Below are 57,671 nucleotides of genomic sequence, written 5' to 3'. Positions count from 1 at the left end.
ACGCAGCGCCCTTACAGATACACGGCGCTGTTCAAGTTTTAATTCGCTGATTTTTTGGTTCACAGCATAAGCTCGCTCGGGTAAAGCAATAACATGCAAATATTCTAGGCGGTCTGAACTTGCTTCCTCTCCATCGAGCTTGTCGCCGGTAAAAAAGCCATTTAAAAATTGGTAACGGTTACGACGTTCTTTACTTACTCTGCGGATAATGCGAGTCATAGGCACTCCCGACATATAAAGAACATGAGAAACTAGCATCAAGCTTGCCTCAAGGGTTTCGGGCACCACTTCTGTCACACCCAGTTCTTTTAGTGTTTCGAGCTCACTATCATCACGCATACGCACAAGAATCTTGACCTTGGGCGCGATTTGCTTGATGGCATCAACCACTATTTGTGTTTGCTCAAAGTCGGTAAAGGTAATGATCACTAGCCTTGCTCGCTCTACCCCAGCTGACTTTAAAATATCTTTTTGATTTACATGACCAAATATAACAGGCTCGCCAGCGGCTTTTGCTTCTTGCAATAAGATAGGATTACTCTCTACTGCTACGTACTCAATTGCCTCGGGCTTTAAAAACCGCGCGATGGTTTGTCCAACCCGTGAAAACCCACAGATCACAACATGGTTATGGTACAACGGACTACTCGCAGCGGGTTGCTGCCAATGTTGCCCTGTTTGACTTAAAAGGCCGAGTTTTTTAATAATTAACGGTGTTTTTTCGATAAGATAAGGCGTGAGTGCCATCGATAGCACCCCTACTGCAATTAAAAACGATGCTTGCTCTGCACTGATTAAAAGGTGCTGCGAAGCAAGGGCAATAAGTACAAAACCAAACTCCCCCATTTGCCAAAGCATGATCCCCGCAGAAACAGCATCTTGCTTACGCTCACCCATTACTTGAGCAGCAATCGATAACACCGCTATTTTAAAGAACAACAAGCCAACCAGTACAGTGATGATCCAATACCAACTACTAAGCACATAAAGTACATCAAGCTGCATACCAACTGTGACAAAGAACAGCCCCATTAAAATATCGCGAAATGGCCGAATATCCGCCTCTAGCTGGTGACGGTAATGACTTTCTCCTAACATCATCCCGGCTAAAAAAGCGCCTAATGCCATTGATAAGCCAAACAAGTATGTAAGCCCAGCTGCGAATAATGCAACCAATAGCGTGGTTAACATAAATAGCTCATCGGTTCTCACTAATGCGATTTCGCTAAATACCTTGGGGAGTATCCACTTACCTATAGCAAAGAGTAAAACACAAACCAATGCGCCTTTAGTGAGTGCAAACGCCAATGCGCCTACAATTTCCTCTGAGCCGCTTTGTGCTAGCAGTGGATAAACAATAAGTAGTGGCACAACCGCGATGTCTTGAAATAGCAATACGCCAATGGCAAGCTGGCCTCGTCGTTGGTTAAGCTCTCCAGATTCTTTAAGTAGCTTCACAACCACTGCGGTTGAAGATAGCGCCATTAAGCTGGCAATAGTAAAACTATTTAGTAAGCTGTAATCAAGCAGCAACAAAATCAGCATAAACACAATGCTGGTGACAACCACTTGTAATGAGCCAAGGCCGAATACGATATTACGCATAGCCCTTAAACGGGGTAACGAAAACTCTAGACCTAAACTAAATAATAAAAACACAATACCTAGCTCAGCCACAAAGTGCATTTCATGGCTTTGCGCCATCCAGCCAATACCGTGACTCCCCGCCAACACCCCAGTTGCCAGGTACGCAAGAATAGGTGGTAAGCCAATTCGTTTGAAGAACCAAACAAATAATACGGCAGCAACTAGCAAGCCAAACACTTGAATCAGCACATTTTGCAAGCAATAAACTCCCTTCTACTTGATGATAAAGCTGTAGCCTTCTTTAACTATAGCAACCATTTGTTTTTCAGCCAGTTTAAAAAAGTGGCACAAATCTCGCTAAGTAGGAGTAACTAAACACTCCGGGGGGAGAATTTTAATGGAAAATGTCCATATTTTGACGCAGCGAGTGTCTGCGCGAGGCGAATTTCTGCCGTTTTCGGCAGAGCATTACCGAATAAATGAAACAAATAATCCACATGACTTAATTGCTAAACTGCAAACCACACTTTCAATTGAGAATATACTGACGATTTTTGCTAATCATGCAAAACAACTGATTAATTTATCGGGATTACAGTTCCAGTCTTCACTCGGCGTGTCTCAGAGTGCGGGGAGTGATACATCTCAAACGCCTTACTCTTTTGATTTAGATATCGAAAGTGAGCGTTTAGGGCAATTAATTTACTTTAGCCAATTCCCGATGGGTAAAGGCATAGAAGCTAAATTAGAACAGTTACACAGTGCACTAGTTTATCCACTTCGTAATGCCATTATGTATAACCGTGTATTACGTTTGGCAACGAAAGATGCCCTAACAGGCTTAAATAACCGAAGTCAATTTAATGACAGTTTGGCGCAAAAGCTTGAACGTTGTCGTCGCCAAAACCGACCATTTAGCCTAATGTTGCTTGATTTAGATAATTTCAAACAAGTGAACGATAGTTTCGGTCATAAAATTGGTGATGATGTTTTACAAGAGTTCTCAGAAGTACTATGCAGTAGTGTTAGAGGAACAGACTCAATTTTTCGCTTTGGTGGCGACGAGTTTGCACTATTAATTGACGACCCAGAATTCACAACTAACAAAGTAGTTGCAGAGCGAATTATGCGGCTGGTGAAAAAGTCTAACTTGATGACACAATACCGCGTAACTTCTAGTATTGGTTATACTTTAGCAACTAACCAAGATTGCGAAAATGATGTATTTGCCCGTGCAGATAAAGGTCTGTACAAAGCTAAAGCAGCAGGAAGAAACTGCGCCAGAGCTTTTTAATTAACACAAAGCCTAGCATCCCCCGCTAGGCTTTCTTAACTTTAAACTTATAGCAAAGTAACACCAGCCAAAAGCCAGCAAAAAAGCCGCTTAACAAGTAGAGCAATGCAGCCATGGTGGTAAGGGGTGATACCATCACTAAGGCCAATGGCGTAAGTACGCCTAAAATAAAGAATATACCACCTTTACCTGACCAATATCCTAGTAGCAATACTGAACACAACAGGCCGCCAGCTAAGGCATAAAGTAGTGTCAGTAAGCTCAAGTCTGTATAAACAAAACCAGCAATAACAGCAACTAACAGTGACAACACCAAACCTAGTGGTGCCTTATTAACTAGTGATAAACCAACATGTGGTTGTTCACTCATAGAATATCTCCCAAAAAATTCCTTCATCAACACTGTGCTCAGCGCTAGTGAAATAGCCCACTACTTGCACGAGTTGATCGTTATAAAAAATAAGTGGTGTTTGCGCACGTAACCAAGGGGCCACTTTGGCATCTTTAAACCAATGTTTTAAGGTGTTTGAGCCGGGTTTTTTTAAGGGTTTTATACGTGCTTGCGGCTTATTAAATTCAACACTTACTTGCTCATTTTTTAAAGGCTTTCTGATGCCCTTTCCCTGCTTAACGATAAGTTTACGGCCATCAGTGAGCTCTATAGGCTGTAAGTTAATATCCATTGCCTGTGGTATTGCCTGCTCAGTCACAAAGTACCAATGTTGCTGATGACGACGAACATCGCCGCTTTGCAAACAAATTTTTAGCTGCGCATCAGCTTGTGCCGTTAAACCTTGCTCAATAATTTGCTGTAGCTGATTTTCTGAAGGTAGTTGATGGGTAAACTGATTTAGCCACGCACGCACAAGATTTGCTTGTCTGGGCTTACTAAACTCCGCAATTGCAACACAGCTTAAACCACCCTGTGAATTTTGGCAGTGTGCAAGGTCACTTTGCGTATATTCATCGAGCAGCGATTGCTGTTGTTGTAACAGCCGAATACTGCGCGCTGCACTTTTTTCAAACCCTTGAAAACGCTCCATTAAAATAGGCAAAACTTGATGACGTAAAAAATTGCGGTCAAAGCGCTCATCAACATTTGAATCATCAGTGATATGGGTAATGGCAAATTTAATGGCAAACTGTTCAATTTGCTCACGTGTGATATTAATCAGCGGTCTAAAACATACTCGCCCAGACGCTAATAACCGCGTTTGTGGCATTGATGCTAAGCCTTGCAAGCCTGAGCCGCGTTTAAGCCGCAACAAGAAGGTTTCGAGTTGGTCATTTAAGTGCTGACCAAGCAGTATTACACTGCCTGCCACGCAGTTTTCGTCAAGAGCTTGGTATCTTGCCTCTCGCGCTTGTGCCTCGAGTGAAGTGCGCGAGCGCTCTTGGATTTCAACGCGCACAGCTTTAAATGCTACACCGAGCTCTTCACATAGTGACTTACAAAATCCTTGCCACTCATCGGCATACTTACTCAAACCATGATTAACATACACAGCTTCAAGCTTAAGCTCTGGGAGCTGCTTTTGAACTTGGTTCATTAAATGTAACAACACAACAGAGTCAACACCGCCTGATAAGGCAACACTAAAGCAGCTGTGTTCAGCGTTCAGCAACGGCCGTAATTGAGCTAAAAAATGGTGATATAAGTCTGATGTTTGCATTAAAAACCAATGAGTATACAAGCGTCTGTGTTATCAGCATTATAAAACAAAAAAAGCCGCAAAAGCGGCTTTTTTCAATTTTAAGCTGTGTTTAGCAGTAACCAAACGACATTAAACGTTTGTAACGCTGATCAAGCATTTCATCAAGTGAAAGGCCTTGTAATTCAGCTAGGTCGCGTTTAAGTTGGTTTTTAAGGTTACGTGCCATTGCATCGTAATTGCGGTGCGCGCCACCTAAAGGCTCTTCAATCACATTGTTGATTAAATCAAGCTCTTTAACGCGCGCTGCGGTTACACCCATTGCTTCTGCAGCTAATGGTGCTTTATCTGCGCTTTTCCATAAAATTGATGCACAACCTTCTGGCGAGATCACAGAGTAAGTGCTGTATTGCAACATGTTAACGCGGTCACCCACACCAATTGCAAGTGCACCACCTGAACCACCTTCACCAATTACAGTACAGATTGTTGGTACTTTTAACGCAGCCATAACTTTAAGGTTACGTGCGATAGCCTCACTTTGACCACGCTCTTCAGCACCAACACCTGGGTATGCCCCTGGTGTGTCGATAAATGTCATAATTGGCATTTTAAAGCGCTCAGCCATTTCCATTAAGCGTAATGCTTTACGGTAACCTTCTGGCTTTGGCATACCAAAGTTGCGTTTGATTTTTTCAGCCGTGTCACGACCTTTTTGTTGGCCGATAACCATTACAGGTTGACCTTCAAAACGTGCAATACCACCTAATATAGCTGGGTCGTTAGCGAAGGTACGGTCGCCTGCTAGTTCGTCAAATTCCGTGAAAATGCGCTCGATGTAATCACGAGTATAAGGACGCAACGGATGACGGGCTAACTGAGAAACCTGCCAAGCACCTAATTCAGAGAAAATTTTCTCTTTCATTTCAGCACTTTTTTCTTTTAATCGACTGACTTCCTCTTCTAATCCAAGGTCTAATTCGCCAGCGCGGCTTACATTTTGTAATTCTTCAATTTTTGCTTCTAATTCTGCGATTGGAAGCTCAAAATCAAGATAATTGAGGCTCATGCTCTAAACTACCTAATTAATTAAATTCTAGTTCTACATCTTGCGCCGCCATCAATGACAACTTATGAATTAAGTCATCACTAGGCGTAACACACCATTCAGTCCCTAAGGTAATCTCAGCCAACGCATCCGGACGTTGATAGAATACTTTAATAGGACATGTACCAAACTTATAAGGTTCAAGTACTTTTTGTAAATTATCGAAGAAGTTTGCCTCGATCTGCACCATATTCAGCGTCATTTTAATCGCTTTTATACGTTTTTCTCGCGCTTCGGCAATGGTGCATATGTCTCTAGCGGTCATTGTAATGCCACCAGAGAAGTTATCAAAGCTGACCTGTCCGGATATTACCAAGATATTGTTAACTTGCAGCATATCTTGGTACATTTCAAACTGTTCTGGGAATAAGCGTACATCAATACGGGCACTCTTGTCATCTAAAGTTATAAGACCCCAACGATTTCCCTTTTTATTTATCAAGGTTCGGGCATTGATAACAAGACCAGCCGCTGTTGACTGCACATCACGATTTGTGGGCTGCAAGTCTACTAGCCTTCCCGAGGTGTAATGCTTTAGTTCTTTACGGTACTGGTTAATTGGATGGCCAGTTAAGTAGAGCCCTAAGGTCTCTTTTTCACCATCTAGCCATTGCTTATCAGTTAAGTCTGTCGCTTTGATAAACGCCTGTTCAACTTCGTCTGGTTCAGTAGCCAATAAACCAAACAAATCTGCTTGCCCTAATGACTCTGCTTTATGATGTTGATCAGCCGCTCGCATGGCATCTTTTAAGCTCGCTAATAAGGTCGCACGACCTGGCTGGGTTTTATCTGGGCCAAGTTGATCGAGTGCGCCTGCATAGATAAGTTTTTCGACCACGCGTTTGTTTAAGCGTTTTAAGTCAACTCTGGCACAAAAATCAAATAAGTCTTTAAACGGGCCGCCTTCACTTCGAGCTTCTAAAATAGCTTCAACCGGTGCTTCACCCACGCCTTTAATGGCACCAATGCCATAAACAATCTCACCTTTTAGATTAACAGTAAACTTGTACTCACCGGCATTTACATCAGGCGGTAACAAGGTCAGTTTCATGTTTTCACATTCATCAACCAAGGTAACAATTTTATCGGTGTTATCCATATCCGCCGACATTACTGCAGCCATAAACTCAGCTGGATAATGGGTCTTCATCCACAGGGTTTGATACGATACCAGTGCATAAGCAGCAGAGTGCGATTTGTTAAAACCATAACCCGCGAATTTCTCTACCAAGTCGAAGATTTTCATTGCAAGTTCGCCGTCAACGCCATTATTTATAGCGCCTTCTTCAAAAGTCGAACGTTGCTTTGCCATCTCTTCAGGCTTTTTCTTACCCATTGCACGACGCAGCATGTCAGCGCCACCAAGGGTATAACCGGCAAGTACCTGCGCAATTTGCATTACTTGTTCTTGATAAAGAATGATACCGTAGGTCGGCTCAAGAATAGGCTTTAGGCTTTCATGTTGCCACTGAACGTCTGGGTAAGATATTTCTTCTCGGCCGTGCTTACGGTCGATAAAGTTATCTACCATGCCTGATTGCAATGGACCTGGGCGGAACAGTGCCACCAGTGCGATCATATCTTCGAAGCAGTCGGGCTTTAGACGACGAATAAGATCTTTCATACCACGAGATTCGAGCTGGAAAACCGCGGTGGTTTCGGCGCGTAGCAATAACTCAATACTTGGCTTGTCATTAAGAGGAATGGCGTTAATATCAACCGGCTCTTTACCCTCGCGGGCTAAGCGCTCATTGGTCATATCAAGCGCCCACTGCAAGATGGTTAGCGTTCTTAAACCTAAGAAGTCAAACTTAACTAAGCCCGCCGTCTCAACGTCGTTTTTATCAAATTGAGTAACCGGGAATTTACCTTCATCATCACAATAAAGGGCCGCAAAGTCAGTGATAGTGGTTGGTGAAATTACAACACCACCAGCGTGTTTACCGGCGTTACGTGTACACCCTTCGAGGATGCGACACATATCGATAAGCTCTTTTACCTCTTCATCACCGTCGTAGGCTTCTTGTAAACGCGGCTCAACATCAAACGCTTTAGCCAAGGTCATGCCCGGATCGCCCGGTACTAATTTTGAAATACGATCAACAAAGCCATAAGGGTGACCAAGTACACGGCCTACGTCACGGATAACCGCTTTTGCAGCCATGGTACCAAAGGTGATGATCTGAGATACCGCATCACGGCCATAAAGCGCCGCTACGTGGTCAATTACCTCATCGCGCCTATCCATACAGAAGTCGACGTCGAAATCGGGCATTGAAATACGCTCAGGGTTCAAGAAACGTTCGAATAGTAGGTCAAACTCTAGCGGATCTAGATCGGTAATCTTCAGAGCATAAGCAACCAGTGAACCGGCACCCGAACCACGTCCTGGACCTACTGGAATATTGTTATCTTTACTCCACTGAATGAACTCCATTACGATCAAGAAGTAACCCGGGAAACCCATTTGGTTGATTACGTCGAGCTCTATTTTCAGACGCTCATCATACTCACCCCGTTTTTCTTTGCGCTCTTGCTCATCAGGGAATAAAAACTGTAAACGCTCTTCAAGACCATCTTCAGAGACTTTAACCAAGAAGTCTTCAATTTTCAGTGAACCGGTTGGGTAATCAGGTAAGAAGTAAGTTCCTAGCTGCACGGTTACATTACAGCGCTTGGCAATTTCTACGGTGTTTTCTAACGCTTCTGGAATATCGCTAAATAGCTCAGCCATTTGCTCCGCTGTTTTTAGATATTGCTGCTCAGAAAAACGTTTTGGTCTGCGTTTATCTTCTAGAGTATAACCGTCATGGATTGCCACTCGGATTTCGTGGGCTTCAAAATTTTCTGGTTTTAAAAACACCACTTCATTCGTTGCTACCACTGGTAACTGCTCTTTTGCGGCAAGCTCAACAGCCAGATGCAGATAATCTTCTTCTAGGGGGCGTTCAGTACGAATAAGCTCAATATAATAATGATCGCTAAAGTGCTGCTTATAAAAGCTAACCACAGACTCAATAAGACCAGGGTTGCCTTTTAGTAGGGCTTTGCCTAAGTCGCCATCTTTAGCGCCTGATAATAAAATCAGGCCATTTTTATTTTCTACCAACCATTCGCGATCAACCACAGGGCGATGAAATAAATGCCCGCGCTGGTACGCTTTAGAGATCAATAAGGTAAGGTTTTTATAGCCTTCGTTATCTTTCGCTAAGATGGTAATGCGACTTGGTTCATCCTCAAATTCAGGGCTTCTTAACCAAAAGTCAGCACCAACAATTGGCTTAATCCCAGCGCCATGCGCCGCACCATAAAATCGCACCAAACCACATAAGTTCATCTGGTCAGTGATTGCCAGCGCTGGCATTTGCAACTCTTCAGCTTTAGCTACAATCGGCTTGGTTTTAGCAAGGCCGTCCACCATTGAGAAATCTGAGTGAACACGTAAGTGAACAAATTGCGGCGCAGGCATTACAATTGCTCTCCTTTCAACGCCAAAATGCGCTGAACAGGTTTAAAGCTCTTACGATGCTCTGCAATTGCCCCGTATTGTTCGAGTGCTGCAAAGTGCGCTTTAGTTGGATAGCCTTTATGACCTGCAAAGCCATAGTCAGGATAACGCTTATCAAGCTCAATCATTTCTTCGTCACGGGCAACTTTCGCTAAAATAGATGCCGCAGAAATCTCTTCAACGAGGCTATCACCTTTTACTACTGCCTGTGCTGGCACAGTTAACTGGCTAGGCACACGATTACCATCAATAAAAACAAACTCAGGCTTTACACTTAAGCCTTCAACCGCACGGCTCATTGCAAGCATAGTGGCATGTAGAATATTTAACTCGTCAATTTCAGTTGGGCTGCAACGGCCAATAGCATAACAAAGGGCTTTTTCTTTTATTTCTACCGCTAATAATTGACGTTTTTTATCTGTTAACTTTTTAGAATCAGCTAAACCTGCTATTGGCTTATTCGGATCAAGTATTACCGCAGCGGTAACAACATCACCCACTAATGGGCCACGGCCAACTTCATCTACACCCGCTATATAATTAACATTCGGTCGTTCAATTTGCATTTAGTAACTCCGCGACTGCAGCTGCAGCTTGTTCGTTGGCATTTAATCTTATGTCTTTATGAATAGCTAAAAAGCGCGCTTTTAATTCGCTGTTATCCGTATTCAACATAGGTGTTAGCGCAGCTGATAAGTTTTCAACATTACACTCAGTTTGTAAGTATTCTGGAACAAGTTCTTCATCGGCTAATAAATTAGGCAACGAAAAATATTTAATGTTAAAAGTGAATAGTGTTTTAAAAATCCAATAACTCAGTGGCTTAATTTTGTAGCCCACGACCATCGGCTTTTTATACAGCATGCCTTCAAGCGTTGCGGTACCTGAGGCAAGCAAAATGGCATCAGCAGCTTGCATTGCAAGGTTTGATTGACCATCCAATAATTGCAGTTTTAAATCAGGGGCTGTTTTTTCTAAAATCTCACAAAACTGTGCTTTTCGTTTTTCATTGACTAACGGCACTACAATTTTAAGGTCAGGATTTTGCGCCTGTAATTTCGCTGCTGTTTGAATATAGGTTTCGCTTAAAAGCCCTACTTCAGAACCCCGGCTACCTGGTAACAAAGCAAGCACTTTATCTGTTTGTGATAAACCAAGCTGGTTACGCGCTTCGGTTTGGTCGTGCTCAAGCGCAATATCATCAGCCAATGTGTGACCCACAAATGTACAAGGTACATTGTGCTTATCGTAAAAGGCTTTTTCAAATGGTAGTAGTGCCAGCACTAAATTAGTAGCCGCACTGATTTTATGTATACGTTTTTCGCGCCACGCCCACACTGACGGGCTGACATATTGAACCGTTTTGATACCTGCATCTTTTAACGGTTTTTCAACACGTAAATTAAAATCAGGCGCATCAATGCCAATAAATACATCCGGTGGGTTGTCGATAAAATGCTGCACCAATTGTTTGCGTATTTTGAGTAGGCGCGGTAATCGGCCAAGCACTTCGACTAGGCCCATCACTGATAATTCGTCCATATCGAATAATGTATTGCAACCAGCCGCTTGCATACGCGGGCCCGCAATCCCCTCAAAAATAGCATCAGGAAAACGGCGTTTAAGTGCTTTTATTAACCCTTCACCTAAAATATCACCTGATAACTCACCTGCCACCAAGGCAATACGTAACGGCTTTGTTTGTTCTTTCATTCGTTGATAATTCGCAACTTTTGGCACTAATGAAAATGAGTTTACCGTGTTTTAGCAGTCGGATAAATGTCACAGAGTTAATAAATACTAGAAATCGAAATTACGCTAAAAAGTCGTCGATTCTTTATACACAGTTTACCGCTCAAAGTAGCGGTAGATAATTAGTCAGATTCTTAAAAATAATAAAAATTAACTAAGTAAGCCATAGTAAATGAGCTTTTTATAACGATTAAATATTTGAAAGTGTAGAGCATTATCTCTAACCTGTAGAAAAGATATACAGAGGCTGTCTGTCTTTTTTTCGTACTTTTCTATTGACTAAAATGGATACAAGGTTAGAATTCACAAAGTTTCAATAATTACTGAAACCTTATAACCTATTTTTGTCGTGTCTACCGCACCCGCTAACAAGGAGCTAAACGATGATAGATGAAACATTTGTGGATCTATCGCGATTGCAATTTGCAATCACTGCCCTATTTCACTTCCTATTTGTTCCACTTACCTTAGGTATGACGTGGATTTTGGTGATCATGGAATCCGTTTACGTGATGACTGGTCGCGAAATTTATCGTGATATGACTAAGTTCTGGGGGAAATTGTTTGGTATCAACTTTGCGATTGGTGTGGCCACGGGTCTAACTATGGAGTTTGAGTTTGGTACCAATTGGTCTTATTACTCTCACTATGTGGGCGATATTTTTGGCGCACCACTGGCAATTGAAGGCTTAATGGCTTTCTTTTTAGAATCAACTTTTGTGGGTATGTTCTTTTTAGGCTGGGAGCGTTTGAGTAAACGTCAGCATCTAGGTGCAACCTTCTTAATGGCATTAGGGACTAATTTATCTGCACTATGGATTTTAGTCGCAAATGGTTGGATGCAAAATCCGGTAGGTGCTGAATTCAATTACCAAACCATGCGTATGGAAATGACCAGCTTTGCTGAACTAGTATTTAACCCTGTTGCACAAGTTAAGTTTATTCATACTGTATCAGCAGGTTATGTTGCAGCATCTATGTTTGTACTGGGTATTAGTAGTTGGTACATCTTAAAAGGTCGTGACCTTGCTTTTGCCAAACGCTCATTTTCGGTCGCATCAGGGTTTGGTTTAGCGTCTATTTTGTGTGTGATTTTACTGGGTGATGAATCTGGCTACGAAGTTGGCGAGGTACAAAAAGTAAAACTCGCAACGATTGAAGCTGAGTGGCACACCGAAGAGGCCCCTGCCGCATTTACGCTGGTAGGTATTCCTGACTCAGAAGAGCAAGTCACTCACGCCGCTGTAAAAATCCCCTACGCACTGGGTATTATTGCTACTCGCTCAATTGACGAGCAAGTAACGGGCATTAAAGACCTTGAAGAGCAGCATGAAAAGCGTATTCGTAATGGCATGATTGCATACGAATACTTAGAAAAGCTTCGCAGCGGTGAAGACACTCCTGAAAACATTGCAAAATTCGATACCTTAAAAGCTGATTTAGGCTATGGTTTGCTACTTAAGCGCTATACGCCTAACGTGGTTGATGCAACAGAAGAGCACATTCAAAAAGCAGTGAAAGATTCAATCCCTCAAGTGGGCCCAATGTTCTGGTCATTTAGGATCATGGTTGGTTGTGGTGTGATCATGCTTGGCGTATTTGTCTTATCGTTTTATTACAACGCACACCGAATTATTGAGCAAAAGCGTTGGTTATTGTGGGCTGCGGTATGGAGTATTCCACTGCCTTGGATTGCTATTGAGTTTGGTTGGATTGTTGCTGAATACGGCCGTCAACCGTGGGCTATTTCGGAAATTTTACCGACCTTCTTGGCAACCTCATCACTGACGGTCAATGACCTATTAATTAGTATTACTGGTTTCTTAGTATTCTACACAGGTCTTGCTGCGGTTGAAGGTTGGCTGATGCTGCGCTTTATAAAACAAGGGCCAAGCTCGCTTCATACTGGTAAATATCACCATGAACTTGTCAAAGCAGATAGTCTTGCAAGCCAAGGAGCTCAATCATGATTTTTGATTACGAAACTCTTAAACTAATTTGGTGGCTGTTAATTGGTGTATTACTGATTGGCTTTGCAGTGACCGATGGTATGGACATGGGTGTGGCAATTTTGCTTCGCCTAGTGGGTAAAACCGATGTTGAACGCCGAACTGTTATTAACACCATTGGTGCTCACTGGGATGGTAACCAAGTTTGGTTCATCACTGCTGGGGGGGCGCTTTTTGCAGCCTGGCCTATGGTCTACGCGGCTGCGTTCTCTGGCTTTTACTTTGCCATGATGCTGGTATTATTTGCGCTATTTTTCAGACCACTTGGCTTTGATTACCGCTCAAAAATAGATTCACCGCGCTGGCGTAATAACTGGGATTGGGGCCTATTTGCCGGTAGTTTTATTCCGGCTCTAGTATTTGGTGTGGCATTTGGTAACTTGCTACAAGGTGTGCCTTATCACATTGATGACCTACTGCGTGTTAGCTACCAAGGTTCATTCTTTGCGCTATTAAATCCATTTGCCATTGTTGCAGGCCTTGTGAGTGTACTTATGCTCGTTGGCCACGCTGGTATGTGGCTACAACTTCGAACTGATGCGGAGGTTGCAAAACGCTCAGCACAATATGGCCGATATGCACTGATGGCGTTTATTGTATTGTTTGCTTTAGCAGGTGTGTGGGTATCTCAACTTGATGGTTATACAATCGTCAGCATGGGCGATACTCAAGGCTATGCCAACCCACTGGCTAAAACAGTAACGCAAGCACCGGGGGCATGGCTTGATAACTATACAAAAATGCCATTAACTATGCTGTTCCCTGCCCTTGCATTCGTTATGGCGGCACTGGCAATAGTGTTATCTAAATTACAAAAACCAGCGATGGCACTGATCGCGTCAAGCCTAATGCTTGCTGGCGTGATACTCACTGCGGGTATGTCAATGTTCCCGTTTGTTATGCCTTCGAGCAACAACCCTAATATTAGTTTAACCATGTGGGATGCGGTTTCGAGCCATATGACACTTAACGTGATGTTTATTGCTGCGGTTATTTTTGTACCACTTATTCTTATCTACACAACATGGTGTTATGTGAAGATGTGGCGCAAAGTAACCATCAGTGAAATTGAAAACAACACTCACGGTAGCTATTAAGGAGATTAAAATATGTGGTATTTTGCCTGGATTTTAGGTGTTCTATTAGCCTGTACACTGGGAGTGATCAACGTAATGTGGTACGAATTTCACCAACATAAAGATTCAATCGCTGATGATGAGCTAGAGCTATACGCGAGACTCAAAAACAACGATGACAACTAAACCCCGACCAAATCGCGCGCAACAGCAAACGCTGCGCGCTTTTTTAAAGCAGTATAGCCAGTCCGCTTCAGGGCTTCTTAAATTAAGCATTAGTCTGGGCACACTCAATGCCCTGTTAATGATTGCCTCTTGTTACCTTCTTGCGAACGCAGTTCATCAAGTTATGTTTGAACAAGCAAACTTGCAAGCCGTAAGCCCTTTATTATGGCCTCTTGCGGGGCTCATTTTAGCTCGTGCTTTATTGGTTGCGCTAAGTGAACGGGTGAGTAACCTTGCCGCGTTAAAAATAAAGAACGTGATGCGTAATACATTGCTAGAAAAGCTCAGCAAACTTGGGCCAGCATACACTGAACAAAAAGGCCATGGCGCAACACTTAACACCTTACATAATGGGGTTGAAGCACTGCATCAATATTACGCCAACTACATTCCAAGTGTGGCTTACAGTGCGCTTATTCCATTAGCCATATTGGTCGTAATTTTTCCAACCGATTACAAAGCAGGCCTCATATTCCTTTTAACAGCCCCGCTTATCCCCTTTTTTATGATTTTAGTGGGCCATAAAGCGGAGCAGTTAAACCAAGAACGCTGGCAACAGCTAGCGGTACTTGGCAATTACTTTTTTGACCGATTACAAGGACTGACTCAACTTAAGCTTTTTAATGCAACCAAGCGTGAGCTAAATAGCATAAGTCAGATATCTGATGATTACCGTGGTGCAACCATGGGGGTGCTGAAAGTCGCCTTTTTATCATCTTTCGCTCTTGAGTTTTTAGCCACCATTAGTGTTGCTCTTGTTGCTGTGATCATTGGCTTTAGATTATTTTTTGGTACGCTCGATTTTGCGACCGGTTTTGTGGTGCTATTACTGGCCCCTGAGTTTTACTTACCACTTCGCCAAATGGGCACTCATTATCATGCAAAACTCGAAGGGATCAGCGCCGCTGCTGATATGGTCGATATAATCAATCAAAGCGACGCCGATAAACATTTAGGTACCTCTAAACTTGAGTTACCGATAAAAGACATACAGCTGAATGCGCTTACTTTTCACTACCCTGAGACAAACGAAGGGGTGACTGATATCAACTTAAGCCTGCCAAGCACAGGATTAGTTGCCTTTGTAGGTGAAAGCGGCTCGGGTAAAAGTACTTTGTTTGATTGCCTATTGGGTTTTCATCATCAAGCCAACAATGCCATTCACATTAACGGACAGCCACTGAGCGATACCGCCTTAGCTGATTGGCAAGCACAGCTTGCGTGGATCCCACAACAAGCCACATTATTTTATCGAACCGTTGCAGATAACCTACGATTAGCAAAACCAGATGCAAGCCACGCTGAACTTGAGGAAGCGGCTAGTAAAGCTGGTGCGCTTGAGTTTATAAACGCCCTACCTAATGGCTTTGATACACAGCTTGGTGAACAAGGAGAAGGTCTCTCAGGGGGGCAAAAGCAGCGTATTGCCCTTGCCCGTGCATTTTTAAAAAATGCCCCTGTGCTAATGCTTGATGAGCCTACAGCTCACTTAGACAGCCAAACAGAGCATTTAATCAACCAAGCAATCCGAGATTATGCAAAAGATCATTTAGTGCTGGTTATTGCTCACCGACTGAATACGGTTAAACATGCCGACACCATTTACGTTATGCAACAAGGTCAAATTGTTGAGTCTGGTCATTATCAGCAACTCACCGAACAAGCAGGCCTATTTGCTAAGCTTGTGAGCCAAGGTGAAGCCCATGCATAACTTCATACGTTTATTAAAACTTTGCAAACCTCATGCAGGCATGCTGCTTTTGGGGGCTTTTTTAGCAAGCTTAACAGTACTTGCAAATGTCGGTTTACTCGCCATCTCGGGCTGGTTTTTAGCAGCCATGGCAACGGCGGGTATTGCCGGTGTGCAGATGAACTACTTTACCCCTGCAGGGGTGATCCGCTTTTTAGCTATCGTGCGCACAGCGTCTCGTTACGGCGAGCGAATGATAACTCATAACGCTACCTTTTTGTTGCTGAGCGAAATTCGCGTAAAAATGTTCAAGACTCTTAGCCAACTCAACAACGTTGACTTAGCAATGACTCGTAGTAGCGACTTGTTCAACCGCCTACAAAACGATGTTGATGCGTTAGATAAGTTTTACCTAAATGTGCTGCTGCCAATTATCGTCGCTCTTATCAGCATTCCTATCGTAATGGCATTCATGGCAATGTATAACGCTGATGTTGCATTGTTATGCTTTATTTCATTGATGATTATTGGCGTGTTACTTCCGGCTCTATTGAGCCATAAACTTCGCCAACAAGCACATGCTGAAACACAGCTTTCAGCAGAGTTAAGATCTGAGCTTGCTGATACACTATCAGGTGCCAGAGAGCTTGCAGTATATCAAGCACACGCCGCGCAGCTTGCCCATTGTGATTCACTCAGTAAGCAATACAACAGCTTGCTATATAATCGACACAAAGCCATAGCAAACAGTAATGGCTTAAGCACTTTGGTGATCCAACTCACCATGCTTGCCAGTGTATTTATAATAATTCCACTGGTCGCAACAGCTACTATGAAAAACGTTGAACTAGCTATGCTCGCGTTATTTGTATTAGCCAGCTTTGAAACTGTACTAACTTTGCCAAGTGCGTTTATAGAATTACCAAATGCTTTAAGCGCAGCACAGCGACTATTTACACTTGAAGACAAATTCGAAGAGCATAATGAACAGAAGCAAGCACATACAATAGCAAACAGTGCTCTTGGCCTTGAGTTCAAAAATGTTAATTACCGATACCAAGGCGCAACCAGAAACGCACTGAATGAAATTAACTTATCAATTGCTTCAGGCAGTAAATTAGCTCTAGTTGGTGCCAGCGGCAGTGGCAAAACCACTCTGGTTAACTTACTAACAGGGCTTTGGCCTATCCAATCAGGCACGCTTGAACTAACCACTAAAGAAAATACTTTTGAGCTAAGCAAGCTTAGTCATCAACAGCGCTTCAAATGCATGACTATCGTGGCTCAGCAGCATCATATTTTTGATGGCACGCTTCGGGAGAATCTTCGCTATGCAGCTTTTGATGCGACAGATGAAATGCTTATTGAAGCCTGTGAACAAGCAGAGCTTGGCTCATGGTTAAGCAATTTAAAAGATGGGCTAAACACTCGTTTAGGCACCGCAGGCAGAAAGCTATCTCATGGTCAGTCACGTCGTGTTGCCATTGCCCAAGCTCTATTAAGGCAAGGTAATTTAATCATTCTTGATGAGCCAACAGAGAGTCTAGATAACCACACTAAGCAAAACTTGCTGACTACGCTTGAGAAAATATGGGCAGATAAAACCATGCTAACCATTACTCACGACCCAGCAATGCTAAGTCGTGTTGATAAAGTGATTTGGTTAGAACAAGGACAAGTGAGAGCCCTTGCAAGTCATGCTGAATTAGTTGCTAATGAAGCTGACTACGTAGAGCTTATTACCCGCTTTTAATCTAGCTGCTCAACGGTAACGTCAATCACACCTTGCTTTGTTGATGCGATTTGTGAAAACGCCTTTTTTGATAAATCAATAATACGACCGCGGATAAATGGGCCGCGGTCATTAATGGTCACAACCACGCTTTTATTATTAGCAATATTAGTGACTTTTACTTTGCTACCAAAGCCAAGTGTTTGATGAGCCGCGCTCAATGCCTGTTGATTAAACACCTCACCACTTGCAGTAGTTCGGCCATGATATTTATCAGCGTAATAACTGGCTTTGCCTTTTTCTATCGTTCCCTTAGTTACCGAAGGCGCAGTACTACAACCAGTTATAATTAAACTTAATAAAGCAAAGAGGATAAGTTTGTTCATATTATTGAATCCTTTTTTGCCATAAAGGTAGCAAGCGCTTACTTAGCGAAACCTGAACTATACTGATTTACCTAATTAAGCGAATTAGTATAAAAACAAAAAAGCCACCTTACGGTGGCTTTTAGTGTATCGCTTATAATTAGCGAATAATGCCGCGCTCAGAGCTTTTCACAAAGTCTATCATCAGCTGAACAGCAGGATACTTTGCTGCATCTTCAGTTAACTCGGCGATAGCTTCTTCAACACCTAAACTCTTACGGTAAAGCGTTTTATATGCACGACGGGTTGCCATAACTTCATCACTTTCAAAACCTCGGCGTTTCATGCCTTCAGTATTGATTGCTACAGGGCCAGCCGGCGTGCCAATAGTAGTTACAAATGGTGGTACATCTTTATTTACGCCAGAGTACATACCTACAAAGGCATGAGCACCAATTTTACAAAATTGATGAACACCAGAGTTACCCGCGAGAATAACCCAGTCACCTACGTGTACGTGACCAGCAACAGAGGCATTGTTAGCAAATATAACGTTATCACCAATTACAGCATCATGTGCAACATGGGTGTACGCCATAAATAAGTTGTTACTACCAATTTTTGTCACACCTTGGTCTTGGATAGTACCACGGTGAATTGTTGCACACTCACGGATCACATTGTTATCACCCATGATCAGCGTAGTTGGTTCATTCGCGTATTTTTTGTCTTGGCAAGCATCACCAACCGATGCAAATTGAAAAATATGGTTACCAGAACCAATCGTCGATGGGCCTTTAACAACCACATGAGAGTCGATGATACAGTTGTCACCAATAGTTACATCGTTTCCGATATAGCTATAAGGGCCAACTGACACATTTTTGCCAAGTTTTGCACCTGGTTCGATTATTGCCGTAGGATGAATCACTATTAAAACTCTCTTCTCGCACACATGATTTCGGCAGTACACACCACTTTGCCGTCAACTTTTGCTTCTGCTGCAAACTTCCATATATTGCGGCGCTCTTTTACAAACTCTACATGCAAATGCATGGTATCGCCAGGTAATACCGGCTGTTTGAATCGTGCATTATCAATCGCAGCAAATAAATACAGTTCATTGTCACTACGGTTTTCAACTGTTTTAAAACCTAACAAGCCCGTAGCTTGAGCCATTGCTTCTAGGATCAACACACCAGGAAAAATTGGTTGGTTAGGGAAATGACCCGTAAAAATAGGTTCGTTCACTGTTACATTTTTAATTGCATGTAACGACTTGCCTGGCGTGTAATCTAATACACGGTCAACAAGTAGCATCGGATAACGATGCGGAAGTAAACTCAAGATATCTTGGATATCAAGACTATTTAATTCATTTGCCAAAATAGCATCCTTATTTGTCTTCAATATTGAGTGACTTTGTTAGAGACTCAAGTGCTTTAATGCGGTCTTTCATATCACCGAGGTTTCGGATATGGGCAATACTACGTCGCCATTCTTTATTGGTTAGATGTGGCAAGCCCGAAGAATAAATCCCAGGTTTTGTGATTGCCTTAGTCACCATACTCATACCGGTGATTATAGCACCATCGCATACGCTAATGTGACCATTAATTGCAACCATGCCACCAATCTGACAATTCCGACCAATAACTGTACTGCCAGCAAATACCGTACAACCAGCAACTGCAGTACCCGAACCGATCTCGACATTATGCGCTATTTGACATTGATTATCGATAATTACATTACTATGAATGATAGTATCGTCAAGTGCACCACGGTCAATGGTCGTTGATGCACCTACTTCAACTTTGTTACCAATAATTACACGGCCTAGCTGTGGAATTTTAATCCACTCACCACGCTCATTCGCATAGCCAAAACCATCGCTACCCACAACTGTATTCGCTTGAAATAAGCAATCACTGCCGATTTCGACTTCATGGTAAACACATACATTTGCCCAAAGCTTAGTGCCTTGGCCAATTTTTGTATTTTCACCGATAAAGCAGCCTGGACCAAGTTGTACGTCATTGCCGATTACAGCCCCCGCTTCAATCACCACATTAGCAGCGATCGCGACATTATCACCAATCCTGGCTGAATCGTGAATGACTGCACTTGGGTGAATACCAGTAGCAGCTGAACGCGGCGTGGTATCCATAAGCTGGGCAAGCTTGGCGTAACATACATAGGGGTTAGCAACCACAAGCTTATTGCCTGTAAAAAACGCTGCATCAGCCTCGGATAAAATCACCGCACTGGCTAATGTGTCGTTCAATTGTGAGCGATATTTCTTGTTCGCTAAAAATGCAATATGCCCATGTTGGGCATTTGCAAGTGTTGATATTTTTGTAATCTCTGTGGCGCCATCACCCTGAAGTTCGGCGCCTAAAAGATCCGCAATCTGCGAAAGCGTGTAATTATGCATATATGATTTCTATTGCTTACTTACTTTTTCAACTACTTTATCTGATAAATCAGATACTGTTTTAGGGTTAAAATAAATTGTTGTTTCTTTAACTTTAACTTCATCAAACTTGCCAGCTTTAGCCACTTCTTCGATTGCATCTAAGATTAGCTTTTGAACCTTAGCTAACTCTTGGTTTTGACGCATCTTGATTTCTTGCTCTAAAGGACGGCCTTTTTCAGCAAGTTGCTGCTGCATACCTTGAATCTTAGTACGTAATTCATCTTTCTGCTTATCGCTCATCGTTGTTGATTCACGCTTGAACTTTTCAGCTTCAAAACGAATATCGCCTTGTAACTTTTCTAACTCTTGACGACGCTCAGAAAACTCAGCTTCAAGTGACTGCTCAACTTTCGCCATTTGAGGGATTTGCTTGTAAATTTCTTGCATATCAACAACACCTACTTTGTGCGCAAATGCACTTGTTGAAAGGCCCATAGATAAAGTAGCAAGCAATGCGAAGGCTGTTGATTTGATTGATTTTTTCACGTAAAAACTCCTTTAGAATGTATTACTAATATTAAAGCTGATGGTCTTCGTATCGTCATCTTCTTCTTTTTGCAATGGATACGCAAAACTAATCAGCATTGGACCCATTGGAGAGATCCATTGTAATGAAAGACCCGTTGAAACCCTAAAGCGCATTGGATCTGAGTAATCAGACAATATTGCACGCTGGTCTATTGAAAGGTTTTGATAACGGTCAATATTAAACTCTGTATCCCATACGTTTGCTGCATCTACGAAAAAGCTAGTACGTACAGAGCTGGTGTTTTCTTCATCTAAGAAAGGTGTTGGAACGATTAGCTCCATCCCTGCTACCGCTTTGGCGTTACCACCAATTCGGCCTGCTGTTCGTAGTTCATCAAACTCTGATGCACCACCAATGTTACCTGTTGTAGTACCGTCAGGTAATGGTGTACCAGGAATAGCTTGTGGGCCACGCGATACAGCACGTGGTAGAATCGTGTTTCGATCGAAGCCACGTAATTCCATTTCAGTAATTCTGAAGAACTCCTGGAACGGCAATGTTTGGTCATAACCATTGGTTGTACCATAACCATTACCATAACCAAGTGCTGCACGTGTTGAGAATACCCAACGGTGATCATTACTAATTGGCCAGTAGAAACGCGAATCATAATTTATCTTAAAGTACTGTAAATCAGAGTTCGGCGTTGTAGCTGTTAAGTTAAGTGATTGACGCGAACCAGCCGTTGGGAATAAACCACGGTTTACGGTAACACGCGACCAACCTGCACTAAGCTCATACTTAGTAAAGTCAAAACCTGCATCAGGGTTTTCTGGGTCTAAGAAAGTTTCACGCATTACACGAGTTTGCTCGTATTCAGCAATGTCAGATAACTCTTCTTGGATCCAACGAACACCAAAATTGATACGGTTAACAGCATCGATTGGGAAGCCAATATTCGTACCAATACCATAGCTCTTTGATTTATAGTCGATTAGACTGAATTTACTTGCATCATAGTTGCTGTAGAAGATACTACTTCCTTGCGATACACCATCTGGCGTAAAGTAAGGGTCTGTATAAGAAACACTGATGCGTTCAGAACCACGTGAGGTATTAATATTGAAACCAATCTGGTTACCGGTACCTAAGAAATTTGATTCACTAACACCGATATTAAATTGCAGACCTAAGTAAGAACCATAAGCAAGGCCAGCGTTAAAGCTACCAGCTGATTGTTCTTTAACAGTAAAATCGACATCTACTTGGTCATCAACTCCCGGTACTGGCACAACATTAAAATCAACACTTTCCATGTAAGGTAAACGTTGAATTTGTAGTTTAGAGCGCTCTAAGCTTTGATTCGATAACCACGCACCTTCAAGCTGAGTCATTTCACGGCGTACTACTTCATCAGAGGTATTTTGGTTACCACCTACGATAATACGACGAACATAGACGCGCTTACCAGGGTTTACTGATAAGGTTAATTGAACTTCTTTTTTCTCGTCATCAATCTCTGGGATTGTGCGTACTTCAGCGTTGGCATAACCAAAACGCGCTAAATAGCTTTTAATGAATTCTTCAGAAGACGTAACCACCGAGCCATTATAAAGCTCACCCGTTTTCAGCGGGATAACACTTTTGATTAACTCTTCGCGACCAAGCAAGTCACCAATAAAATCAAACCCTTTTACGGTGTACTTTACACCTTCAGTGATATTAGCTGTTACGTAAACTGAGTCACGTTCAGGACTAACTGAAACTTGGGTTGAATCGATATTAAAACGAAGGTAACCACGGTCTAAATAGTAACTACGAATTTTTTCTAAGTCGCCTTCAATGGTTTGCTTTTGATAGCGGTCGCTCGACATGAACTTCCACCACGGCAAATCTTGTTGTGACTCAGCTAATTTAAGTAGCTCTTCATCAGAGAATAATTCGTTACCAACGAGGTTAATTTGACGAATAGAAGCGGCATCGCCTTCATCAAATTTAAACAATAGCTTCACACGGTTACGTGGCAGTTTAGTGATAGTTACATCCACTTTAGCATTGTACTTACCAATACTATGGAAAAACTCAACTAAACCTTTTTCTATATTATCAAGAACGGTTTTATCAAGTGGCTCACCCGTACGAATATCTTGCTGATCGAGCGACTCATTTAACTGCTCATCTTTGATGTCTTTATTACCATCAAATTCGATCATGCTAATCGTTGGGCGCTCTGTTACGCGGAAAATAACACTGTTGCCATCGCGTAATGCTTTAATATTATCAAAGTGACCTGAACGATAGAGAGCCTTTATGGTTCTTGAAATTGTATACTCATCAATATTATCGCCCACGTTGATTGGAATATGCGTTAGCGCTGCACCTAGAGCAACACGTTGTAAACCTTCAACTTTTAAATCATCTACAATAAAGGAGTTTTGGCCTAGGGCTGCAAAGCTTGCACCTAATAAACTTGAAACTGCCAAATGTTTTTTTATAGCCATTTTATTATCTTTATCCTTTACAACTGTATTACCGCTCAACACCTTGTAAGTTAAACTTTTGCGGTGTTTTACAATCGTGTTCAAATTGGAATTTTTCGCTCATTTGTTATAAACGCGATACATCATTGAACAAAGCGAAACATGTTAAAAACAGGAGCAGTAACGCACCCACTTTAAAACCAAATTCTTGCGTCTTTTCAGAGACCGGCTTTTTGCGAAAAAGTTCAATTATGTAATACATTAAGTGCCCACCATCAAGCACTGGCAACGGTAATAAGTTAAATACACCTAGGTTTACACTTATTAATGCTAAGAAGCTTAAAAAAGCAACCAAACCATAGCTTACGCTAGTTCCCGCACCCACTGCAATGCCTACAGGGCCACTTAAATTTTTAACCGACACCTGACCGGTAATTAAATTACCAATCATGTCGAAACTTAGTGTGATTAAACGCCATGTTTCTTGTATGCCCAGCACAATACTATCGACAGGGCCATAATGTCTAGTTTCAATATAATTTTCTGGCCATGGCTCAACCACTGGAGACACACCTAAGAAACCTTGTTCAACACCTGAATCATTGATTTGGCCTTTAGGTGTAACAATAAGCTCTTTAATACTATCTTGTCTTTGTACACTAATTTGTAAGGATTTGTTAGGTGATTGCTGAATTAGTGAAACTAACTCGTTCCAAGTGCTGATATTTTCACCATTTACGGCAATAATTTTATCATTTACCTGTAATCCTGCCTGTTCTGCAGCTGACCCTTTACTGATCATCGCTACCTGCAGTAAGGCGTTAGGTCGAAAAGGTACTATACCAATCGATGTTAGCGGTGGTACATCTTGCTGATCTAATTTCCAGCCATCTAAGTTAAGGGTACGCACATGCTTTTGATAGTTTTGATCACGAAGCGTAACAACAACGCTTTGCTCGCCTAAACGGCTCATCAATGAGAAGGTGGCATCTTGCCAAGTGCTGATATCGTCTTCACCGATTTTAATAATTTGTTGGTTCGGCTCAATATTAGCAGCTGCAGCACGGCTTCCTTGAGTCACTTCACCAACCACAGGTTTTAATGACTGAACGCCCACCATGTACATGACAGCTAAAGCAAAAATAGCAAATAAAAAGTTCGCCATTGGTCCGGCTGCAACTATCGCTATACGTGCTTTTACTGATTTGGCATTAAATGATAAATGACGCTGCTCTGGCGGTACTTCGTCAACACGCTCATCAAGCATTTTGACATAACCACCTAGTGGGATTGCCGCTATCACATATTCTGTTTGCTGTTTGTCATACCACTTGATCAACGGCTTACCAAAGCCAATTGAAAAACGCAGTACTTTGACACCAGCCTTACGTGCAACCCAAAAGTGACCATATTCATGCACTGTCACTAAAATGCCTAAGGCAAGAATAAATGAACCCAGATTCCAAAAAAAATCAAACATGCTAATTAATGCCTCCTCTAACAAACTCAGTGGCTTTAATGCGAGCAGCTTCATCACAAGCCAGGATCTCGTCTAATGTATGCACATTAACATCCTGTGTTGCTGCTAGGGTTTGTGAGTTAATACGAAAGATATCTGTAAACTTAATCTGGCCAGCTAAAAATGCAGCAACTGCAACTTCATTTGCAGCGTTGACAGTGGTTGTTGCGCCCTGCCCCATTTCGCATGCTTCAATCGCAAGTTTTAAATTTGGATATCGTGCATAATCTGGCTTAGTGAAAGTAAAGTCTGCAATCTGTGCAAAGTCGAGAGGTTTAACCCCGGCATCAACGCGCTCAGGAAATGCTAAAGCGTGAGCTATAGGAGTGCGCATATCTGGATTACCCATTTGCGCAAGCACTGAACCATCTTGATATTGCACCATTGAGTGAATAATACTTTGCGGGTGTATCACCACTTCAATATCGCTTGCTTGGCAATTAAATAACCACTTAGCCTCAATAAATTCAAGGCCTTTATTCATCATGGTTGCTGAATCAACAGATATTTTTTGGCCCATCGACCAATTAGGGTGCGCCACAGCTTCAGTCACGGTCACAGCTGATAATGTTGCGACATCGCGAGTTAAAAATGGCCCACCAGACCCTGTTAATAAAATTTTGCTAACGCCATTATCGGCCAGTAAACCCGACCCGTTTTGTAAAGCCGCAGGCATACATTGAAAAATAGCATTATGTTCACTGTCGATAGGCAATAAAGTAGCACCATGCTGTTTTACTTTATCAATAAACAACTGCCCCGACATAACTAGAGACTCTTTATTAGCAAGCAATACTTTTTTGCCCGCCTCAACGGCGCTTAAAGTAGGTAACAAGCCTGCTGCACCGACAATAGCCGACATAACAGTGTCAACATCAGTATCAGCAGCAAGCTCGCTCATAGCACTTGTACCTGCAAGAATCTCTGTTTTACAAGAGCTAGTGGCAAGTAAGTTAGACAGCGCAGCCGCGGCGTGTTGATCTGCCATTACGGCAAACTTAGGTTGATGTGCAATACACAGTTCAGCCATTTTCTCGGCATTTTTACCAGCAGCTAAGGCAAAAACAGCAAAGCGCTCTGGGTTACGAGCAACAACATCTAAGGTGCTTAAACCGATTGAACCAGTTGCGCCTAATACGACGAGTTGTTCTACTTTGCTCATAAACTCAATGTCCATGCGTAGCAAAGTACAAAAATAGGTGCAGCAGCTGTTAAGCTATCGATGCGGTCTAGAATACCGCCATGACCTGGTAAACATGAACCGCTGTCTTTCAAGCCAACTTCACGTTTAAACATACTTTCTAATAAATCGCCTACCGCTGAAAACAGCGCAATAAATGCTGTCATAACCGCATAAATTGGCCACACAGCCATATCAACATTGCTGTAATGACAAAATACTAAAACAAAAATAACTGAGGCCACCACGCCACCAAGTAGGCCTTCAATGGTCTTATTTGGGCTCACTTTTGGCATTAGTTTGTGTTTGCCTAAGTTTTTACCGGTAAAATATGCACCGATGTCTGCGCTCCAAACAATGCCTAAAACCACAAGAATAAGCATAGAGCCGAAATGGGTTGATTCGCCATAGCCTGCACTACGCAGGGTATTTAAAGCTAACCAAAGTGGTACGAGTGTTAAAAATCCGGCAATGGCACGCATCACAATGCCTTCATTCCACGCTTTTGCCATAGCGGGATAACGCCAAACTAAGTAAGTAGCTACAATCCACCAAGCAAACGATAGCGTGAATAGATAGTTTGCATCACCTACTAGTTGACCATTTTGCCAAAGCGAGTCAATCGGCCAATGCCAATTTAATAATGCAAGAAACACCGCTGTTGCAGCGACAAATCCAAAACGTTTAACTTTATCGCATAGCCCCATAAACGCAGACCATTCCCATGCACCGAGTAATACGATACCGGCGGCGATATAACTAAATAGAGTTAATGGGGTATAAAATACCAATACAAGTGCAAGTGGTGCCAACACGAGCGAGGTTAAAATTCGTTGTTTTAGCAATGTGTGTACCTTCAACTAGTAATTAGGTCTCGGCGAGTAATTGTTTTATTTGTTCGCCTGTACAACCAAATCGTCGCTCTCTGGCAACGTAACATGCGATAGCATCGGCAAAAGCAGCTTCATTAAAGTCTGGCCAAAGCGTATCGGTAAAGTAAAGCTCAGCGTAAGCTGCTTGCCATAAAAGAAAGTTACTAATGCGCAAATCACCACCTGTGCGGATCATTAAATCAAGCTCAACTTGATCTGCCATGCTCATGTGTTCACTCATGAGCTCTTCGGTAATCTCTTCAGCGGCCATTTCACCGGCTGCGACTTTTTTTGCAAGCATGGTTGCAGCATTGGTAATATCCCAACGGCCACCATAATTAGCAGCAACGTTTAATTGCAAGCCCGTATTATTACGGGTTAACTCGTGTGCTGCATCAACTTTATTACGCAAATTCTCAGAAAAGCGTGATAAATCACCAATTATATTGAGCTTTACATTATTTTTATGAAGCTTTTTAACTTCTTTGCCCAACACGAATAAAAATAGCTCCATGAGCGTATTTACTTCGTCCTCTGGGCGTCGCCAATTTTCGCTACTAAATGCGAATAGTGTTAATGACTGTATACCTAAGCGAGTACAAAATTGCACTGATTGACGAACCGCATCAACGCCTTTTTTATGCCCATAAACACGTGGGCGATTTTTCGCTTGAGCCCAACGACCGTTACCATCCATGATTATAGCGACATGCTTAGGCAAACTTTGCTGGGAAATTTTATCAGCGTTAAGAACCATAAATATCGAGTATTCCATAAAAAAACGCCGTCTAGTATACCCCAGCCGGCGTTTCAAAACTAATAAATTTGCAATGACCTGCTTGCCTTTCAGGATTCATCCCGAAAAGAAAAACAAGAGCTTTTAGATTTCCATCAATTCAGCTTCTTTCGCTGTTAATTGTGTATCCATCTCTTTGATGAACTTATCTGTAAGCTTTTGGATTTCGTCTTCTGCTTGACGCGCTTCATCTTCAGAAATTTCTTTGTCTTTCAATAAGCTCTTAATGTCGCCATTTGCGTCACGACGAATGTTACGAACAGCAACACGGCCGCCTTCAACTTCACCACGTACAATTTTGATAAGGTCTTTACGACGCTCTTCAGTAAGTGGAGGAAGTGGAACACGGATCACAGTACCAGCAGACATAGGGTTTAAACCTAAATCTGATGCCATTATTGCTTTTTCTACCGCTTGCGCTAATGACTTGTCGAACACGCTGATTGCAAGTGTACGCGAGTCTTCAATTGTTACATTAGCTACTTGGTTTAGTGGCGTGTCAGCACCGTAGTAAGACACTTGAATACCGTCAAGTAATGCAGGGTGAGCACGGCCTGTGCGAATTTTAGATAATTGACTGCCTAGTGCCGCAACACTTTTTTGCATACGTTCTGACGCATCTTTTTTGATATCGTTAATCACGGTTCAATCCTAATCTATTTATTAATTTCATCCGAGGCTTGTGAAGAGATAAGCGTTCCTTCATCTTCGCCCATAATTACACGCTTAAGCGCGCCTGATTTATTCATGTTAAATACACTTAAAGGCATATTATGATCACGGGCAAGCGTGAATGCCGCTAAGTCCATAACCTTTAGTTCTTTATCAATGATCTCATTGTAGCTTAAGTGGCGATATAATGTCGCGTCTGGGTTTTTCACTGGGTCATCTGAATAAACACCATCAACTTTTGTCGCTTTAATTACGGTATCAGCTTCAATTTCAATACCGCGTAAACACGCTGCAGAATCAGTGGTAAAGAATGGGTTACCTGTGCCTGCAGAAAAGATAACAACACGACCAGACTTTAATAAGCTGATAGCTTCTGCCCAGTTGTAAGCATCACACACGCCATTTAATGGAATGGCAGACATTAAGCGACAATTTACAAATGCACGATGCAGAGCATCACGCATTGCCAAACCATTCATTACCGTAGCAAGCATACCCATGTGGTCGCCCACTACGCGGTTCATACCTGCTTCTGCTAATGAACCACCACGCAAGAAGTTACCGCCACCGATAACTAAACCTACTTCTACGTCGAGCTCTACAAGTTCTTTAATTTCTTGAGCCATACGGTCAAGTACTTTCGGGTCGATGCCGAAGCCTTCGTCTCCCATTAATGCTTCACCGCTAAGTTTAAGAAGAACACGTCTAAAAATAGGTTTACGATTGATAGTCATAATATTTGGGCCAGCCTTAATAATGAGATAAAAAATAACCGCGCTATGGTTACACATAAAACGCGGTTATTTTAAAGAATTTTTATCAGTGACGCAAAAGCTAATAACAGATTAATTTCATCTAATTGTCCTACGTCACTAAGTTAGAAAATTACTCGCCTTTTGCAGCAGCGATTTGAGCAGCTACTTCAGCAGCGAAGTCTTCTTCTTTACGCTCGATACCTTCACCAACTTCTAAACGGATGAAGTTAGTAACAGTTGCGCCTTTCTCTTTAAGAATTTCGCCAACAGTTTTCTTAGGTTCCATGATGAAAGCTTGACCAGTAAGAGAGATCTCACCAGTGAATTTCTTCATACGACCAACAACCATTTTCTCAGCGATTTCAGCAGGCTTGCCTTCGTTCATCGCGATGTCGATTTGAACTGCTTTTTCTTTTTCAACAACGTCAGCTGGTACGTCTTCTGGGTTTACGAACTCAGGCTTAGACGCAGCTACGTGCATAGCAACTTGCTTAAGTGTTTCTTCGTCAGCTTCACCAACTACAACAACACCGATACGGTCGCCGTGGCGGTAAGAAGAAAGTTTGTCACCGTCGATGTACTCAACGCGACGAACATTGATGTTTTCACCGATTTTAGCAACTAGTGCAACACGCGTTTCTTCGAACTGTGCTTTAAGTGCATCGATGTCTGCTTTAGATTCTGCAGCAGCGTCTAATACTTCATTTGCGAAGCCAAGGAAGTTTGAATCTTTAGCAACGAAGTCAGTTTGACAGTTAACTTCAAGAAGCGCAGCGAAACCGTTACCTTCTTTGATTAAGATTGTACCTTCAGCAGCGATGTTACCTGCTTTTTTAGCAGCCTTTGCAGCACCGCTCTTACGCATGTTTTCAATCGCTAACTCGATGTCACCGTTAGTTTCAGTTAACGCTTTTTTACAATCCATCATGCCAGCGCCAGTACGCTCGCGTAATTCTTTAACTAGGGCAGCAGTTACAGCCATTAGAATATCCTCAATTGAATTCTGTTATAGGGAAGCGGTATGGGCCGCTTGACAAGAATAACAAGTCTTCACCTTGATTAGATGAAGACTTGATGACAGCTAATTATTCAGCTTCTACGAAGTCGTCTTTTTCAGCTTGAGCAACGATGTTGTTCTCACGACCTTCAGTGATCGCAGCTGATACAGCGCCAGTGTAAAGTTGAATAGCACGGATCGCATCGTCGTTACCAGGTACGATGTAATCAACACCGTCTGGGTTAGAGTTAGTATCAACGATAGCAACAACTGGAATACCTAGGTTGTTAGCTTCACGGATAGCGATGTGCTCGTGGTCTGCATCGATAACGAAAAGTGCGTCAGGAAGACCGCCCATATCTTTGATACCACCAAGGCTCTTTTCAAGCTTTTCCATTTCACGAGTAAGCATTAACGCTTCTTTCTTAGTTAACTTCTCGAAAGTACCGTCTTGGCTCTGCGCTTCAAGGTCTTTAAGACGCTTGATTGATTGACGAACTGTTTTCCAGTTAGTCAACATACCACCTAACCAACGGTGGTTTACGTAGAACTGCTCGCTTTGAATAGCTGCTTCTTTAACTGCTTCGCTTGCTGCGCGCTTAGTACCAACGAAAAGTACTTTACCTTTGTTAGAAGCTGCGTTCGATAAGAACTTAAGTGCTTCGTTGAACATTGGTACAGTTTGCTCTAGGTTGATGATATGAACACGGTTACGAGCGCCGAAGATGAAAGGCTTCATCTTAGGGTTCCAGTAACGTGCCTGGTGACCAAAGTGAACACCAGCTTGAAGCATATCGCGCATTGAAACGTTTGCCATTTTATAATCCTCTATAATTTAGGGTTAGGCCTCCACATATCCCATAGCACCAACACCGTAGTTAATTTGTAACTTAAGTGCACCCAAGTGTATGTGACGATACGTGTGTGTGTTAAAATAAAATTGTGTTTGTCTTAAATACAAAAAATCAGTTAAGAATTTATTTGTAAAAAGACGGCGCGCTTTATACCATATTAAAATTGAAAACTCAACGTCTAGTGCAAAATTTGTGCACTAAAAACTGACCTGAAAAACAACTTTGGAGCCTCAATGAGTGCTGTGATCAAGACCCCTGAAGAAATCGAAAAAATGCGTGTTGCCGGGCGCTTAGCCGCCGAGGTACTTGAAATGATAGAACCGCATGTGGTGCCAGGTGTAACCACAGATGAACTAAATACAATTTGTCATGATTATATTGTTAATGTTCAAGATGCTATTCCAGCACCGCTTAATTATCACGGTTTCCCAAAATCAATTTGCACCTCAGTGAACCATGTAATTTGTCACGGTATTCCGAATGACAAACCGCTCAAAGAAGGTGATAGCGTAAATATTGACGTTACTGTGATCAAAGATGGCTATCACGGTGATACTTCTAAGATGTTCCATGTAGGTACACCTAATATTCAAGGTAAGCGCCTTGCGGATATTACGCAAGAAAGCCTATACCTTGCTATTAAAATGGTTAAACCTGGCGTGCGCTTAGGTGATATCGGTGCTGCAATTCAAAAGTATGCTGAGAGCTTTAACTATTCAATTGTTCGCGAATACTGTGGTCACGGTATTGGTGCTGAGTTCCACGAAGAGCCACAAGTAATGCACTATGGAAAAGCAGGTACTGGCGAAGTATTGAAAGCTGGTATGTGCTTAACAATCGAGCCAATGGTCAATGCCGGAAAACGTCAGTGTAAATTACTAAAAGACAACTGGACAGTTGTAACAAAAGACCGTTCTTTGTCTGCGCAGTGGGAACACACACTACTAGTGACTGAAAATGGTGTTGAAATTTTAACGCTCCGATCAGATGATACTATCGACAGGATCATCGAACACTAGGAGCCAGCCCCTGTGGCATTACCCAATAAAGTAAAAAAGTTGCTCAGCCAAGCTGAGCAACTTAGCGATTATCGCGACTGTTCTAGTTATTTTTATAAATGGCTACAGAACGAATTCTCAAAACAACCCGTTAGCAACTTAATTAATGCCCGTGCTGAGTTTATCGACCGCTTATTAATTAAACTGTTTCATGATTACGACCTTGCTCACGAAAGTGACTTAGCACTTATCGCTGTGGGTGGATATGGTCGTGGCGAACTACATCCCTACTCCGATATCGACTTTATGCTGCTGGTTAGTGAACAGCCCTGTGAAGCCGTATGCGAGAAAATTGGCCAGTTCGTCACCATGCTTTGGGATCTTAATTTAGAAATTGGTCACAGCGTTCGTACAATAGAACAAGCATTAGAACAAAAACGCGAAGATGTGACATTTGCCACCAGCTTGCTCGAAAGCCGATTAATTTTTGGTAATCACATTGAATTTGAAAAACTCAAAAATCATTTGATTGATACACCTATTTGGCGCTCAGACGAATTCTTTTTGGCAAAAGTACAAGAACAAAGTTTACGCCATAAAAAATGTCATGGTACGGCTTATAATCTTGAACCAAACATCAAAGAAAACCCAGGTGGCCTGCGCGATTTACAGACCATTATTTGGGTAGCTAAAAAGCACTTTAGAGCCGAAACATTACAAGAACTAATAAATCACGGCTATCTTACTCACGAAGAATACCAAGAGCTTTCTGAATGTTTAGAAAACCTTTGGAACATTCGTTTTGCGCTGCACATCGCTGCGGGGCGATCTGAAAACCGTTTACTGTTCGACCACCAACCTCACGCAGCAGAAATTCTTGGCTTTGGTAGTGAAGGTAAGGCCTCAGTTGAGCGCATGATGAAGCGCTTATTCCGTATTATGAGCCGCGTGCGTGAACTCAACCAAATGCTACTTTCATACTTCGAGCAAAGTATTTTGCCAGGTGCTGGTGAGTTACCAGTGGTTGAGCTAGACCGTAACTTTGAACGTATTGGCCATCAAATTCGCGTAAAAAACCCGTCGGTGTTTTTCCGCCGAGATCAGCTATTTGTGTTGTTCGAGCATATTGCTGATAACCCTGAAATTACCCATATCTACCCAAGTACTATACGCACAATGCGTCAAGTACGTCGCCGGTTACTCGGTGATTTACAAGATTACGCCGCTTGCCGTGAAGCATTTTTGCGCTTAATTAAACACCCAAATGGTATGGGTCGCGCATTTACCTTAATGCACAAGCACGGCATTATCGCGGCCTACTTACCGCAGTGGCGTAATATCTTTGGGCAAATGCAATTTGATTTATTCCACGCCTATACCGTAGATGAGCACACCCACAAACTAATCAACAATATTTATAAATATTTTGATAAGTCAAAAGTCAGCGAGTTTCCGCTTTGTAGTGAAATCGTCACCCGCATGGATAAACCTGAGTTACTTTATTTAGCCGGTATATTCCATGATATCGCCAAAGGCCGTGGCGGCGACCACTCTGAACTAGGCTCGGTTGATGCGATTGCGTTTGCTAAATTGCACCGTTTCCCGTCATCAGACGGCAAGCTTATTTCATGGTTAGTGGCTAATCACTTACTTATGTCGGTCACTGCACAGCGTAAAGATATTAATGACCCAGACGTAATTAAAGACTTTGCAAGCAAAGTAAAAAATGAGCGCCAGCTAGATTATTTATACTGCTTAACCTTGGCCGATATTCGTGCCACTAACGATAATCTATGGAACGATTGGAAAAACACCCTACTACGTGAGCTGTATTTACATACCCAGCGAGCACTGCGTTTAGGTCTTGAAAACCCAATGGATCAGCGCGACCAGATTCGTGATAAAAAACAGCAAGCCAAGCAGCGCTTATTGAATCACGGCTGCAATGAAGACCAAATCGACTTAATTTGGAGCCGCTTTAAAGCGAATTATTTTACCGCCTTTAGTGAGCAACAAATTTCGTGGCAAACAGAGCACTTATTAAATTGTGAAGATTTAAGCCTACCAAGCGTCACTGTTTCTGACACCGCAATGCACGGGGGGACGCAAGTATTCGCTTACAGCCCATACTCAGGGGGTTTATTTGCACGCTTGGTGAGTGTAATTGGTTCGAAAAAAGCGCAAATCCAACATGCCCAGGTGTTAACGACTAAAGATGGCTATGTGATTTTTAGCTTTGTTATTTTAGAAGTTAATGGTGACCCGATTGCAAGTAGCCGTGCGCAAGGCATTAAGCGTGCATTAGAGCTTGCGATTAGCGATCCGAAAAAGAAAATTCGCATCAAAAAGAACCGCTCACAGCGCTTTAAAGACTTTAATATCAAACCAAAAATTGTGCTTAGACCGCATGCTCGTAAAGATCGCAGCTTAATTGAAATCCAAGCGGTGGATATTCCGGGTCTATTAACGAAAATTGCTGAAGTATTTCAAGCACACTTATTACATATTCATGCCGCGCGAATCACCACTGTTGGTGAACGTGCAGAAGATTTCTTCGTGGTATCAAATAACGAGTACCAAGCATTAACAGACGAAGAACAGGCTAAAATTCATCAAGCATTGCGTAAAAAACTCAACGCAGAAACCGAATAAGAGGATCTTATGTCAGATTTAAAAACCATGATCGAAAACGCCTGGGACAACCGCGATAGCATCAGCCCAAGCACGGTATCAAGTGAAGTAAAGCAAGCCATTATCGATGCGCTTGAATTACTTGATAGCGGCGCTGCCCGTGTTGCTGAAAAAATCAGTGGTGAGTGGGTTGTACATCAATGGTTGAAAAAAGCGGTGCTACTGTCTTTCCGTATTCGTGATAACCAACCAATGAGCGATGGTGTTAATCAGTTTTACGACAAAGTACCACTTAAATTTAGCGACTACACACCAGAGCAATTCCAACAAGGCGGTATGCGTGTTGTGCCTAATGCAGTTGCGCGCAAAGGCAGCTTTGTAGGTAAAAACGTGGTACTGATGCCATCTTATGTGAACATTGGTGCCTACGTTGATGAAGGTACGATGGTTGATACATGGGCAACGGTTGGCTCGTGTGCACAAATTGGTAAAAACGTTCACTTGTCGGGCGGTGTAGGCATTGGTGGTGTACTTGAGCCACTGCAAGCAAACCCAACGATTATCGAAGATAACTGTTTTATCGGTGCACGCTCTGAGATTGTTGAAGGCGTTGTGGTAGAAGAAGGTGCGGTTATTTCAATGGGTGTTTACATCAGCCAAAGCACGCGCATCTATGACCGTGAAACAGGCGAAACTCATTACGGCCGAGTACCAGCCGGTGCAGTTGTTGTTCCAGGTTCTTTACCGTCAAAAGATGGTTCGCACAGCCTATACGCTGCTATCATCGTGAAAAAAGTTGACCAGCAAACTCGCGAAAAAGTAGGTATTAATGCCCTACTTCGCTCGATTGATGAATAACAAAACTGAGCTGTAAGTTTAAAAATTCAAGAAGCGCGATACTAACTAGTTTCGCGCTTTTTTATTTGTAATGCAGTGATTTTTAGTTAGTTTATTGAGATATACTGACAAATATGTTTTAGTATAAAAAACAAAAATAATAGAAAAATGTTTAAGTCTTTTCGGAGTTTCACTCACACGGAGTTATTTTATTACACAGGTCTATTCTATCTTGTGGCAATCTTGCTGTTTGTATCACGCAGCTACCTATACGAATTGTTTGTAACCGATTCGAATTCACACCGCGCTGAGGTCAAAAAACTTGAAGTTGCTTTAACATCGCATGTTCGTAAAGAATATGTGTTTGAAGCATTGCAAACAACCTTAGATGGCCTTGCAACCCCAGATCGAGTTGCAGTTAAAATCCAGTGTTATACAGCTTTCTGTGATGTTAGTTTCACAAACCCGTTTATCACCATTAACGACCACAATCACTACAGCGCAGAAGTAAAACGTGTGTTTGAGCAAAATGTGGCTTCCCTTAGCCGAAAAGATACGACTCACTAGTTTCAGACTCTATAACTTAAGGCTTAAAACTTAAAGCTCCTCCGCTAAATTGTTACATCTTATTTCAAATACACATTTTATCGCGAATTAACGGCTATTCAGCGTTACTTCTGACATACATTTCATTTACCTCACTGGCACTTTTTTTACATCGCACTACAATGCAGACAAATTGATTTTGGAACACACACAATGAACCTGACACGTAGTTCGCTGAAGAACCCTGCGAGTGTTATTGTCATCTTGGTGTTGATTATGTTGTTTGGCATGTTAAGTATTTTTAAGTTGCCAATTCAACTCACACCAGATATTGAGCAACCGCAGATCACTATTTTCTCTGGCTGGCGCCAAGCTGCACCTGAAGAGATTGAATCGGTGATCATTGAACCGCTTGAGAACGCGGTAAAAAACACCCCGGGTGCGCTAGAGGTTAATACTTACATTAACCGTGGCAATGGCTCTATCACGTTAACTTTTGCAGTTGGGCAAAACATGCAACAGGCGATGCTTGATGTATTAACTAGCCTTAACCAAGCGCCACCTCTGCCGTTAGATGCATTTGATCCTGTGGTTTTCGCTGGCGGTAATAATGGGGAAGCCGCTGCAACGTTACTGGTCACACCGAAAGATTTTAATAGCGACAGCCTTGATTTAGACATGGCGCAGTTCCAAAAACAAATTGATGAATTTGTTGAGCCCCGTTTGGCACGTATTCCTGGTGTTGCTCGCGTTGATTTAGCCAGTGAACGACCAAAAGAATTACGTATCACCTTTGACCCTCACAAAGCCGCTGCACTTGGCGTCAGCCTTGACCAAATCAGTAATGTATTAGCCAGCTCACGCGATACTTCCGGTGGCCTTGCCAATGTTGGCCGTCGTCAATATACCGTACGCTTTACTGGGCAATATGATTTATCGAGCATGGCACAAATGCGTGTTGGTTATTCAGGCGATAGACCTATTTACCTTGGCGATATCGCAAGTGTAGAGCGCACTTTTTCTGACCGTTTAGGCATGAGTGGTCGAAATGGTAAACCTGCGTATTACATTCGTATTTCGCGCGCTAACGAAGCCAACACCGTTGCCCTACTCGACGAAATTAACCTTGCCATTAAAGAGCTAAACGAAGGGCCGCTGGCTGAGAATGGCTTATCGATTGAATTAAGTTTTGATGCCTCAGTGCATATTCGTAATGCTTTATCGTTGGTTAAAAGTAACTTAGGCCTAGGTGTTCTGCTGTCGTGTTTAATCTTGTGGCTGTTCTTTAGAGGCTTAAAGGCCACGTTTGTGATTGCAGCGACGATTCCTGTCTCTTTGTTAGTCGCGTTTTTAACGTTGAATATTTTTGACCGCAGCTTAAATGTTATTTCACTGGCGGGTCTTGCCTTTGCTGTTGGCTTAGTACTTGATGCCGCCATCATAGTGCAAGAAAACATCGCAAGGCTCAGAAGCGAAGGCTTTGATAGTAAAAAAGCCGCGCTAAAAGGCGCAGCTCAAGTAACAGGCGCTTTATTTGCCTCAACCACCACCAGCGTTGCTATCTTCTTGCCAATTTTATTTATGGCAGGTATTGAGGGGCAGTTATTCTCTGACTTGGCGCTCACCTTATCCATTGCTGTAATTGCCTCGATGATTTGCGCAATTACACTTATTCCGTTGGCTAACCATTTTTGGCCAGACAAAGAACTCAAAGCGGATCCTTACCGTGAATATTGGCACAAGCTAACTAACTTCATCATGTCGCTAACCAATACCCGCGTTAAACAAATAGTATGGATAGTGTCGTTATTGGGTGGCTCAGTCGTCGCGACCATGACCATGCTCCCGAAAACTGATTTTATGCCGCGCGCACCAACCGATGGCTTTTTCTTTAACTTAAATACCCCGCCTGGCGGCAATGTGCAGTTTATGGAAGAGGAGCTGCTGATGCGTATCAAAAAGCGCTTAATGCCTTATTACACAGGTGAAAAAGAGCCGGGGATAAAAGATTTTAACTTTTATGCGTTTGGCGCAAATGCTGGCGGCTTTATTTATTCTGCCGATCCGCAACGTGTTGAAGAATTAATGAAGGTAGCCCGAGAAGAGATCTTCATTGATTTGCCCGACACCCAAGTATTCTTCTTTAGAGGGTCGATGATCCAAGTTGCTAATGGCGGTGATGGTCGTAATATCAATATCGATTTAACGGGTCCGAATATGGACGAGCTAATCGCCGGTGCTAATGTGGCGCTGCAAGCTGTCACCGACGCAATGCCGAATGCCACTGCAAGGCCACAACCACGACTCGATATGGCAGAGCCAGAACTTAGGCTCACACCCAATGACCGTCGTATAACCCAAGCAGGGCTAACTCGTCGTGATGTATCTCAAGCAGTGCAAGCCTACACAGGTGGGTTATTTGTTAATGAATACTTTGATGGCAACGAACGTATGAACGTGATTTTGCGCGGCATACCGTGGCAAACTCCAGAGGAGCTTAAAGCCCTTCCGATTGTGACCCCGCAATCAGGTATTCAAACTTTAGGCGAGCTTGCCAATATTGAACGCACCGTAGGCCCAACCCAGCTTAGACGTGTTAATGGCCGCCGTACCGTGAGTATTGTTGTCACGCCACCAGCAGACATGAGCTTGCAACAAGCGCAAACCATTCTCTCAGAGCAAGTTATGCCAAAAGTACGTGCAAGCTTACCCGACAGCTCTGGCGCGATATTGGCGGGTAACGCACAAAAGATGAATTCGGCCATGCAAGAAATGACAATCAACTTTATCTTGGCTCTATTTATTTTATTCTTGCTAATGACCGCATTGTTTAAGTCAGCCAAAGACAGCGCGTTAGTTTTACTCGTCATGCCATTGGCAATTGCAGGCGGTGTACTAGCCCTATTTGTGCTTAACCTATTTACCTTCCAATCGCTCGACTTACTGACCATGATTGGCTTTATTATCTTGCTGGGTCTGGTGGTAAATAATGCCATTTTATTGGTTGACCAAACCCGTGTTGCGATGGCCGCAGGACTCAGCCGAGAATACGCAGTTCGTCAAGCAGTACTACTGCGCGCAAGACCCGTTTACTTAAGTACCTTAACCAGCTTATTTGGCATGCTGCCATTGATGCTAATGCCGGGGGTAGGATCAGAAATTTACCGTGGCCTTGCCACTGTGATTGTCGGAGGCATGGCCATTAGTGCCCTATTCACCCTGATATTAATGCCAAGTTTATTGCAACTTGGCAGACAACTGCCGCCCGTTAATAACAAACAGCAACCAGAAAAAACGCCTTTAAGCTTGGTATCGAATCAATGAGTATTAAAACAATGAACACACCTTTTCGTAAATTAACCGCTCGCTTTTGTGCGCTATTCAGTCTTATCGCATTTAACGCCTTTGCAGTCGTACCGGTTACAGTAGAAACTGTCACACAAGCCCCGCTAACAAGCGAAATTGAAGTCAGCGGCACTTTGTATGGTAAAGATGATGTAACCCTAACAGCGGGTGTTAGCGGCCGTTTATTATATGTTGTTGAGCCAGGTACTCTGGTTAAAAGTGGCGACACCTTAGTTCGTATGGACACCTTACCGCTTGAACTTGAAAAAGCACGCCAGCAAGAAATGCTCAATCGCGCCAAAATAAACTTACGCTTATATCAACAAGAGCTGGCTCGTTTACAAAAACTCGCCAAAGCCAGCAGTGCTGCAGCAAGCCAAGTCGATGATATGCAAAATAAGCATGACCTTGCGTTATCTGATATCGCACTGGCTAAGGTTGAATTAAAAGTAATAGACGATCAGCTTTCGCGTGCAACCGTTCGCGCCCCATTTGATGGCGTGATCAGTGAGCGTTTTAAACGCGCTGGTCGCGAAATAAATCGCGCAGATGAACTGGTCACTCTGCTCGATATTAATAACTTAGAAGTGCGTTTGTACGTGCCTGTTAAATACTTAAAGTTTTTACACAAAGGCATAGAGTTACCCATTCAAGCCGGGGACTTATCAGCCCCAGATATGACAACAGCCACCGTAACTGCGGTGATCCCATCAACCGATCCGCGTTCACAAACCGTAGAAGTACGTGCCTTACTAGCAAATAACGCCGAGCAAACATGGGCAATTGGCCAACTAGTAGATGTAGCCGTGCCACTAAAAAGCAAAGGTGATGTACTACTGGTGAATCGCGATGCGCTGATCTTACGCAAAAAAGGCACCCATATCGTCAAAATCGACAACGACAACAAAGCCCTGCAAATTCCCGTAAAAGTCGGTAATGGCAAAGATAAACTGGTTGAAGTCACCCCGACTTCTAACATCACCTTAAATGCGGGCGATAAAGTCGCAGTACGCGGCGCCGAGCAACTACAAACCGGGCAAGAAGTCGAAGTTCAGGTAAAGCAATAACTAGTTAGCTATGTAAGTAATAAACTGCCAGCTTTACAGGACGTTAAAAGAGCTGGCTGTTATAACTATTTCAAAGATGAATACCAACACTTCTTCACTTTATTGCAAACAACCATACCCTTTCAATGAAATTTCTTGAGTATTCGCGCCGCTTTGGTTTTTATGTTGAATGATTAAACGTGAATCTTGGCTAGTAAACGTAAAGGTTCCGAGCCAAGGTAGCTGGCCAATTGGTTGCAGGTGGTAAAAACCATTGGCATCAAAGCATATAAATGAAAACTCATGATGTACCGGGGCAAATACGCCATAATCAGCGGTAAATACAGCAATGTTGTCTTGCAGCATAAAGTGTTTCGCTTGCGTGCCCGCCACCAAATACCAAAAGCATATTGCTGTCATCATCACCACTTGTAAACCGCCGAGTAAAAAGACTGCAAACTTAATAATACGGGTCGATTTACTGGCTTCCATATAAAGGCGCTTTGCTTTAAGTAATAACCAAAGCCCAATGGCAACCATAGTGAGCTTTATAATCATCAGCGCCACGCCTACTTGATACATCAGCTTAGGGCTATGCCATTGAATGCCAAATGTTTGCGGGATAAACAAACTATCAATTAAGGGCAGTAAAATGAGTAGGAATGGCAGAATAAGCGCTTTGTTTTTCATTCTTTACTTTTCTAGTGTTCTTGCATAGATAAGTGCCTAATGTTAATTCTTGGGCTCTAAAAAAGCAAAAAGGCGCAACCTGAGGTTACGCCTTTTATCGTTCTGGGCAGAACTTAAAAATTATAGTGCAGCGAATACATCGTCTGTTGTGACTTTAGCAACTTCATAAATATTTATGTAATTGTTGCTAGTTTTGCTTCATTGCTTGTCTAGCAGCTTTATATAAACGCCCAATAGTTACACTGAATACCCAACGAATAAAGCTCTCTGTTAATTTTATTGGGATACTTACGCCTTTACCTGCAAAAGCCAGCATACATGCTAACAAACCTCTAAGGGGTTCTGTTTGCTCTGTTTTTATCTTAGCTATATCAGCCAGAGTACGAGCCATAACATCATAAACAGTGGCAACAGGCACTAATGTAGCTTGTAAACTAGCGACGATACCTGACGCTCCGCCATCAACCAAGATTGTCATTAACGCAGCTGCTATTTTATCAGCCCAATGTGTTGAGTATGTAGTCTGAAGGCGATGGTTATAATTGAGTATTACACGCTGGCTTATAGAGGTTGATGATTGCACATCTAAACTCTCCCAACGATTATGATCTGCTGTATTTATATATCCTGGCCCATTCGGCATTCCATGTGCTGCGAAACTAATTCCTTGAGCTCGTGATAATATATATTCTCGTCCATTTAACGGAGCATGGTAAAAAGGCCAAACAGGTACCTTAGGAACAGGGTCATTTCCATGAACACAACGGTAAGTCTTTTCAATTCTTGAGTGATTATTTATTACAAAATCCTTTTTGCCAACTCGCGGAGCACCAAAGGTATATACGTAAACTGTTTTATCAAATTCTGTACTTATCCAGTCAGCAGCTAATGTCGCTAAGGCTCCACCCAAGCTATGTCCTACACAATGAACAACCCCATCTTTTTTGTCTCTTACACCAGGTTGGTTAAAAAAATCAAAAAGACTAGGTCTTATAGAAGCAAAACTACGCTGAAAACCAGTGTGAACAGCATTCCCATTATCACTATTCGTACTATGGGCTGTTGCATCAGTAACCCAGTCAGCTAAGGCATCAGTTCCTCTAAAAGCAACTACATAATCATTTTTATATATCATACTACTAGCCTTTCCTTGACCAATAAGTGCGAAGCCTGTTTCTTTACGCCAGAAAAATCCCCCAGAAGTCCCCTTGTGTACTCCGTTTGATAGGTCAAAGCTGAAGTGTTTATCGATATCTTGGTTAACTGCTAATCGAGCCCCTTTTGATAAGCCATTTTTAATAGAGTATGAGGCTAGTGCTAGGCTAGATGCCATCCTGGGTGAAATTGCGTGCATAATGTTTCCTTACATTAAAATTAATCAATATCTGCATAAGTAGATATCTCTTGATTATTATAAAAAGATGTTATGAGGCTATCTTCGAAATAGCATATAGATAAAACGACTTGAGAGCGCATACCACCATAACTTCTTGTATCAACTTCATGGTGTATTTCTTTATTTTGTAGATCTGCATTTAATCTTAATAACAAATCACTTAACGGCTTAACTGGTTCCCATACCTTACTCGTATACCATAGTTGATATAACTTATCGTCGCGCTCAACATAAATCGCTTGTATTACTGGCATGTTCTGTCCAAAGATACTGCCTGGCTTACGAGATTTGATTACCATTTTTGTAAACGAAAACTCACCATTTTCATTTGTAAATGTATGCTCTAGTTGTTCTTTACCATCTTTGTACCCATCATATGCTAGGCTTCTTGCTACTTGCACACCTGATAATGGCTTACCCCCATCAGTTATTCGACCTGATACCTCCGGCGACATTTCTACAGTATGCAATTTAAATCGACCAAACATAGCTTGTACCTCAAGTGGCTTTAGTAAAAGTAAAAGATAAAGGCAAATATAAGCTGATAATATGATATGGCGTAAAAAATAAAAGCTCTGGGTTTGAGTGCTTTCTATAACCTTAGAGGAATAAACGATAAACCACCTTCCCTAGTATTTACCTATATAAGGTTCATGCTAGCCTTTTTATGAAGTCCCTTCAAGTAGGGTGCTGAAATCAGAACTAAAAAAGCAAAAAGGCGCAACCTGAGGTTACGCCTTTTATCGTTCTGGGCAGAACTTAAAAATTATAGTGCAGCGAATACATCGTCTGTTTTAGCGGCACAGATAAAATCATTCTTGTGTAACCCTTTTATAGAGTGGCTCCACCAAGTAACGGTTACTTTGCCCCACTCGGTTAACAAACCTGGGTGGTGACCTTCTTCTTCAGCCATATCGCCCACTTTATTAGTGAACTCAAGTGCCTGCTTGAAGTTTTTAAACTTGTAAACACGCTCTAATTGCATAATGCCGTCGCGCACTTCAGGAACCCAATCTGGGATCATTTTGATCAATTCTGCTAATTCAGCATCAGAAACTTTTGGCGCATCCGCACGACACGCTTCACACTTTTGTGTGCTTAATGAAGACATTATAAATCCTTAACTTGCTAATTTTTCTTTAGGAGGAAACTTTGGCTCATGTAGCCCTAATTCTTTTGCTTTACTCACCAGCGACATGATATCCATTTGTGAAATATCAAATAAGTCATTGATTGAGTTTATGGTGTAGTACACAGGCTGCATAATATCAATACGATAAGGTGTACGTAATACATCTAGCACATTCATCGCATTGATTTCAGGCTTATCTGAGTACACGTATTGTGTTTCGCCTGGGCTTGATAAAATACCACCACCATAAATTCGCAGACCCTGTTCGGTTTGCATTAAACCAAACTCTACAGTAAACCAGTACAGGCGCGCTAAATAAACACGATCTTTCTTTTCAGCGGCATAACCTAACTGACCATATTTGTGCGTAAACTCAGCAAATGCTGGGTTGGTAAGCATGGCACAATGGCCAAAAATCTCGTGGAAGATATCTGGCTCTTGTAAATAGTCAAACTCTTCACGACTGCGAATAAAGGTCGCAACAGGGAACTGCTTGTTTGCTAATAATCGAAAGAACTCATCAAAATCAATCAGTGCTGGAACAGGCGCAACTTGCCAGCCCGTTGTTTCGAGTAGCACTTCGTTGAGTTCGCTAAGTTGTGGAATACGATCTGTTGGTAAATTAATTTTCTTAAGTCCTGCTAAATATTCGTCGCAGGCTTTACCTTCAATGCAAGCGAGTTGGCGAGCAACTAGCTCAGACCATATTTTATTTTCTTCTTCGCTCCAATGGATAACCCCATTTTCATCAGGTTGCTTGGAGGTGTAATTACTTGCTTTAGCCATAATAACCTTCTTCGTTAAATCTTGATCAGCATTGATCAGAATCTCATTAACTTGTTAAGACGATACTATGTAAAAGTAAGCTAAATTTTAATAGTTTTGGCTGTTTCTAAGGTTTGCAGAAACAGCCCTACCGTAAAGATTAAATTACGGAAAAAGATCTAAAAGTTTACACACCACATTTTTAAAGGTGTTAAGGCAAGTAAAACCGTAAACTTAAAATTACAAGCTAACCAATGAATGTAAATGCAGTTTTAAGATCGTTAATAATGTCGTTAACATCCTCTAGACCAACTGATAGTCGAATTAGACCATCACTTATCCCAGCTGCTGCTCTTTCTTCTGGTGTATAAGGCGAATGTGTCATCGATGCAGGATGTTGAATGAGGGTTTCAGCATCCCCTAAACTGACCGCCAGAGTGCAAAGCTGGGTGTTATTTATGAATGTTTCGCCATCTTCTAGGCTGCCTTTAATTTCAAAGGCAATAACACCTCCAGCCGCTTTCATCTGCGAGCCAATAAATTGATGACCCGGATGTGATTTAAGTCCTGGATAATAAACTTGGCTTACTAGCGGGTGTTGCTCTAAATATTCAGCAACTATTTGGGCACTCGCACAGTGACGCTCCATGCGCACAGCAAGGGTTTTTAAACCGCGATTAATTAACCATGCATCATGAGGGCTAATCGTTGCACCAATATCTTTTAGCACCGTCATTTTGATTAGGTTGATATGCTCCTCTGTGCCACACACAAGCCCAGCTACCACATCACCATGGCCATTTAGGTATTTAGTTGCGCTATGCACCACAATATCAATACCAAACGAGGTCGGTTGCTGTAGCAGAGGCGTTAAGAAGGTATTGTCGATAACGCTTATCAATTGATGCTGCTTGGCAACATCAGCAATTAAACTTAGATCAAGCACCGCCATGGTCGGATTAATTGGCGTTTCTGCAAAAATCATTTTTGAATTGGCTTTAACCGCGCCGCGAAGTTCAGCCTCGTTGGTCATATCAACAAAAGTAACTTCGATACCAAAGCGCGGCAACATGTGAGCAAAAAATGCAAAGGTACAACCGTATAACGCACTTGATGCGACTAGGTGGTCACCTTGTTGTAAAAAGCTAAGCACAGACGCAGACACAGCCCCCATACCGGTCGCTGTGGCAGCCGCTGCTTCACAGTTTTCTAACTGAGCCACTTTTTGTTCTAGCTCTTGGGTTGTTGGGTTACCTAAACGGGTATAAATAAAGCCCTGCTCTTCACCGGCAAATCGGGCTGCACCTTGGGCGGCATTAGCAAAGGAGAAGGTAGAGGTTTGGTAAAGTGGCGCACTCAGTGCGCCGTGAGGATCATTTGGTTTTTCTGGACCATGAATACATTGTGTATGTAAGTGATGCTTAGTCATTGTGTGTTCTCGTTTTTATTATCAGTACTTCATACTCATAAATAAAACGTAGATACCCACAATGCACAAGCATGCCGGATGCTCAGATGGCTAAATATCACTCAGCTGTTTTTATTAACTGTACACAAAAGTTGTCATTTTGTATTTTCGGCCTCTTTGTCACCCGTGCGTGAGGCAATTTTACGAGCAATACTATTGGCGGTTTCTTTTAGCAAGCTACGCTTATGCTCTAAGCGAGGTAACGGGCGGCTAAGCTCCATCGCTTTATAGCCTATACGTGCGGTAAAAATACCTGCACTTAGCCCTTGCGCTGCACGGCCCGACAATTTCCCCAGTAATTCAGCGCTTAGTGCCGTTGCTGCTAAATCTGAGACTAACTCTGCACTCCCAACAAACAGTACTTGTTTCACTAATAAGCGATACAATTTAATACGGCTAGCATAACCAAAACCAATACCGTAAATACGGCCAATTTGTTCAATGAGCTTAGTGCCACGCCATAGCACCGCCATCATATCAACTAAAGCCAGTGGGCTTAGCGCAACCAATAAACCAGACTCAGTGGCAAAACGGTTAATCAGTTTTTTCGCTTGCTGATCTTGGCTGACCAATAAGCTATCGGCATATAAGGTCATGATTTCTTTATCGGTATGGTGACTTGCTATTTGCTGCTTAAACTCTTCAAACCCTGTAAGCTCCTGATGCTTATTAAGCTTTTCAAGCCACGGCAGTGCTTCACCTACTTGCTCGCTATTGAGTAAACGGTCGGCCTCGGTACGATGCAATTGATTACGCTTTAAACTTCTTAACATGCGGTACTCGCGCCAAATAACACGAGCAATTAGTAGTACACCACTAAGAACTGCCGTTAAATACACCGAGCCTAAAATAATTGATTGCTGAAACGTCACAAACAATGACATCGCAAACTCAAGTAACACTAAAACTAAAAAGCTAACAACAAACACCCCTTTTAGAGTTTGCCATTTCGACTTTTTATACACAGGCTCAAGCTCAATGCTATCTTGCTGATCTTCTTCAGTGTCGATAAATTCGGCGTTTTCTATCACTTTAGCAACAGTTAACTCCTCTGCTGTAGCCTCATTACTTGCAGAGCTTGAAATACGGCGACCAGCCTGAAAGTTCATCTCCTTTGGTTGCTCAGTCATGTTAGTTTATCTCCTATCAGGTACTGCATGACATGATCTAAACGAATATGCTTTAACCGTTTATCAGGGCATGGTAGTGGCGAAAACGATAAGAACTCAAAGCCTTGTTTTGGCCACTCTTGTTTGTTGAGAAGGCGTGATGGTGGCTGCGGCGGTAAATACGTTAGCCATTCTTGCTCGCCCAAAGGTTTGCCATAAATACAGGCTAACTGCTGGCCTTTTTCAGCCACTTGGCGTGGCTCTGTAGCGCAGATAGATGACATTGCCATGGTTTCGATTTGCACGCCTTCGAACTTTAAGTGATTCGTTTGGTCATGCACGATTGAATCAAGCAATAGCGCTAAATCTTTATGATATTGCGCACTAATATGATCTGACTTATTGGCCGCAAACAGTAGCTTGTCGATGTTTGGTTTAAACAAACGTTTAAAGAAGCTTGCTTCACCATAATTAAAGTGCGCCAGCAACTGGTTAATAACACGGCTTTGCTCATGCAGCGTTTCGCTACCTTCATTCAAGGCACTGAGCACATCCACCAGCACAATTTGTCGGTCAAAATGACGAAAATGCTGCTCGTAAAAAGGTTTTACAACCTCTTTTACATAGGCCTTATAGCGCTTTTTAAGATGCGCTAGATTTGACCCTTCGGTTATATCGTCAGGCACATTCGCAACCGGGAAAAACTGTAATAACGGCGCGCCTTTTAGCTCACCGGGCATCAGCATGCGACCAGGTTGTAACATGGCAAGTTTGGTGTCTTTTTTAAGGCCGAGCAATAGCTGCTGATAGAGCGCAGCAACATCAGCAAGTTTACTTTCATCAACACTGGCTGATAAATCAAGTTCAGCAAGGGCTGTTAAAAATGGCTTAGCCTTTTCGTTACGGGCTGTTTGCTGCAACAGTGAGTATTGTGATTCACACCAATCAGCAAATGATTGCTCTAGCATTGGTAAATCAAGTAGCCATTCACCTGGGTAATCAATAATGTCTAAATAAAGTGTTGATTGCGGTGCGAAGTGACCACGTAGCCCCGAGTTACTTTGGTACTTAATTGCTAAACGTAGCGTATTTATACGCTCGGTAGAGGCAGGCCATGTTGGCTCACCTTCAACAGGTAACAACGCCGATAATGCATTGTTATATTCAAATGTCGGTATTCTCAGTGCTTGCTGCGGCACTATTTTTGTGGCGATATGACGCTTTTCGCGCATCACATCAAAAAAAGGTAAGTTTTTTTCGTCAGCTTGACTTGTTAGGTGTTTAACTAAGGCTGTAATAAACGCGGTTTTGCCACTGCCACTTAACCCCGTGACGGCTAACTTCACGTGTTGGTCTAAACTACGATGAAGGGCTTTTTCCGCTTTATTTTTTAACGAATTAAAGGTGTTCTTTGCAAATGATTGGCTCATAAAGTGTCTGGCACCTTATTTGCGCTTGGTATCACGATGCAAACAAGGTGCGTTTATATCCTTTAAAGTTTGTTGATTTCACGGCTAACCGTAAATTCTGTTGATGTGACATAGCGTTCCATCTCTTGTAAACGACCATCAACTCGAGCAAGACGATCTTTTAAGTCTTGCAATGCACGGCGAGGTGGTTCCCCTTTTTGCCATACTTTAAATTTTACTTCAAGCGGGTCTTGGTGAATGCTATCTGCGCTTTTCACTGTTTTTTCAGTTGGTTTTTTATCTAAAATAAACCACGCTGCGATATAAGCAACAACAATAAACGGGCCGCCCGATAATAGTACTGCTGTCACCACTAAAATACGTACCAGCCAAAGCTCCATGTTAAAGTAATCGCTGATACCTGCGCATACACCTGCTATTTTGCCACGCTCAGGGTCTCTAAATAATTCGCGTTTGGTACTCATACTTTACGTCTCCACTGTGGAGCCTCTTGGTCTAATAAGGCTTCTAAGGTTTCAACACGCTCTGCCATTTTGTCTGCTTTTTGTGCAAGCTCTAATAATTGGCGGTGCTCATGTTCACTTAAACCTTGGCTAACTTGCTTTTTACTACGGTAATGTAAAATTAACCAAAGTGGGGCAACAACCACCATAAAAACGATAATGGGTGCCATCAAAACTTCTGCATCAAACATGCTACTCTCCTGTCAATCCGTCATGTGTTTAAGCATTGGGGGACACGCCCCCATTTATTATTTTTTATCTGCTAGTTTTTTCTTAAGCTCAGCTAGCTCATCATCAATCTTTTCGTCTTGCTGAAGACCAGCAATTTCGTCAGCTAATGATTTTTTACCAAGATCATAAGACTCTATTTGTGATTCTAGACCATCGATCTTGTTTTCGTAACGTTCGAAGCGGTTTAAAGCGTCTTCGACTTTTGAGCTGTCGAGTGCTTTTTTAACTTCAAGACGAGACTCAGCAGAGCGTTGGCGTAAGATGATTGCTTTTTGACGCGCTTTTGCATCAGCTAGCTTCTCTTGTAACGTGCTTACTTCTTGCTGTAGTTTCTCGATGTGAGACTCTACATGTTCAAGTTCAGTTTCAACTGCTGCGACTGCATCTGCTGACTTTTGCTTTTCAATCAGTGCTGCACGTGCTAAATCATCACGGTCTTTACTGAGTGCTAATTCAGCTTTTTCTTGCCAATCTGCAACTTGAACTTTTAACGTGTCAACGCGACGTACTAGCTCTTTTTTCTCAGCAAGTGTTTTTGCTGATGTAGAGCGAACTTCTACTAATGTATCTTCCATCTCTTGGATGATCAGGCGAACCATTTTTTCTGGGTCTTCTGCTTTATCTAAGATGGCATTGATATTAGAATTAACGATGTCTGCAAAACGTGAAAAAATTCCCATAACATTTACCTCTTTGGTGTTTTAACTTAATCAGTTGGTATATCTAGTATCAATATGCTTGCCAACTTTTATAAAACTAGAATAACCAAATAAATTCAAATAGTTAAACTAAATTTATAAATTTCTTTAGTTCTCAAAGATAATGAAATACACTAGATCTTAGTAAAAATGACTAAGAGTTAGGGAATATGAGCCAATTTCGCCAACAGGATAACTTACTCGGCCAATCTGACAGTTTTTTAAGTGTGCTTGATCAAGTTTCACAACTAGCAAGTTTAGAAAAGCCTGTCCTTATTATTGGTGAGCGCGGTACGGGTAAAGAACTTATTGCTGCCCGTTTGCACTTTTTATCTAAGCGTTGGGATCAAAACTATATAAAGCTTAACTGTGCAGCGCTTAACGAAAACCTGCTCGAAAGCGAATTATTTGGTCATGAAAGCGGCGCATTTACAGGTGCTAGCAAACGTCACGAAGGCCGCTTTGAACGTGCTAACGGCGGTACGCTGTTCCTTGATGAATTAGCCAATACCTCTGCGATGGTGCAAGAAAAACTTCTACGCGTTATTGAATATGGCGAATTTGAACGCGTTGGTGGTAAGCAAACGGTTAAAGTAGATACTCGTTTAGTGTGTGCCACCAATGAAGACTTACCAACCCTTGCTGAACAAGGCGAATTTAGAAGCGACTTACTTGACCGTCTTGCCTTTGATGTTATTACCTTACCTCCACTTCGTGAACGCCAAGAAGATATCATGCTACTAGCAGAACAATTTGCAATTAATATGGCTCGCGACCTTGAATGGGAACTATTCAGTGGCTTTACTCGTAGCGCCATCGAAACACTGCAATCTTATGAGTGGCCCGGTAATATCCGTGAGTTGAAGAATGTGGTTGAACGTAGCTTATATCGCCATGGTAATGAACATATTCCCGTTCACCAGATTATTTTAGACCCATTCGCGAGTAAATTTAGACCTAAACAACGGGTTAAAGCTGCGGTTGCAAGTGCTCCAGTTGCTAGTGTCGAACATGCTGCCCCTATTGCTACAGTTCAAAATCAAGAAACGGTGACACTGAATAAACCTGAAATTCAATTTCCTTGTAATCTAAAACAGCTATCAAATGACTTTGAGATAGATGTGATCAAAAAAGCACTCGAACATAGCCAATTTAATCAAAAGAAAACTGCAGAACACTTAGAATTAACGTATCATCAATTACGTGGCTATTTGAAAAAATACAATTTATTAGATCAGCAGCAATAGTTAGAGGCTAATCAGGTGTTTAAACCGTTACTTGCTTTGTCTTTGGTGTGCTTAGTCGGCTGCCTAGACAGCGAAGAAAAAACCACAGAACAAAAAAACCAGGGCTTAGTCTATTGCGCTGAAGCAAACCCTGTGTCGTTTAATCCGCAAGTTACAACGACAGGTTCGACTATCGATATTATCGCTAATCAGTTGTATGACCGCTTGCTGAGTATTGACCCTGTCACCGCTGAGTTTCAGCCTGAGTTGGCAAGTGATTGGAAAATTAGTCCTGATGGTAAAGCCATTACCTTTACACTTCGTAAAGGGGTAAAGTTTCATACTACAAAATACTTCACTCCTACTCGGGAGTTTAATGCTGACGACGTTATTTTTACCTTCAGTCGCCTATTTGATGTATACAACCCTTATCACTTTGTTGGCGATGCCAGTTACCCTTATTTTCAAAGTGTGGGTATTGATCAGCTAATTCGTCGCATAGTCCGTGTTTCTGATTATCAAGTACGGTTTGAGCTCTATAATGCTGAAAGCAGCTTTTTAGCAAACCTAGCAACCGATTTTGCCGTGGTGTTATCTGAAGAATACGCCATGCAGCTTAAAGCACGAAACCAAGAAAACTTATTTGACCAATACCCAGTGGGTACCGGCCCTTATGTGTACAAAGAGTATCGTCGCGATCGTCTAATTCGCTATTATCGTCATCCCGATTATTGGAAACACCCAGTAGTACTTGAGCAATTGGTGTATGACATAACACCAAACGGCACAACACGGGTTGCGAAAATGCTCACTAAAGAATGCGATGTAACTGCGCACCCAAGCAGTGCACAGTTGAGTATTTTATCGCAGCGAGACGACATCACTGTTCAAAAAGAGCAAAACTTAAATATTGGTTATTGGGCCTTTAACACTGAGCGACCACCTTTTGATGACGTACGCGTTCGTCAAGCACTGGCCAGTGCCATCGATATCGACAAAATAATGCAAGCGGTTTATTACGGCAACGGCATTAAGGCGCAGTCATTACTGCCTCCGGCCTCTTGGGCATTTGAAGCGCAAAAAGCCATGCCTGAATTTAACCCTGCACTTGCCAAAACATTACTCGCCGAAGCTGGCTATAAAAATGGCTTTGATATGAATATTTGGGCCATGCCGGTAAGCCGTATTTATAATCCCAACGCACGTAAAATGGCAGAGCTAATGCAAAGCGATTTACGCAAAATTGGTGTGAACGTTAATATCGTCGAGTACGAGTGGAATACTTTTTTACAACGGGTTGGCGAACACCGCCACGACAGCGTTTTACTGGGCTGGGCTGCCGACACTCCTGACCCAGATAACTTTATGAGTCCATTATTAAGTTGTACTGCTACCTTTAGCGGTAAAAACCCAGCTAACTGGTGCAACCCTGAATTCGATTTATTACTGACCCAAGCGCTTGATACCACTGATTTAGAAAAGCGTAAGCAATTTTATAATCAGGCACAGCGTATTATCGTGCAAGAACTTCCTATTTTACCGATAGCCCATGGTATGCGCTTTCAAGCTGCAAGTAGCGATGTTAAAGGTATCAATTTAAGCCCGTTTGGCGGTATATCACTGGCTAATGCGAGGAAAGAATAATGATACTCGATTATATTCTTCGCCGCCTAGCGCTATTAATGTTTATGATGCTGACTCTGAGCGTCTTTACGTTTTCATTAAGTTTTTTATTTCCCGGTGATGCCCTTACTAACTTAAGTGGTATTACAAACAGTACCTTTTCACAAACTAATGCGCTTGAAGAAAGGTTTCATTTTACTGAAAACTATGTGGTGCAGTATTTTGCATTCTTAGAGCGAATTATTCAGGGCGATTGGGGTGTCTCTTTTGCATCTGGCGAGAGTGTTTTCCAACACATAAAAGACCTATTCCCTGCCACACTTGAATTAAGCCTTTATGCGTTATTTGTATCTGTGGCCGTTGGTGTGCCAAGCGGTATTATAGCATCAGCCTACTACAAGCGTTGGCCTGATAAACTGATTAACTCTGGCACGCTTATTGGCTATTCGATGCCAGTGTTTTGGCTCGCGCTGCTATTAATCATGGTTTTTTCACTGCAACTAGGCTGGTTTCCTATGTCTGGTCGCATGGGCTTACTTTACGAAATAGAGCCGGTTACTGGCTTTATTCTTATTGATATTATTGCGACTGATTTTCCCTATCACGGCATGGCATTTTTAGATGCGCTACATCATCTAACACTGCCAACAATTGTCCTTGCAATGTACCCAACCACCGTACTGGTGCGCTTTACCCGTGACTCTATGCTTAAAGTTTTAGATCAAAGCTACATTAAAACAGCCCGTGCAAAAGGCTTAAACCGTGCACAATTAATCCTCCACCATGCACTTCGTAATGCTCTTTTACCGGTTATCAAACAAATCGGTTTACAGTTTAGTACTTTGATCACCCTTGCAATGATCACCGAAGTTATTTTCTCATGGCCGGGCATTGGTCGTTGGTTAATAGACAGCATTTATCAACGTGATTACCCCGCAATCCAAGGTGGGTTGTTGGCTGTGTCTATGTTTGTAATTTTAGCAACTATCGTTGCCGAGTTAACCTATACCCTTTTCGACCCACTCTCGCGGAATCAAGCTCATGGCAAAGTTTAATTTATTCTCTGAAGAGTCGAATAAATCGCCACTAGCGCGATTTTGGCGGAAATTCAAAAATAATCACCCAGCCCTTGTTGGCTTATGGCTGTTTATTGCTTTTGCACTACTGGCTATTTCAGCACCATTACTTGCGCCATATGGTGTAAATCAACAACATAGCGACGCCCTATTGCTGCCTCCCTCATGGCATGACGCAGGCGATGTGCGCTTTTTATTAGGTACCGATGATTTAGGCCGGGATGTACTCTCACGGCTAATGAATGGCGCCACCTACACTTTTGGCTTGTCGGTTGTTGCGGCCTTAATTACTACTGTGATTGGCGTGTTAGTGGGCACCTTTGCGGGTATCAGCCGTGGTATTCGCTCAAGCTTTTTGAACCACTTACTCGATATTACCTTATCAATTCCATCACTGTTGCTGGCCATCATTATTATTGCAATTTTAGGCCCTGGCCTGATGAATACCGTTTGGGCGATTATTTTAGCCTTATTGCCACAGTTTATTCATTCGGTACGTAATTTGATTGTTGAAGAACTCAACAAAGACTACATTACAGCGTTTAAACTTGATGGCGCTTCAAACTGGCATATTCTTGCTCGTGGGATCTTTCCGAACATTTACGAACACATTGTGGTTATTTTTACCATGGCGCTCTCTACAGCCATCTTGGATATCTCGGCACTTGGCTTTTTAAAACTGGGGGCACAGCCACCCACCACTGAGTGGGGAGCAATTTTGGCAGAAAACCTTGGTTTAATTTACCTTGCCCCTTGGACTGTAGGCTTACCGGGCGTATTATTATTTTTAGCGGTACTGTCTACCAATTTAGTGGGTGATGGGTTACGCCAAGTGCTTAAAGAACGTAAGGCCGACTAACTATGCAATTACTCGACATTCGCAATCTAACGATAGAGTTACGCACCTCAGATACCGTTATTCGTGCGGTTGATAGGGTCAGTTTGACCTTAAAAGAAGGTGAAGTACACGCATTAGTTGGTGAATCAGGTTCAGGTAAAAGTCTCATCGCTAAAGCTATTGTCGGCGTATTAAATAAACGTTGGCATATTACGGCTGATCGCATGCACTGGCGTGGTGTTGATTTAATGCGTTTATCAAACGAACAGCGCCGTAAACTAGTTGGTCAAGACATTGCAATGATTTACCAAGATCCAAGCCGCTGCCTTGACCCAACTGCCAAAATATTTGACCAAATTGCCGAAACTTTACCTACACAAGCGACCAGTGGCTTTTTCTTAAAACGTAATAAACAGCGTAAAGACAGAGTAAAAGCGTTAATCCACAAGGTAGGTATTAAAGATCATAAAAAGGTACTCGACAGCTACCCTCATGAGCTCTCTGAAGGTATTTGTCAAAAAGTGATGATTGCCATGGCCATTGCGCGTACCCCAAAACTATTGATTGCCGATGAGCCAACTACCGCCCTTGAGAGCACCACGCGTGCGCAAGTATTTAGACTATTAAAAAGCTTGAATCAGCTAAAGAATATGTCGATTTTGATGATCTCTCACGAGCTTGAAGAGATTATTGAGTGGTCTCACGGTATGCATGTTTTGTACTGTGGACAAATGGTTGAAGCAGGCCCGACGAACCGTATTTTTAGCCAGCCACATCACCCCTATACACAAGCGCTATTAAAAAGCTTACCTGACTACGAACAAGGCCTTGCTCACAAAGAACCTTTTTATGCGCTTAAAGGCACAATACCTACATTGCAGCATTTACCAATAGGCTGCCGACTAGGGCCGCGCTGTCCGCAAGCGCAAAAAGAATGTGTGGTTACACCAAAATTAACTAAACACCATAGTCACAGTTATGCCTGTCATTTTCCGTTAATTAAGGCGATGAAATAATGCAACCGCTGCTAAAAGTTCAAGCGTTATCGAAAAGTTTTAACTTGCGAGCAGGTTTGTTTGCTCGAAAACGCTTTTCTGTTTTAAAAGATATTTCGTTTTGCTTAAGCCAAGGTGAGACCATTGCTATTATCGGTGAAACCGGCTCGGGCAAAAGTACTCTTGCAAAGTTATTAGCGGGCGCTGACAGTGCCGATAAAGGACAGATATTGCTCGATGGCAATATTATAGAAAATGATGGTATACGTGATAACGACTGCCGCCACATTCGCTTGATTTTCCAAGATTCTGAGGCGTCATTAAATCCGGGTTTAACTATCGGCGACATGCTGAACGATTGTTTACAGTACAACACTGATTTAAATAAAGATGAGCGAGAAGAAAAAATAAAACAAACCCTCGCAAAAGTGGGCTTGCTGTTAGATCATCAACATTATTACCCACACATGTTTAGTAGTGGCCAATTGCAACGTATAGCACTTGCACGGGCTTTAATTTTAGATCCCAAGGTTGTAGTGCTTGATGAAGCGTTATCGTCTCTAGACCCTTCTGTGCGCGCACAAACGGTAAACTTATTACTACGTCTACAAAAAGATACTGGACTTAGCTATGTGCTTATTACCCATCATCTAAGTCTGGTGCGCCACATCAGCGACCAGCTCGTAGTACTTGATCACGGCGAGATTGTTGAATACGGCCAAACCGAAGCAATTTTCCAAGACCCACAATCTAAAGTAACACAGAAATTGTTGAACTGCTGACATTGAAGTGTCAGCCGTCAACTTTAAATTTAATTCGGCGTTAAACGCCTCCCTTCGCGAGTATGTTGATATCTCTATTAACTTTACTCTTTTTCCTTGCTGCTTTTCACATCAATTCTATCACCATGGCTTGGTGGTGTAGATGTAACAATAAAATGCAGTGGTTCAGTACCTTGATTACTTAGCTGATGAACTCGGCCAGCACTTACATGCAAACCTTGTTGCGCAGTCACTTTGTGTATTTGGCCATCAAGTTCAATGGTGGCACAGCCACTAAGTACAAAGAAAAATTGTTCTGCATGCTTATGGTAGTGTTTTACTTCAGCCTCACCTGCTGGGACATGCTCTTGAATAATACTTAATGTATTGGACTTTACTAAGTGCCATCCATCACAGTTGTTGCCCCACTTGTAGTGCTCTGCTGTTTGTTTATCTATAGTGCTCAAAACTTTTTATACATCCCTTGGCTTTGTGGTGCGACAAACTTGTAGCCAAGCTTTTCGTAAAAACCTGGTTTGTCAGCGACCATAGTGACATAACTGCCTTCAAAAGCGGCAGCTTCAATGTAGCGGTCTACATGTTCCATAATTTGACGCCCTAGCCCTTTACCTTGATATTCAGGTAATACAGCAATATCAACTACCTCAAAATTACAACCACCATCACCAATAACACGGCCCATGCCAATCAACTCATCGTCTTTGCGAACACAAATAGCATAAAGAGAGTTTGGCAGCCCTGCTTTCGCCGCAGCTAATGAACGAGCTGATAAGCCGGCCTTAAGGCGCATTGCACAGTATTCTTCCGCACTTGGTAACTGCTCTATTAGGCGATACTCCATAAATGCTCCTTTGATACCTATTCACGAGTTAGAATTACCTGAAAAGTTAACAAAAAAGGCGCCATAAGGCGCCTTTTATTTAAGTTGTTTTGCTACTTATTCAGCAGCTTGTACAACTTTTGGTACTTTTACATCTGCTTGCGCTTTAAGTGCAGCAATGAATACCATGTAGTTTTTATTCACTTGAGCCATAGTGATGTTTTGTTTTTGCTGTTCATTAATATCGGTGCTTTGTGCTTCATTCACTGCTTTTAAAGCAACGATAGCAGAGTCACCATTATTCAGATCAACAACATCTACCACTGGCGTATCCTGAGGATGCGGCATTTTAAATACTTGCTGTACAATTGCCGGAGACACAGTATACGCTTGACGAGCAAGTGCAGACTCTTGA

53 protein-coding genes (2 of these 53 cut by a window edge) are annotated in these 57,671 nt (G+C 42.4%); 18 read left to right on the top strand and 35 right to left on the bottom strand.

Going from position 1 to position 57,671, the window contains the following annotated elements:
* Nucleotides 1-1,845, bottom strand: the 5' portion of a protein-coding gene (locus tag AAEU31_RS01920) for a monovalent cation:proton antiporter family protein (protein ID WP_199525903.1). The gene continues 129 nt to the left of window position 1, outside the view; 1,845 of the gene's 1,974 nt are visible here — the first part of the coding sequence; its start codon is at nucleotides 1,843-1,845; the stop codon falls past the left edge of the window.
* A 139-nt stretch (nucleotides 1,846-1,984) separates the two neighbouring features.
* Between AAEU31_RS01920 and AAEU31_RS01915 the strand changes: the two genes are divergently transcribed.
* The gene (locus tag AAEU31_RS01915) at nucleotides 1,985-2,881 is read left to right on the top strand and encodes a GGDEF domain-containing protein (RefSeq protein WP_135924028.1); all 897 of its coding nucleotides are present in this window, start codon (nucleotides 1,985-1,987) and stop codon (nucleotides 2,879-2,881) included.
* A gap of 25 nt (nucleotides 2,882-2,906) precedes the next feature.
* Here AAEU31_RS01915 and AAEU31_RS01910 read toward each other — a convergent pair whose 3' ends face one another.
* The 6 genes from AAEU31_RS01910 to lpxB form a co-directional block, all read right to left on the bottom strand.
* Nucleotides 2,907-3,251, bottom strand: a complete 345-nt coding sequence (locus tag AAEU31_RS01910; protein WP_135924027.1) for a hypothetical protein — start codon at nucleotides 3,249-3,251, stop codon at nucleotides 2,907-2,909.
* A complete protein-coding gene (gene tilS, locus AAEU31_RS01905) occupies nucleotides 3,244-4,554 on the bottom strand; it encodes a tRNA lysidine(34) synthetase TilS (RefSeq protein ID WP_421966246.1) in 1,311 nt (436 codons plus the stop codon). The genes AAEU31_RS01910 and tilS overlap by 8 nt, the downstream gene beginning before the upstream one ends.
* A 91-nt stretch (nucleotides 4,555-4,645) precedes the next feature.
* Entirely contained in the window at nucleotides 4,646-5,602 is a 957-nt protein-coding gene (gene accA / locus AAEU31_RS01900; protein ID WP_135924025.1) for an acetyl-CoA carboxylase carboxyl transferase subunit alpha, read from the bottom strand.
* A 16-nt stretch (nucleotides 5,603-5,618) separates the two neighbouring features.
* Nucleotides 5,619-9,110, bottom strand: a complete 3,492-nt coding sequence (dnaE, locus tag AAEU31_RS01895; protein ID WP_421966245.1) for a DNA polymerase III subunit alpha — start codon at nucleotides 9,108-9,110, stop codon at nucleotides 5,619-5,621.
* Nucleotides 9,110-9,715: a ribonuclease HII gene (gene rnhB / locus AAEU31_RS01890; protein ID WP_421966244.1), complete on the bottom strand. Its 606-nt coding sequence runs from the start codon at nucleotides 9,713-9,715 to the stop codon at nucleotides 9,110-9,112. The genes dnaE and rnhB overlap by 1 nt, the downstream gene beginning before the upstream one ends.
* A complete protein-coding gene (gene lpxB / locus AAEU31_RS01885; RefSeq protein WP_421966243.1) occupies nucleotides 9,705-10,862 on the bottom strand; it encodes a lipid-A-disaccharide synthase in 1,158 nt (385 codons plus the stop codon). Before lpxB ends, rnhB begins: the two co-directional genes overlap by 11 nt.
* A gap of 422 nt (nucleotides 10,863-11,284) precedes the next feature.
* On the opposite strand from lpxB, the gene AAEU31_RS01880 reads away from it, so the two are divergent.
* The 5 genes from AAEU31_RS01880 to cydC are packed head-to-tail and all read left to right on the top strand — an operon-like array spanning nucleotide 11,285 to nucleotide 17,654.
* Nucleotides 11,285-12,871 carry a cytochrome ubiquinol oxidase subunit I gene (locus tag AAEU31_RS01880; RefSeq protein WP_135924021.1) on the top strand — a complete coding sequence of 529 codons (1,587 nt, stop codon included), beginning with the start codon at nucleotides 11,285-11,287 and terminating at the stop codon, nucleotides 12,869-12,871.
* Entirely contained in the window at nucleotides 12,868-14,007 is a 1,140-nt protein-coding gene (cydB, locus tag AAEU31_RS01875) for a cytochrome d ubiquinol oxidase subunit II (protein WP_135924020.1), read from the top strand. The genes AAEU31_RS01880 and cydB overlap by 4 nt, the downstream gene beginning before the upstream one ends.
* 12 nt (nucleotides 14,008-14,019) lie before the next feature.
* A complete protein-coding gene (gene cydX, locus AAEU31_RS01870; RefSeq protein ID WP_036969707.1) occupies nucleotides 14,020-14,172 on the top strand; it encodes a cytochrome bd-I oxidase subunit CydX in 153 nt (50 codons plus the stop codon).
* Nucleotides 14,162-15,922, top strand: a complete 1,761-nt coding sequence (gene cydD / locus AAEU31_RS01865; protein ID WP_421966242.1) for a thiol reductant ABC exporter subunit CydD — start codon at nucleotides 14,162-14,164, stop codon at nucleotides 15,920-15,922. The genes cydX and cydD overlap by 11 nt, the downstream gene beginning before the upstream one ends.
* Entirely contained in the window at nucleotides 15,915-17,654 is a 1,740-nt protein-coding gene (cydC, locus tag AAEU31_RS01860; RefSeq protein WP_421966241.1) for a thiol reductant ABC exporter subunit CydC, read from the top strand. The genes cydD and cydC overlap by 8 nt, the downstream gene beginning before the upstream one ends.
* Here cydC and AAEU31_RS01855 read toward each other — a convergent pair.
* The 14 genes from AAEU31_RS01855 to rpsB all read right to left on the bottom strand — a co-directional run bounded on the left by AAEU31_RS01855 (nucleotide 17,651) and on the right by rpsB (nucleotide 31,034).
* Nucleotides 17,651-18,019 carry a septal ring lytic transglycosylase RlpA family protein gene (locus AAEU31_RS01855; protein ID WP_421966240.1) on the bottom strand — a complete coding sequence of 123 codons (369 nt, stop codon included), beginning with the start codon at nucleotides 18,017-18,019 and terminating at the stop codon, nucleotides 17,651-17,653. The genes cydC and AAEU31_RS01855 overlap by 4 nt on opposite strands.
* A 139-nt stretch (nucleotides 18,020-18,158) precedes the next feature.
* On the bottom strand, nucleotides 18,159-18,929 hold the full coding sequence (gene lpxA / locus AAEU31_RS01850) for an acyl-ACP--UDP-N-acetylglucosamine O-acyltransferase (RefSeq protein WP_421966239.1): 771 nt from the start codon (nucleotides 18,927-18,929) through the stop codon (nucleotides 18,159-18,161).
* 2 nt (nucleotides 18,930-18,931) lie between these two features.
* The gene (gene fabZ, locus AAEU31_RS01845; RefSeq protein WP_135924015.1) at nucleotides 18,932-19,384 is read right to left on the bottom strand and encodes a 3-hydroxyacyl-ACP dehydratase FabZ; all 453 of its coding nucleotides are present in this window, start codon (nucleotides 19,382-19,384) and stop codon (nucleotides 18,932-18,934) included.
* 10 nt (nucleotides 19,385-19,394) lie between these two features.
* Nucleotides 19,395-20,435, bottom strand: a complete 1,041-nt coding sequence (lpxD, locus tag AAEU31_RS01840) for a UDP-3-O-(3-hydroxymyristoyl)glucosamine N-acyltransferase (RefSeq protein WP_421966238.1) — start codon at nucleotides 20,433-20,435, stop codon at nucleotides 19,395-19,397.
* Nucleotides 20,436-20,444: 9 nt separating this feature from the next.
* On the bottom strand, nucleotides 20,445-20,963 hold the full coding sequence (locus tag AAEU31_RS01835) for an OmpH/Skp family outer membrane protein (protein ID WP_138558148.1): 519 nt from the start codon (nucleotides 20,961-20,963) through the stop codon (nucleotides 20,445-20,447).
* A gap of 12 nt (nucleotides 20,964-20,975) precedes the next feature.
* Nucleotides 20,976-23,447 carry an outer membrane protein assembly factor BamA gene (bamA, locus tag AAEU31_RS01830; RefSeq protein WP_295507728.1) on the bottom strand — a complete coding sequence of 824 codons (2,472 nt, stop codon included), beginning with the start codon at nucleotides 23,445-23,447 and terminating at the stop codon, nucleotides 20,976-20,978.
* Nucleotides 23,448-23,553: 106 nt separating this feature from the next.
* Nucleotides 23,554-24,906: a sigma E protease regulator RseP gene (gene rseP, locus AAEU31_RS01825; RefSeq protein ID WP_135924011.1), complete on the bottom strand. Its 1,353-nt coding sequence runs from the start codon at nucleotides 24,904-24,906 to the stop codon at nucleotides 23,554-23,556.
* Nucleotide 24,907: 1 nt separating this feature from the next.
* A complete protein-coding gene (ispC, locus tag AAEU31_RS01820) occupies nucleotides 24,908-26,107 on the bottom strand; it encodes a 1-deoxy-D-xylulose-5-phosphate reductoisomerase (RefSeq protein WP_421966237.1) in 1,200 nt (399 codons plus the stop codon).
* On the bottom strand, nucleotides 26,104-26,970 hold the full coding sequence (locus tag AAEU31_RS01815) for a phosphatidate cytidylyltransferase (protein ID WP_421966236.1): 867 nt from the start codon (nucleotides 26,968-26,970) through the stop codon (nucleotides 26,104-26,106). The genes ispC and AAEU31_RS01815 overlap by 4 nt, the downstream gene beginning before the upstream one ends.
* A 22-nt stretch (nucleotides 26,971-26,992) precedes the next feature.
* The gene (uppS, locus tag AAEU31_RS01810) at nucleotides 26,993-27,772 is read right to left on the bottom strand and encodes an undecaprenyl pyrophosphate synthase (protein ID WP_135924008.1); all 780 of its coding nucleotides are present in this window, start codon (nucleotides 27,770-27,772) and stop codon (nucleotides 26,993-26,995) included.
* 105 nt (nucleotides 27,773-27,877) lie between these two features.
* On the bottom strand, nucleotides 27,878-28,435 hold the full coding sequence (gene frr / locus AAEU31_RS01805; protein ID WP_135924007.1) for a ribosome recycling factor: 558 nt from the start codon (nucleotides 28,433-28,435) through the stop codon (nucleotides 27,878-27,880).
* Between the two features lie 14 nt (nucleotides 28,436-28,449).
* Complete coding sequence (gene pyrH / locus AAEU31_RS01800) at nucleotides 28,450-29,199, bottom strand: UMP kinase (RefSeq protein WP_135924006.1); 750 nt, start codon at nucleotides 29,197-29,199, stop codon at nucleotides 28,450-28,452.
* A 151-nt stretch (nucleotides 29,200-29,350) separates the two neighbouring features.
* Nucleotides 29,351-30,202, bottom strand: a complete 852-nt coding sequence (gene tsf, locus AAEU31_RS01795) for a translation elongation factor Ts (RefSeq protein WP_135924005.1) — start codon at nucleotides 30,200-30,202, stop codon at nucleotides 29,351-29,353.
* A gap of 103 nt (nucleotides 30,203-30,305) precedes the next feature.
* A complete protein-coding gene (gene rpsB / locus AAEU31_RS01790; protein ID WP_054562046.1) occupies nucleotides 30,306-31,034 on the bottom strand; it encodes a 30S ribosomal protein S2 in 729 nt (242 codons plus the stop codon).
* Nucleotides 31,035-31,280: 246 nt separating this feature from the next.
* Here rpsB and map point away from each other — a divergent pair, with 246 nt between their 5' ends.
* The 6 genes from map to AAEU31_RS01760 all read left to right on the top strand — a co-directional run bounded on the left by map (nucleotide 31,281) and on the right by AAEU31_RS01760 (nucleotide 40,495).
* Nucleotides 31,281-32,090: a type I methionyl aminopeptidase gene (gene map, locus AAEU31_RS01785; RefSeq protein WP_268833789.1), complete on the top strand. Its 810-nt coding sequence runs from the start codon at nucleotides 31,281-31,283 to the stop codon at nucleotides 32,088-32,090.
* Between the two features lie 12 nt (nucleotides 32,091-32,102).
* A complete protein-coding gene (gene glnD / locus AAEU31_RS01780; RefSeq protein WP_421966235.1) occupies nucleotides 32,103-34,721 on the top strand; it encodes a [protein-PII] uridylyltransferase in 2,619 nt (872 codons plus the stop codon).
* Nucleotides 34,722-34,730: 9 nt separating this feature from the next.
* Nucleotides 34,731-35,558 (top strand): 2,3,4,5-tetrahydropyridine-2,6-dicarboxylate N-succinyltransferase, encoded by an 828-nt coding sequence (dapD, locus tag AAEU31_RS01775; protein ID WP_063706839.1) that lies wholly within the window; start codon nucleotides 34,731-34,733, stop codon nucleotides 35,556-35,558.
* Between the two features lie 213 nt (nucleotides 35,559-35,771).
* Entirely contained in the window at nucleotides 35,772-36,104 is a 333-nt protein-coding gene (locus AAEU31_RS01770; protein ID WP_421966234.1) for a hypothetical protein, read from the top strand.
* Nucleotides 36,105-36,296: 192 nt separating this feature from the next.
* Nucleotides 36,297-39,407 carry an efflux RND transporter permease subunit gene (locus AAEU31_RS01765; protein ID WP_421966233.1) on the top strand — a complete coding sequence of 1,037 codons (3,111 nt, stop codon included), beginning with the start codon at nucleotides 36,297-36,299 and terminating at the stop codon, nucleotides 39,405-39,407.
* A gap of 11 nt (nucleotides 39,408-39,418) precedes the next feature.
* Complete coding sequence (locus AAEU31_RS01760) at nucleotides 39,419-40,495, top strand: efflux RND transporter periplasmic adaptor subunit (protein ID WP_498049587.1); 1,077 nt, start codon at nucleotides 39,419-39,421, stop codon at nucleotides 40,493-40,495.
* Nucleotides 40,496-40,594: 99 nt separating this feature from the next.
* Here AAEU31_RS01760 and AAEU31_RS01755 read toward each other — a convergent pair whose 3' ends face one another.
* The 11 genes from AAEU31_RS01755 to pspA form a co-directional block, all read right to left on the bottom strand.
* Nucleotides 40,595-41,164: a hypothetical protein gene (locus tag AAEU31_RS01755; RefSeq protein ID WP_421966231.1), complete on the bottom strand. Its 570-nt coding sequence runs from the start codon at nucleotides 41,162-41,164 to the stop codon at nucleotides 40,595-40,597.
* A gap of 187 nt (nucleotides 41,165-41,351) precedes the next feature.
* Complete coding sequence (locus tag AAEU31_RS01750; protein WP_421966230.1) at nucleotides 41,352-42,518, bottom strand: lipase family protein; 1,167 nt, start codon at nucleotides 42,516-42,518, stop codon at nucleotides 41,352-41,354.
* Nucleotides 42,519-42,538: 20 nt separating this feature from the next.
* Nucleotides 42,539-43,048 carry a DUF6795 domain-containing protein gene (locus AAEU31_RS01745; RefSeq protein ID WP_421966229.1) on the bottom strand — a complete coding sequence of 170 codons (510 nt, stop codon included), beginning with the start codon at nucleotides 43,046-43,048 and terminating at the stop codon, nucleotides 42,539-42,541.
* A 278-nt stretch (nucleotides 43,049-43,326) separates the two neighbouring features.
* Nucleotides 43,327-43,671 carry a 4a-hydroxytetrahydrobiopterin dehydratase gene (locus AAEU31_RS01740; RefSeq protein WP_036969771.1) on the bottom strand — a complete coding sequence of 115 codons (345 nt, stop codon included), beginning with the start codon at nucleotides 43,669-43,671 and terminating at the stop codon, nucleotides 43,327-43,329.
* A 9-nt stretch (nucleotides 43,672-43,680) separates the two neighbouring features.
* Nucleotides 43,681-44,478: a phenylalanine 4-monooxygenase gene (gene phhA, locus AAEU31_RS01735; protein WP_054553132.1), complete on the bottom strand. Its 798-nt coding sequence runs from the start codon at nucleotides 44,476-44,478 to the stop codon at nucleotides 43,681-43,683.
* A gap of 226 nt (nucleotides 44,479-44,704) precedes the next feature.
* Nucleotides 44,705-45,886 carry a methionine gamma-lyase gene (megL, locus tag AAEU31_RS01730; RefSeq protein ID WP_199525863.1) on the bottom strand — a complete coding sequence of 394 codons (1,182 nt, stop codon included), beginning with the start codon at nucleotides 45,884-45,886 and terminating at the stop codon, nucleotides 44,705-44,707.
* Between the two features lie 134 nt (nucleotides 45,887-46,020).
* Nucleotides 46,021-47,055: a TIGR01620 family protein gene (locus tag AAEU31_RS01725; RefSeq protein WP_421966228.1), complete on the bottom strand. Its 1,035-nt coding sequence runs from the start codon at nucleotides 47,053-47,055 to the stop codon at nucleotides 46,021-46,023.
* Complete coding sequence (locus AAEU31_RS01720) at nucleotides 47,052-48,464, bottom strand: YcjX family GTP-binding protein (protein WP_421966227.1); 1,413 nt, start codon at nucleotides 48,462-48,464, stop codon at nucleotides 47,052-47,054. The genes AAEU31_RS01725 and AAEU31_RS01720 overlap by 4 nt, the downstream gene beginning before the upstream one ends.
* Nucleotides 48,465-48,526: 62 nt before the next feature.
* Nucleotides 48,527-48,928 carry an envelope stress response membrane protein PspC gene (pspC, locus tag AAEU31_RS01715; protein ID WP_135923996.1) on the bottom strand — a complete coding sequence of 134 codons (402 nt, stop codon included), beginning with the start codon at nucleotides 48,926-48,928 and terminating at the stop codon, nucleotides 48,527-48,529.
* Nucleotides 48,925-49,158, bottom strand: a complete 234-nt coding sequence (gene pspB, locus AAEU31_RS01710) for an envelope stress response membrane protein PspB (RefSeq protein WP_036969793.1) — start codon at nucleotides 49,156-49,158, stop codon at nucleotides 48,925-48,927. The genes pspC and pspB overlap by 4 nt, the downstream gene beginning before the upstream one ends.
* 57 nt (nucleotides 49,159-49,215) lie before the next feature.
* Nucleotides 49,216-49,878 carry a phage shock protein PspA gene (gene pspA / locus AAEU31_RS01705; protein ID WP_135923995.1) on the bottom strand — a complete coding sequence of 221 codons (663 nt, stop codon included), beginning with the start codon at nucleotides 49,876-49,878 and terminating at the stop codon, nucleotides 49,216-49,218.
* A gap of 188 nt (nucleotides 49,879-50,066) precedes the next feature.
* Between pspA and pspF the strand changes: the two genes are divergently transcribed.
* The 6 genes from pspF to AAEU31_RS01675 are packed head-to-tail and all read left to right on the top strand — an operon-like array spanning nucleotide 50,067 to nucleotide 56,436.
* Nucleotides 50,067-51,143: a phage shock protein operon transcriptional activator gene (gene pspF, locus AAEU31_RS01700; RefSeq protein WP_135923994.1), complete on the top strand. Its 1,077-nt coding sequence runs from the start codon at nucleotides 50,067-50,069 to the stop codon at nucleotides 51,141-51,143.
* Between the two features lie 15 nt (nucleotides 51,144-51,158).
* Nucleotides 51,159-52,766: an ABC transporter substrate-binding protein gene (locus tag AAEU31_RS01695; protein ID WP_135923993.1), complete on the top strand. Its 1,608-nt coding sequence runs from the start codon at nucleotides 51,159-51,161 to the stop codon at nucleotides 52,764-52,766.
* Nucleotides 52,766-53,800: an ABC transporter permease gene (locus AAEU31_RS01690; RefSeq protein ID WP_135923992.1), complete on the top strand. Its 1,035-nt coding sequence runs from the start codon at nucleotides 52,766-52,768 to the stop codon at nucleotides 53,798-53,800. The genes AAEU31_RS01695 and AAEU31_RS01690 overlap by 1 nt, the downstream gene beginning before the upstream one ends.
* Complete coding sequence (locus AAEU31_RS01685; RefSeq protein WP_135923991.1) at nucleotides 53,787-54,680, top strand: ABC transporter permease subunit; 894 nt, start codon at nucleotides 53,787-53,789, stop codon at nucleotides 54,678-54,680. The genes AAEU31_RS01690 and AAEU31_RS01685 overlap by 14 nt, the downstream gene beginning before the upstream one ends.
* A 2-nt stretch (nucleotides 54,681-54,682) precedes the next feature.
* On the top strand, nucleotides 54,683-55,675 hold the full coding sequence (locus AAEU31_RS01680; protein ID WP_135923990.1) for a peptide ABC transporter ATP-binding protein: 993 nt from the start codon (nucleotides 54,683-54,685) through the stop codon (nucleotides 55,673-55,675).
* Nucleotides 55,675-56,436 (top strand): ATP-binding cassette domain-containing protein, encoded by a 762-nt coding sequence (locus AAEU31_RS01675; RefSeq protein WP_135923989.1) that lies wholly within the window; start codon nucleotides 55,675-55,677, stop codon nucleotides 56,434-56,436. The genes AAEU31_RS01680 and AAEU31_RS01675 overlap by 1 nt, the downstream gene beginning before the upstream one ends.
* An 83-nt stretch (nucleotides 56,437-56,519) precedes the next feature.
* Here AAEU31_RS01675 and AAEU31_RS01670 read toward each other — a convergent pair whose 3' ends face one another.
* The 3 genes from AAEU31_RS01670 to ppiD all read right to left on the bottom strand — a co-directional run.
* The gene (locus tag AAEU31_RS01670; RefSeq protein WP_138558159.1) at nucleotides 56,520-56,882 is read right to left on the bottom strand and encodes a cupin domain-containing protein; all 363 of its coding nucleotides are present in this window, start codon (nucleotides 56,880-56,882) and stop codon (nucleotides 56,520-56,522) included.
* The gene (locus AAEU31_RS01665) at nucleotides 56,879-57,277 is read right to left on the bottom strand and encodes a GNAT family N-acetyltransferase (protein WP_421966226.1); all 399 of its coding nucleotides are present in this window, start codon (nucleotides 57,275-57,277) and stop codon (nucleotides 56,879-56,881) included. Before AAEU31_RS01665 ends, AAEU31_RS01670 begins: the two co-directional genes overlap by 4 nt.
* A 96-nt stretch (nucleotides 57,278-57,373) precedes the next feature.
* Nucleotides 57,374-57,671, bottom strand: partial view of a peptidylprolyl isomerase gene (gene ppiD, locus AAEU31_RS01660; protein ID WP_235382029.1) — the final stretch only. 1,604 nt of this gene lie beyond the right edge of the window; the window shows 298 of its 1,902 coding nt (coding positions 1,605-1,902); its start codon lies beyond the right edge, outside the window; its stop codon occupies nucleotides 57,374-57,376.

It is taken from the genome of Pseudoalteromonas thalassia, assembly GCF_049257215.1.
Taxonomy (GTDB): domain Bacteria; phylum Pseudomonadota; class Gammaproteobacteria; order Enterobacterales; family Alteromonadaceae; genus Pseudoalteromonas; species Pseudoalteromonas lipolytica_C.
Note: the sequence above shows the minus strand (reverse complement) of the source record. Positions and strands in the feature narration are given on the sequence as shown.

What these genes read in the sequence shown, in the direction of transcription:
- AAEU31_RS01915 (WP_135924028.1), top strand. Translation starts at nt 1,985, where the DNA reads ATGGAAAATGTCCATATTTTGACGCAGCGAGTGTCTGCGCGAGGCGAA.
- AAEU31_RS01910 (WP_135924027.1), bottom strand. Translation starts at nt 3,251, where the DNA reads ATGAGTGAACAACCACATGTTGGTTTATCACTAGTTAATAAGGCACCA.
- tilS (WP_421966246.1), bottom strand. Translation starts at nt 4,554, where the DNA reads ATGCAAACATCAGACTTATATCACCATTTTTTAGCTCAATTACGGCCG.
- accA (WP_135924025.1), bottom strand. Translation starts at nt 5,602, where the DNA reads ATGAGCCTCAATTATCTTGATTTTGAGCTTCCAATCGCAGAATTAGAA.
- dnaE (WP_421966245.1), bottom strand. Translation starts at nt 9,110, where the DNA reads ATGCCTGCGCCGCAATTTGTTCACTTACGTGTTCACTCAGATTTCTCA.
- rnhB (WP_421966244.1), bottom strand. Translation starts at nt 9,715, where the DNA reads ATGCAAATTGAACGACCGAATGTTAATTATATAGCGGGTGTAGATGAA.
- lpxB (WP_421966243.1), bottom strand. Translation starts at nt 10,862, where the DNA reads ATGAAAGAACAAACAAAGCCGTTACGTATTGCCTTGGTGGCAGGTGAG.
- AAEU31_RS01880 (WP_135924021.1), top strand. Translation starts at nt 11,285, where the DNA reads ATGATAGATGAAACATTTGTGGATCTATCGCGATTGCAATTTGCAATC.
- cydB (WP_135924020.1), top strand. Translation starts at nt 12,868, where the DNA reads ATGATTTTTGATTACGAAACTCTTAAACTAATTTGGTGGCTGTTAATT.
- cydX (WP_036969707.1), top strand. Translation starts at nt 14,020, where the DNA reads ATGTGGTATTTTGCCTGGATTTTAGGTGTTCTATTAGCCTGTACACTG.
- cydD (WP_421966242.1), top strand. Translation starts at nt 14,162, where the DNA reads ATGACAACTAAACCCCGACCAAATCGCGCGCAACAGCAAACGCTGCGC.
- cydC (WP_421966241.1), top strand. Translation starts at nt 15,915, where the DNA reads ATGCATAACTTCATACGTTTATTAAAACTTTGCAAACCTCATGCAGGC.
- AAEU31_RS01855 (WP_421966240.1), bottom strand. Translation starts at nt 18,019, where the DNA reads ATGAACAAACTTATCCTCTTTGCTTTATTAAGTTTAATTATAACTGGT.
- lpxD (WP_421966238.1), bottom strand. Translation starts at nt 20,435, where the DNA reads ATGCATAATTACACGCTTTCGCAGATTGCGGATCTTTTAGGCGCCGAA.
- bamA (WP_295507728.1), bottom strand. Translation starts at nt 23,447, where the DNA reads ATGGCTATAAAAAAACATTTGGCAGTTTCAAGTTTATTAGGTGCAAGC.
- rseP (WP_135924011.1), bottom strand. Translation starts at nt 24,906, where the DNA reads ATGTTTGATTTTTTTTGGAATCTGGGTTCATTTATTCTTGCCTTAGGC.
- ispC (WP_421966237.1), bottom strand. Translation starts at nt 26,107, where the DNA reads ATGAGCAAAGTAGAACAACTCGTCGTATTAGGCGCAACTGGTTCAATC.
- uppS (WP_135924008.1), bottom strand. Translation starts at nt 27,772, where the DNA reads ATGGAATACTCGATATTTATGGTTCTTAACGCTGATAAAATTTCCCAG.
- pyrH (WP_135924006.1), bottom strand. Translation starts at nt 29,199, where the DNA reads ATGACTATCAATCGTAAACCTATTTTTAGACGTGTTCTTCTTAAACTT.
- tsf (WP_135924005.1), bottom strand. Translation starts at nt 30,202, where the DNA reads ATGGCTGTAACTGCTGCCCTAGTTAAAGAATTACGCGAGCGTACTGGC.
- rpsB (WP_054562046.1), bottom strand. Translation starts at nt 31,034, where the DNA reads ATGGCAAACGTTTCAATGCGCGATATGCTTCAAGCTGGTGTTCACTTT.
- dapD (WP_063706839.1), top strand. Translation starts at nt 34,731, where the DNA reads ATGTCAGATTTAAAAACCATGATCGAAAACGCCTGGGACAACCGCGAT.
- AAEU31_RS01765 (WP_421966233.1), top strand. Translation starts at nt 36,297, where the DNA reads ATGAACCTGACACGTAGTTCGCTGAAGAACCCTGCGAGTGTTATTGTC.
- AAEU31_RS01760 (WP_498049587.1), top strand. Translation starts at nt 39,419, where the DNA reads ATGAACACACCTTTTCGTAAATTAACCGCTCGCTTTTGTGCGCTATTC.
- AAEU31_RS01755 (WP_421966231.1), bottom strand. Translation starts at nt 41,164, where the DNA reads ATGAAAAACAAAGCGCTTATTCTGCCATTCCTACTCATTTTACTGCCC.
- AAEU31_RS01750 (WP_421966230.1), bottom strand. Translation starts at nt 42,518, where the DNA reads ATGCACGCAATTTCACCCAGGATGGCATCTAGCCTAGCACTAGCCTCA.
- AAEU31_RS01745 (WP_421966229.1), bottom strand. Translation starts at nt 43,048, where the DNA reads ATGTTTGGTCGATTTAAATTGCATACTGTAGAAATGTCGCCGGAGGTA.
- AAEU31_RS01740 (WP_036969771.1), bottom strand. Translation starts at nt 43,671, where the DNA reads ATGTCTTCATTAAGCACACAAAAGTGTGAAGCGTGTCGTGCGGATGCG.
- phhA (WP_054553132.1), bottom strand. Translation starts at nt 44,478, where the DNA reads ATGGCTAAAGCAAGTAATTACACCTCCAAGCAACCTGATGAAAATGGG.
- megL (WP_199525863.1), bottom strand. Translation starts at nt 45,886, where the DNA reads ATGACTAAGCATCACTTACATACACAATGTATTCATGGTCCAGAAAAA.
- AAEU31_RS01725 (WP_421966228.1), bottom strand. Translation starts at nt 47,055, where the DNA reads ATGACTGAGCAACCAAAGGAGATGAACTTTCAGGCTGGTCGCCGTATT.
- AAEU31_RS01720 (WP_421966227.1), bottom strand. Translation starts at nt 48,464, where the DNA reads ATGAGCCAATCATTTGCAAAGAACACCTTTAATTCGTTAAAAAATAAA.
- pspC (WP_135923996.1), bottom strand. Translation starts at nt 48,928, where the DNA reads ATGAGTACCAAACGCGAATTATTTAGAGACCCTGAGCGTGGCAAAATA.
- pspB (WP_036969793.1), bottom strand. Translation starts at nt 49,158, where the DNA reads ATGTTTGATGCAGAAGTTTTGATGGCACCCATTATCGTTTTTATGGTG.
- pspA (WP_135923995.1), bottom strand. Translation starts at nt 49,878, where the DNA reads ATGGGAATTTTTTCACGTTTTGCAGACATCGTTAATTCTAATATCAAT.
- pspF (WP_135923994.1), top strand. Translation starts at nt 50,067, where the DNA reads ATGAGCCAATTTCGCCAACAGGATAACTTACTCGGCCAATCTGACAGT.
- AAEU31_RS01690 (WP_135923992.1), top strand. Translation starts at nt 52,766, where the DNA reads ATGATACTCGATTATATTCTTCGCCGCCTAGCGCTATTAATGTTTATG.
- AAEU31_RS01685 (WP_135923991.1), top strand. Translation starts at nt 53,787, where the DNA reads ATGGCAAAGTTTAATTTATTCTCTGAAGAGTCGAATAAATCGCCACTA.
- AAEU31_RS01680 (WP_135923990.1), top strand. Translation starts at nt 54,683, where the DNA reads ATGCAATTACTCGACATTCGCAATCTAACGATAGAGTTACGCACCTCA.
- AAEU31_RS01675 (WP_135923989.1), top strand. Translation starts at nt 55,675, where the DNA reads ATGCAACCGCTGCTAAAAGTTCAAGCGTTATCGAAAAGTTTTAACTTG.
- AAEU31_RS01665 (WP_421966226.1), bottom strand. Translation starts at nt 57,277, where the DNA reads ATGGAGTATCGCCTAATAGAGCAGTTACCAAGTGCGGAAGAATACTGT.